Here is a 55,836-nt window from a genome sequence, read left to right as displayed (position 1 = left end):
TGAACACCATCCCGACGGCGATCGTCAAGACGATCGAGGTGCTGCGCGACGGCGCCGCCGCCCAGTACGGCTCGGACGCCATCTCGGGCGTGGTCAACCTGCGCCTGCGCACCAACCGCGACGGCGGCGAGGCGAGCCTGACCTACGGCGCGCGCAACACCGAATACGACGTCATCGCGTCGGGCGCGGCGCCGGCCGGCAACACCTGGGCCGCGAACGCGCCGACCTCGCGCAAGCGCAACGACGGCGAAACGGCCACCGTCAGCATCTGGAAGGGCCTGGCGCTGGGCGGGGCCGGCTTCCTGACCATCGCGGCCGAGCTCAAGGACCAGCAGCGCACCGAGCGCGGCGGCTACGACCTGCGCCGCCAATACCCGCTCGTGGCCGGCGCGTTCGACCCGCGCGAACAGGCCTTCGACCGCTTCAACAGCTGGTACGGCGAGCCCGACATGAAACAGAGCACCCTGTTCGCCAACGCCGGCAGCGATCTCGGCAACGGCATGGGGCTGTACGGCTGGGCCAGCCACCAGAAGCGCGAGGCGCGTTCGGCCGGCTTCTACCGGATCGCGCAGGACGCGCGCAACACGCCGGCGATCTACCCCGACGGCTTCCTGCCGGTGATCGCCCCGACCGTCGACGACGCCAGCGCCACCGGCGGCATGACCTGGACCATGGGCGAGTGGGACATGGACGCCTCGCTCGGCTACGGCGAGAACAAGATGCGGTTCTCGATCGAAAACACGCTGAACCGCTCGATCGGGGCGGCCAGCAAGACCGTGTTCGACGCCGGCGGCTTCTCGTACGACCAGATGGTGCTGAACCTGACGGGCGTGCGCACGGTGGCGGTGGCCGGACTGGACTCGCCGCTCAACATCGCGCTCGGCGCCGAGACGCGGCGCGAGGGCTACACCCTGTTCGCCGGCGAGCCCGACTCCTACCGCAACGGCGGGGTGCTGCTCGACGGCAAGCCGACCGCGTCCGGGGCGCAGGTGTTCCCGGGCTTCCGTCCGGCCGACGCGTCCGACCACAGCCGCACCGCGACCGGCGTGTTCGCCGACTTCGAGGCGAACGTGACGCCGAAACTGCTGGCCTCGTTCGCGCTGCGCGGCGAGCATTACTCCGACTTCGGCAACAGCCTGGCGGGCAAGCTGGCGGCGCGCTACGACATCTCGACCGGGTTCGCCCTGCGCGGCTCGCTCCAGAACGGCTTCCGCGCGCCGTCGCCGCAGCAGCAATTCTTCACGACCACCTCGACCAACTTCGTCGACGGCGTGCCGCTCGAAATCACCACCTTCCGGCCGTCCGACGCGGCCGCCGTCGCGCTCGGGGCCAAGCCGCTCGACGCCGAGAAATCGCTGAACATGTCGCTCGGCGCGGTGATGCGCTTTGACAACAAGGCGACGCTGACGCTCGACGCCTACCGGATCAAGATCAAGGACCGCATCGTGTTGTCGGAGAACCTCAACAGCGGCCCGGTGGTCGCCTACCTCGCCGGCAAGGGGTTCGCCGGCGTCGGCGGCGCGCGCTTCTTCATCAACGGCGTCGACACCACCACGCAGGGCCTGGACGTGGTGCTCAACTATCCGATGCAGACGGCGGCGGCCGGCAGGTTCGACTTCACGCTGGCGGGCAACATCACCGACACCGAGGTGACGCGCATTCCGACCACCGCGCAGGTGTCGGCGATCACCCCGGCGCCGACCCTGTTCGGGCGCATCAACCTGCTGTCGTTCGAGGAAGGCCAGCCGATGAACAAGATCAACGCGAGCGTGAACTGGAAGCTGGGCAGGCTCGGCGCGACCTTGCGCGCGACCCGCTACGGCGAGGTGCTGTCGCCGGGCACATCCGAGGCGCTCGACTTCAGGATGTCGGCCAAGACCGTGGTCGACCTCGAGGCGCGCCTCGCGCTCACGCCGAAGATCAACCTCGCGCTGGGCGCGGACAACCTGTTCGACGCCTATCCCGAGGCGCTGCCGACGACGCTCAACACGACCGGCACCACGCAGTTCTCGAACTACGCGCCGTTCGGTCGCTCGGGGCGCTTCATCTACGCCAAGGCGGCGTACAGCTTCTGATGCGATAGCCAAGACCGAGAGCTCACACCCGCAACAGAAATCGTGCGGATTGAGCTTGAAGAGCAAAAACCAGCATCGCCCTCGCGCATGCGGGGACGATCTGTTCTTGCTTCGGCACTTTTTTGGAAGCACTCAATGGGCGCCAGCCATTTCCTCTATTTCGCGTACGGCTCGAACATGAGCGCGGCGCGCCTGACCGCGGCCGACCGCGCGCCGTCGGCGCGGGTGGTGGCGGCCGGCTATGTCACGGGCCGCCGCCTCACGTTCGACAAGGTGGCCGCGACGGCAGCGCCAAGTGCGATTGCGAACCGACCGGCCTCGCCGGCGCCCGCGTCTACGGCGTCGTGTATTCGGTCGGGGTGGCCGACAAGGCCGGGCTCGACCGGGCCGAGGGCCTGGGCAACGGCTACGCCGCGGCCATGGTCGATGTCGTCACCGAAGGCGCGGTGCTCACCGCATGCACCTACTTCGCCACGCGCAAGGACGCCGCGCTCAGAGGCTGAGAGTTTTTCGGGCGTGCCCGAGCAGCCCGCCAGAAAGCGGCAGATCGAGGCGCAAAGCACAGCCATAGCGGGCTATGGTGAGCATTTGCAACGACGAACTGGCGCTTTCTGGCGTGCTGAGCGGGCATGATCGAAAGACTCTCAGCCTCTCAGGCCCTACCACTGGTACAAGCAGCATGTGCTGTCGGGCGCGCGCGAGGGCGGCCTGCCGGCCGACTACATCGCCCTCATCGAACAGATCGCCTCGATCGACGACCCGGCCCGGCCGTAGCGCCGCGCGGGCGGCCGGTCCGCCCCTATGGGAATGCGGCGATCAGCGCGTTGGCCCACGCGGTCGAGGTGGCCTCGAGATCGCCGACCAAACCGGTGGTCTGCTCGATGTGCAAAAACTTGCCCGACGCGGAGGTGGCGGCGGTGCCGCAGGCATTGGTGGCGGTCACGCCGTTGAGCATGCGCCCGGCGGTGTTGGTCGAGGCGACCAGGGCGCAGGTGCCGCCGCCGCCGGTCGTCTCGATGACCCAGGACGGTTTTTGGGCCTCCATGGCGGCCTTGAGCAGCTGCAGCTTGGAGCCGGCCGGCGGCGTCTCGTTGCGGCCCATGCTCATGAACACATCGTTGCTGCAGGTCGACGCGCTCTTGCTGTGCCATTCGATGGCGGTCCAGTCCTGACCCCGGGCGGCGTAGAAATTGTCGAGCGCGACATTGGCCGGGAAGTACATATTGGCCGTGTTGTGGGCGCAATCGCTCTGCCAGTAGGAACCCTGGCAGGTGCTCGCGCTCAGGTTCGCGCTGCGGCGCGTGCCCGCCATCAGGTAGCTGCGCGAATCGCTCCGCTTGAAAATGCGCACCGCCTCGCGCGCGCTGTAGGCGTCGCCCTCGTCCGAGCCGGTGCTCGCGGTGTCGAATTTGGGATGCGGCGCGTGGTGGCTGATGCGCCGCGCGCCGGCCGGGTGGGTGATGAAGGTGCCCCAGCCCTTGTCGACAAAGCCGCTCTTGACCGAGCTTTTCACCTCCATCAGCAGGCAGTAGGTGCGCCCGTTGCCGTCGTCGGTGAAGCTGCGGATCGCCATGTTGGCGCCGATGCTCGCTGGCAGCGCGAAATCGCAGTTCCCTTCGAGCATGGATGTCACGACGGCCGCGAAGTCGGTCGATTGGGCCGCGGTCGGCACCGCGAAGCCATTCGAGTCGTGCTGCGGCATCTGGTGGGAGATGCAATCGACCAGCGCTTCGAGCGTGCCGCTGGCGGCGCACGACAGGGTGGCCCGCTGGGGCTTGGCGGCGCCGGCCGGGGCTGGCGTCGCGGACAGCGCGGCGGCAACGGCGAGCACGGCGCCGCTCCCTGCGAAAGACAGGGTATCGGTCGCGAACATGGAGTCTCCTTATTTTTGGTCGATTGCAGCGCGCCCTTGGCCGGTTTGCCAAACAGTGCGCGAGCGTTCAATTATGGCCCGTGCCGGTTCACATATCAAACAAATAGCGCCGGGCACACCAGAGGCGACGTTATGGCGCCGCGTTACGGCTCCATCGTGGCGCGGCCGGCCGCCGCGGGTGCGTCGGCTACAATACCGGTCCGCTTTCCACACTGGTCCGACTCCGATGCGATACCACCGGCCGACACACCTGCTCTGCGCGAGCGCGCTGCTGCTCACGACGGCGCTGTGGGGCGGCGCGAAGGCGGCCGACATCACGGTCGGCCTGTCCGGCACCATCACCTCGCTCGATCCGCACTTCCATAACAATTCTTCCAACTCGAACGTGGCCGAGCACATGTTCGATCCGCTCGTCGCGCGCGACGCCGGCGCCGGCATCGTGCCCGCGCTGGCGCTGGGCTGGACACTGCGCGGCCCCACCACCTGGGAGTTCAAGCTGCGTCCGGACGTGAGGTTCCACGACGGCCGCCCGTTCACCTCCGCCGACGTGGTGTTCTCGCTCGGGCGCACCAAGACGGTCAAGAACAGCCCGTCCTCGTTCGCGCTCTACACGCGGGCGATCAAGCGCGTCGTCGCGCTCGACAAACTGACCGTGCACGTCCACACCGACGGTCCGGTGCCGATGCTGCCGCGCGACCTGACCGGCGTGCTCATGGTCTCGAAGGCGGCGGCCGAAAACGCCGCCACCGAGGACTTCAATTCGGGCAGGGCGCTGGTCGGCACCGGCCCGTTCAAGTTCGCCGCCGTGCGCCGCAACGAACGGATCGACCTGGTGCGCAACGCGGCCTACTGGGGCCGGCAGGGGCAGTGGGACAAGGCCACCATTTTGCTGCTGCCGAACGAGTCGACCCGCACCGCCGCCCTGTTGAGCGGCAAGGTCGACCTGATCGAGAACGTGCCGACCCAGGACGTCCGGGCCGTCGCCGCCAGGCCGGGATTTACGGTGGCCTCGGCGCCGTCGTTCCGGCTGATGTACCTGCACCTCGACGGCGCGCGCGCGCAAACCCCGTTCGCCTTCGGCCTTGACCGCAAGCCGCTGGCGCGCAACCCGCTGGCCGACCTGCGGGTGCGGCAGGCGATCTCGAAGGCGGTCGGGCGCGACGCGCTGGTGGCCAAGGTGCTCGAGGGGATGGGCGTGCCGAGCGACCAGCTGGTCGGGCCCTCGGGCGCCGGCCACGCGCCCGAGCTAATCGGGTCCAGGCAGGACATCGCCGGCGCGCGCCGCCTGCTGGCGGCGGCCGGCTATCCAAACGGCTTCCGGATCACGCTCCATTCCACCAGCGACCATTACGTCAACGACCGCCAGGTGGCGCAGACGCTGGCCGGCATGCTCGGCCGGGTCGGCATCCTGACCGACGTCCAAAGCTTGCCGGCGCCGGTCTATTTCGCGCGCGGCAACAAGCTTGAATTCTCCCTGATGCTGGGCGGCTGGAACGCCGACTCCGGCATGGTCGAGTCCAGCATGAAGGCGCTGCTGGCCGGCTTCGATCCGGCGACCGGCATGGGCGCCTCGAACCGGGGCCGCTACCGCAGCGCCGCCTTCGACCAGGCCCTTCTGGCGGCGCGCGTGGAGTTCGACGATGCCCGGCGCGGCCGGTTGCTGCGGGAGGCGAACCGGGTGGCGATGCGCGACGTCGGCCTGGTCCCCCTGTACATCCACACCACCGTGTGGGGCAGCAAAAAAGGCTGGAACGTGACGCCGCGCCAGGACGGGCGCACCTACATCCACCAGGTGGTGCGGGCTTCGGCGCCCAAATAAGTTTTACAAAGCCGCCTTCGGCTTGAGGCTGCGCAGCGTGACCGCGTACGCCATGACGCCGACGCCGTCCTCCTCGCGTCCTGCGCGCCGTTCGGCCTCGACCACCTCGAACCCGGCCGCCGCTGCCAGCGCGCGCACATAGGCGAGCGAATGGGCGAAGCGGTTCGACGGCCGCAGCGTGAACTCGCCGCTGTCGCAGGCCTCGACCGAAAAACAAAAGCCGCCGCCCGGGCGCAGCGCGCCGTGGACGGCGCCGAACACCGGCGCCAGGTCGCCGATGTACACGAAAACGTCGGCCGCCACGACCAGGTCGCAGACGTCGGTCCGCCCCGACAAATACTGCGCCAGTTCGCTGCGGAACAGGGCGTCGTAGCAGCCCGCAAGGCGCGCCTTGTCGAGCATTTTCTCGGACAGGTCGACACCCACCAGATGCTTCGAATACGCCCTCAGGTAGGGACCGCACAAGCCGGTGCCGCAGCCCAGATCGAGCGTGTCGGCGTCGCGCGGCGAAAACGCGCGGCGGATCGCGGCGTCAAGCAGCGCCGGCATCTGGTACCCCAGCACGCCGACCAGGTGGTGATCGAAGTGGTCAGCGTACTGGTCGAACAAGCCGGCCACATACGCGGCCGGGGCGGCGGCCGGGGCCTGGCCGACGCCGAGCGCGGCGAGCGCGTACCCGATCTGGGTGGCGTCGCCGCCCTGCGCCAGCGCGCTGCGGTAGGCGGCGACGGCCTCGGCGGGGCGCCCCAGCGCGCGCAGGGTGTTGGCCCGGTATTGGTGGGCGAGCGGATAGTCGGGCTTAAGCGCGAGCGCGCTCTCGTAGGCGGCCAGCGCCTCGTCGAAGCGCTGCAGTCGTTGCAGCGCGGCCCCGCGCCAGCAGCGGGCCTCGGCCCAGTCGGGCTTGAGCGCGATGGCGCGGTCGTAGTCGCGCAGCGCCTCGCCGAAGCGGTGCAGGCCGTGCAGGGCGCGCGCGCGCGCGCACAGCGCCTCGGGGTAGTCGGGGCGGCCGCCCAGGGCGCGCCCGGCGCTGGCGAGGGCCTCGCCGGCACGCCCGGCGTCGTGCAGCGCGAGCGCCAGGTTGCAGTGCGCCTCGGGGTAGGCCGGGCGCAGCGCGAGCGCGCGCTGGTAGCTGCCGATAGCCTCCTCCAGCCTTCCCAGATTGCGCAGCGTGTTGCCGCGGTTGCACAGGGCCAGCGCGTAGCCGGGATTGAGCGCGATCGCCCGGTCGTAGCTGGCCAGCGCCTCGTCGGGCCGGCCGGCGTCCTGCAGGGCGGCGCCGAGGTTGCAATGGGCGTTGGCCTGCGCGGGGTCGATGCCGATCGCCCGCCCGATCAGCGCGAGGGCGGTGTCGACCTGGCCGAGCTGGCGCGCGGCCACGCCCGAGAGGTGGAGCGCGTCGAACTGGCGCGGCGCGAGCGCGAGCACCTGGCCGTAGAGTTCACGGGCGGCGTCGAATTTTCCGTGCTGATGGCATCCGATCGCTTGCTGGAGCAGCGCCGCGACGATTGCCGAAGGTGGAGCGGTCATTTGTTGAGTACCATCTGGCGCATGCCGTGACGCCCGGATTATAGAGCACCGGCCATCGCGCACCGGCTATAGGGCGCCGGCGCGGCGCTAGCGGCGCCGGCTCAATATCGCCCCGAGCGCCAGGCCGCAGCCGAACGCGACATAGACCACCGCCAGCGCGGGCCGCTCGAGGCGCTCCTCGAAGCCCGGGCGCAGGCGCTTCGGGGTCAGCTGGAAGTCGGTGAAGCAGGCCAGCGCCGACACCGCCAGCGCCGCCTGCGCCGTCGGCGCCGCGCGTGCATGGTCGAGCCACCTGCCGCAGGCGCGCTCGAACAGCACCGCCCAGAATGTCGCGCTTGCATGGTGGATCAGGTAGCCCAGCACCGTGTAGCGGATCGACCAGCCGTCGCGCCGGGCCGCCACGTCGCCCCAGAACCAGTGGCTGATGGCGTTGACCGGCGCGAACATGCTGCCTGCCCCGCGGTGGCCGAGCGCGCCGAGCGCGAGCGCCGACGTCACGCTCGAAACGGCGCCCGAGTACAGCCCGCGCTCGAGCGGGAGGCGCCAATTGTGTGGAATGAAATCTTTCATTTGCTTCCAGTGGGGCGCGGCGCGCTTTCGATTGAACCGATCGCGTCCCCCGGCTATCTACCGTGGGGACGAATGAAAGGCATGCATGCGCATCTTGCTGACGGGGGCCAGCGGTTTTGTTGGGCGGCATCTGCTCGGCCCGCTGCTGGCCGAGGGCCACGAACTGGTGTGCGCGCTGCGCGATCCCGGCGCGCCCTTGCTGCCGAATCCGCACCCTGCCCCCCAACCGTCCGCCGAGGATCGGCGCCTGCGCACCATCCATGCCGATTTTTCCAAGAATACACACAAAGCGGTTTGGCTGGCGCGCCTGGCCGGCATCGACATCGTCATCAACACGGTCGGCATTTTTCGCCAATCCCGGCGCCAGCGCTTCGACACCCTGCACACCCACGCCGCCTGCGCCCTGTTCGCCGCGTGCGTCGAGGCGCAGGTGCGCCTGGTGATCCAGTTCTCGGCGCTCGGCGCCGACGACGCCGCCGACACGCCCTACCACCTGAGCAAGCGCGCGGCCGACGACTACCTGGCCAGCCTGCCGCTGCGCGCCTTCATCGTCCAGCCGTCCCTAATCTATGGCAAGGACGGCGCCAGCGCGCGCCTGTTCAAGGCGCTCGCGAGCATGCCGTTCGCGCTGCGCCTGGGCGGCTCCGGGCAACTGGTGCAGCCGATCCATGTCGACGACGTGGCCGGCGCCGTCGTCGGCCTGATCCGGCATCCTCCGCCCGTGCCCGCCTCGGGCGCGACCGCCCCGCGCATCGCCCTGGTGGGTCCGGCGGCGATGTCGTTCACCGACTACCTGGGCGCGCTGCGCAGGGCGCTCGGCATGGGCCGCCTGCGCGTGCTGCGCCTGTCGTCGGCCGCGGCGCGCACGCTGGCGCGCGCCGCGCGCCTGGTGCCCGGTCTGCCGTTCGACCAGGACGCGCTGCGCATGCTCGAGCGCGGCAACACGGCCGACCCTTTCATGACGGCGCGCCTGATCGGGCGCATGCCGCGCCCGGTGGCCGAGTTCATCACCGACCCCGGGGCCGAGCGCGCGCGCGCCAAGCTCGACTGGCTGCTGCCGCCTTTGCGCCTGAGCATCGCACTGGTCTGGATCGCCGCCGCGATCGTCTCGTTCGGCCTGTTTCCGCTGGCCGACAGCCTGCATCTGCTGGCGCGCGCCGGGGTGCCCGACAACCTGCGCCCGCTGATGTTGCACGGAGCCGCCGCGCTCGACCTCGCGCTCGGCCTGGGCATTTTGCTGCTGTGCCGGCGGCGCTGGCTTTGGCTCGCGCAGATCGGCCTGGTCGGCTTCTATACGGTCTTCATCGCCTGGCGGCTGCCCGAATTCCTGCTCCATCCTTTCGGTCCGCTGAGCAAGAATCTGCCCATGCTGGCGGCGCTTTGGCTCTTGTATTCACTCGAAGAAAAATAATTCGACAAGCGGGTTCAGCGTGTGGTAACGAACGGAAAAGCGTTCCTGTACCGGGCAAAGTGGCCTCATTGAAAACAAGGAGCAACATCATGAACACCACAGCTTTGAAGCACACAATTTTCCTCGCTGGCATGATGGTCGCATCGATGACATTCGCCGGACAAGATGTCATCAAATGCGTCGACAGCGGCGGCAACGTGACGTTGACCGACACCGCCTGCGGCAACGGCGTCGAAGTCGCCCGCGAGCCGGTCGCCGTCGAAACCGACTACGCCGCCGAAGTCGCGCTGCCAGAGGCCAGCGTCGAAATCGTCGACGCCCTGGCGATGGTCCCGGCGCGGGTGGTGTCGCGGACCTACTTTCCAAGCGCGAACGAACTGCGTTTCGCCGCCAAGCAGCGCGCCCAGATCGCGCGTCCCTCGATGGGCGTCGATGTCGCCATGCTCAAGGTCGCCAAGACGAACAGCCAACTGGCCGGCAAGCCGTCACGCCCGACGCGCATGACGTTCGCCAGCAACTAGGAGCGCAACCAAGCGGACAACTAAGCCGGGCAACCAAGCCGGCAAGCGCCGCGCGCGCGGGGAACAGGCCAGCTCAGCTGGCCTTTTTTTCGTCCCGCCTCCATGCCATGCAAATTTGTTGAGCTCGGGCACGCTCCATACATTTTTGCATGGCCCGCCGCGGCGTTGCCGGTGCCCGGAACCGGACACTGGTGAACGGTGGCGGGCATGCGCGCCGCGGGCGCGGACCGCCCCCCCCCCCCTTTAGCCCCGCAGGTCCCGTTTTGGCCACTGGCACGGTCTTTGCTGTTATGGCTGCAAGTGCAACCAGAACAAGCGCAGCAACCATGGACCAGCCCATCAGCGACAAAACCATCAACCGGCGCCGCCGCCTCCAGCTCGTGGCCGCCGTCGGCCTGCTCGCGTCGCTCTCGGCGGCGGCGTGGGGCGTCAACCGGGCAGTGCGCCCGAGCATGGCAGCGAGCGATATCGTCGTCGCGGAAGTACGACGCGGCAACATCGCCAACACCGTCAGCGCCGCCGGCGTCGTCATCCCCGTGCACGAGGAACTGGTGACGAGCCCGATCCAGACCCGCGTGGCCAAGGTCCACGCCAAGCTCGGTCAGTCGGTCAAGGCCGGCGAGCTGCTGCTCGAGCTCGACAGCCAGGCGCTGCGGCTGGCCGCCGACAGCTTCAGGGAGCAACTTGCCCAGCAGGAAAACCGGATCCTCGGCATGACGCTCGAGATGGAGCAAAAACGCAAGCAGCTTGTGAGCAACATCGAACTGCTCGCGCTCGACCTGCAAAGCGCGCGCGTCAAGTGGGAGCGCTACCAAACCCTGCGCAAGAGCGGCGCGGTGTCGGGCGAGGACATGCTCACCGCCGAACTGAACGTGAAGCGGCGCGAGATCGAGCTGCGCCAGCAGCGCGAGCTGATCGACGACAACCGGCGCGCCACCTCGAGCAGCATCGAGGGCGCGCGCCTGCAAAAGGCCATCCTCCAGAAGCAGATGGCGCAGCAGCAACAGTTGCTCGACCAGACGCAGGTGCGCGCGCCGTTCGCCGGCATGCTCAGCTCGCTCATGGCCGAGGAGGGCGCGAGCGTGGCCATGGGCCAGTTGGTGGCCAAAGTCTCCGAGCTGAGCAACTACCGGGTCGAGGCCTCGGTGTCGGACTTCCACGCCAACATCCTCAACCCCGGGCAGCTGGTGCGCGTCGAGCAGGGCGGCCATTTGTTGCCCGGCAAGGTGCACACGATCCTGCCCGAGATCCAGAACGGCAGCATCAAACTGATCGTCCACCTCGACCAGCCCAGCCATCCGATGCTGCGCAACAAGATGCGGGTCGACGTCAACATCGTCACCGAGGAAAAGTCCGGCACCCTTGTCAGCGACAACGGGCCGGCCTTCAACGGCAAGGGCCGCCAAAACGTGTTCGTGCTGCGCGACGGGGTCGCCCACAGGACCGTGCTCGAGATCGGAAACGGCGACGGCAAGGCGGTCGAGATCGTCTCCGGGGCCAAGGCCGGCGAGCGCCTGATCGTCTCGGGCATGGCGCGCCACAAGGACCAGGACAGCGTGCGCATCACCAAATGAACATCACCCAGACACAGCAAACGCATCAAACGCATCAAACACGTCAAACGCGTCAAACACAAACCAAGACCAACCAACGAGACCAGTCATGATCAAATTAGACAACGTCAGCAAAACCTACCAGACAGACAAAGTGGAGACACTGGCGCTGAAAGAAATCAATCTGCACGTCAAAAAAGGCGAGTTCGTCGGCATGATGGGCCCCAGCGGCTGCGGCAAGAGCACGCTGCTCAACCTGATCGGCCTGCTCGACCGCCCCGGCTCGGGCACCATCTCGGTCGACGGCATCCCGCTCAAGTCATACAAGGACAAGGAGGTGGCGAAGCTACGCAACAGCACCTTCGGCTTCATCTTCCAGAGCTTTCACCTGATTAACGACTTGCGCGTGATCGACAACGTCGAGCTGCCGCTGCTGTACCGCACCCTGCCGGCCGGCGAGCGGCGCCAGATGGCGCGCGAGGCGCTCGAAAAAGTCGGCCTCGGCGCGCGCATGGACCACTATCCGAACCAGCTCTCGGGCGGCCAGCAGCAGCGCGTGGCGATCGCGCGCGCGATCGTGGGCCAGCCGCAGGTGCTGCTCGCCGACGAGCCGACCGGCAACCTCGACAGCAAGATGGGCGCCGAGGTCATGGAGATCCTGCTCAGGCTCAACGGCGAAGGCACGACCGTGGTCATGGTCACCCACGATGAACGCGAGGCGCAGCGCGTCTCGCGCATCGTGCGCGTGTTCGACGGCCAACTGGTCGCCTAGGAGGCAGGCATGTTCAAGAATTATCTATTGACGGCATACAAGGTCTTCATGCGCCGCAAGCTGTTCACGGCGATCAACCTGCTGTGCATCGTGCTCACGCTGGTGGTGCTGCTGGTCATCACGGCCATGCTGCAGCACGCCTTCTATCCGGTCGGCGTCGAGGGCAAGAGCGCGCGCTTCCTGCAGGTGATGCAGGTGCAACTGAGCGGCCCTTCCGGCAAGGGCGGCCACCGGCGGATGAACACGCCGGTCGGCTACAAGGTCATCGACAAATACTTCCGGCCGATGAAATCGGTCGAACTGGTGTCGGCCGTGACGCTGGCGCGCACGGTGTCGGTCTACCAGCAGGGCCGGGTCACCACGGTCGAACTGCGGCGCGCCGACGCCAACTACTGGAAGATCCTCGACTTCACCGTGTTGTCGGGCCGGGTGCCGAGCGAGGACGACGTCGCGCGCGGCCGCTTCGTCGCCGTGCTCAACGCCACCACGGCGGCCAAGCTGTTTCCGGGCAGCGCGGCGCTGGGGCAGAAGTTCAGCGCCGGCGGGCAAACCTTTGAGGTCATTGGCGTGGTCGAGGACGAGATGCATGTCAACGCCTACGCAGACGTGTGGGTGCCAGTGACGACCTACCCTACGACCAACTACAAGAACGAGATGAACGGCGACTTCACGGCCCTGCTGCTGGCCGGGAGCGCGGCCGACGTGCCCCAGATCCGCGACGAGGTCGCGTTGATCGCCAAGACCATGCAATTCGACGATCCGACCAAATGGAACGAAGCCAATTTCTGGGCCGACAGCAAGCTCGACCTGTTTGCGCGCGAAATCATGGGCAGCCAGGACGAGGCCGACTCGGGCGCCGGCCGCCTGCTCGCCCTGATCGCCGCCCTGATGCTGGTGTTCATGCTGCTGCCGGCGCTCAACCTGGTCAACCTGAACATGGGCCGCATCATGGAGCGCAGCTCAGAGATCGGCGTGCGCAAGGCGTTCGGCGCGACCAGCGCGCAACTGGTCTGGCAGCTCGTGATCGAGAACATCCTGCTGTGCGTGGTCGGCGGCCTGATCGGCCTGCTGTGCGCGCAGGGCATCTTGATGTGGATTAGCAACTCGGACCTGATCCCCTACACCAAAATCGACGTCAACCTGGCCGTGTTCGGCTACGGCATGCTCATCACCATCGTGTTCGGCCTGCTTTCTGGCGTCATCCCCGCCTGGAAGATGTCGCGCCTCGACCCCGTATTCGCCCTGAAGGGAGCCGCTTGATGTTCCGCCACCTGCTTAAACTGATCTGGAAACGCAAATCCAGGAACCTGATGCTCAGCCTGGAGATCCTGCTCGCCTTCGTGATCGTGTTCGCCGTCACCTGCTTCGCCGTGCGCAACTACCAGCTCTATCAATTGCCGATCGGCTTCGACCACCGGGACGTGTGGACGGCCGACATCAAAGCCGATAACGAGCACGGCGCCGGCGGAATCGACGCCGCCGTGTACGACCAGCTCAAGCGCGGCCTCGAGGCGCTGCCCGAAGTCGAAAATGTCGGCTTCGTGGGCTTTTCGCCGTTCACCCGCAGCACCATGCGCACCGAATTCAACCTGCCGGGCAACGGCAGGCGCGTGTCGGCCGACATGTCGGAGATCAGCGACGACGCCTTCGCCCTGTCCGGCATCAAGATCGTCGAGGGACGCGCGTTCTCCGCCGAGGACGAGGGCGCGCCCGGGATCCCGGTGGTGATCAACCGCAGCATGGCCGAGCTGCTGTTTCCGGGCGTCTCCGCAGTCGGCAAGCAATTCACCGACAGCGAGGCCGAGACCCGGGACAAGCGCATGCTCAAGGTCGTCGGCGTGGTCGACGAGTACCGCAACCAGGGCGAATTGATGAATCCGGTCAACTTCATCCTGATGCGCTTCTCGCCCTTGTCGAGCAAGGATTCCGTCTGGACGATCATGCTCAAGGTCAAGCCGGGCACCGGGCGCGCGTTCGAGGCCAAGCTTAGCGAACGGCTCAAGTCGATCCGCAACGACTGGAGCTACGAGATCTCGCCGCTGGACGCGCTGCGCGCGAGCATGCTCAAAAGCGCGCTCGGCCCCTTGATCGCGATGGCGGTGGTGGCCGTATTCATGCTCGTGATGGTCGCCTTCGGCCTGTTCGGCGTGCTGTGGCAAAACACCACCCAGCGCATCCCCGAGATCGGCCTGCGGCGCGCGCTCGGCGCCAGCGCCGGCCACATCTACCGCCAGATCATCGCCGAACAGTTGTTGCTCAGTTCGGTGGCGATGCTCGCCGCGCTGCTGCTGCTGGTGCAGTTGCCGATCACGGGCGCCTTCGGAGACAGCCTCGGCTGGGATGTGTTCTTGCTGGCGGCGGCGCTGTCGATGGCGGTGATCTATCTGATATCCTTGCTGTGCTCCATCTATCCCGGCTGGCGCGCCGCCCGGCTGAGCCCGACCGAGGCGCTGCATTACGAGTAAGCGACAAGAAACAATGAACCACATCAGAACGCAACGCATCCTCATCGTCGACGACGACGCCGCGGTCCAGGTCTCGGTGGCCCTGCTGCTCAAACAGTCGGGCTTCGAGGCGCTGTGCTGCGACGACCCGCAGCAGGCGCTGGCCCTGCTCGCGGCGCAGCCGGTCGACCTGGTCTTGCAGGACATGAATTTCTCGATGCAGACCAGCGGCGAGGAGGGCTTGGCCCTGCTGGCCCGGATCAAGCAGCGCCACCCGCTGCTGCCGGTGCTGCTGATGACCGCCTGGGGCTCGATCGCGCTGGCGGTCAAGGGGGTCAAGGCGGGCGCGGCCAATTTCTTCACCAAGCCGTGGAACAACGCCCAGCTCGTCGAGCTCATCAAGGCCACGCTCGAGCTGGGCGGGGCGCCCGGCACGCCCCGGCTCACGCGCGCCGCGCTCGACGCCCAGTTCGACTTTGGCGGCATCGTCGGCGAGCACCCGGCGTTGCTGCGCGTGCTCGCCACGCTCGGCCAGGTGGCGCGCACCAAGGCCCCGGTGCTGATATTGGGCGAAAGCGGCACCGGCAAGGAACTCGTGGCCGACGCGATCCACCGCAACAGCCCGCGCGCGGCGCTGGCCCCGGTCAAGATCAACATGGGCGCGATCACGCCCTCGCTGTTCGAGAGCGAAATGTTCGGCCATGTGCGCGGCGCCTTCACCGACGCCAGGGCCGACCGCAAGGGCTATGTCGCCAGCGCCAACGGCAGCACCCTGTTCATGGATGAGATCGGCGAACTGAACCGCGCCGACCAGGTCAAGCTGCTGCGCGTGCTGCAGGACCAGAGCTACCTGCCGGTCGGCGCCAGCCGGGCCGAGCAGGCCGACATCCGGGTGGTCTCGGCCACCAACCAGGAGCTCGCCGAGCTGGTCGCCTCGGGCGAGTTCCGCGAGGACCTGTTCTACCGCCTGAACCTGATCACGATCCGGCTGCCGCCATTGCGCGAGCGGCGCAGCGACATCGCGCTGCTGGCCCGGCACATCGTTTCCACGGTCGCGGCCGGCTACGGGCTGGGCGAGGTCGGCCTGAGCGCGCAGGCGCTCGACTGGCTGAGCGCGCAGCCGTGGCCGGGCAACATCCGCCAGCTCAGGCAGACGCTCGAGCGCACCCTGCTGCTGGTCGACAAGCGCGAGCTCACCCACCTTGACTTCATGCACGCCGAGCAAGGCGCCGACGGCCAGGGGCAGGGCCTCGGGGTCGACGGCATGACGCTCGAGCAGGTCGAGCGCCACATGATCGGCCAGGCCATGGCCCAGCACCAGGGCAACATCTCGCGCGTGGCCAAGACGCTCGGCCTGAGCCGCACGGCGCTGTACCGGCGGCTTGAGCGGCACGGCCTAGGCGGCGCGCAGGACGGCGGCGCCGACGGCGCCGACGGGGACGCGCGGTGAGCTTGCGGCGCCGCCTGCAGGCCTATGTGCTGGGCCTGCACCTGGTGTGCTTCGCGCTCACGATCGGACTCTACCGCACCCAGCTGGGCCTGTTCATCGGGCTCGAGTTGCTGCTGCTGGTGACGCTGGCCGGCGGCTTCCACCTGGTCGAGCGCGCGCTCGAACCGTTCGACACCACGCGCCGCTTCCAGGACCTGCTGCTGGACCAGGAATACGGCGCGCGCATGAAGGGCGGCGGCGCCACCGAGATCGACGCGCTGGTGCGCATGTTCAACAAGATGCTCGACGCGCTGTACCAGGAGCGGCTCGCGCTCGGCGAGCAGCAGGGCTTCCTCGACCGCCTGCTCGAGGCGACCCCGAGCGCGGTGCTGGTGTTCGACTTCGACCAGCGCATCAGCCTGGTCAACGCGAGCGCGCAGGCGCTGCTGGGGCTCGATCCGGCGCAGGCCAAGGGCCGGCCGCTCGACCATTGGCTCGGCGGCGCCGGACAACTGCGCGGCGCGCCCGGCGCCGGCGAACGGGCCCGCTGCCTGAGCCTGCTGGAGCAACTGGCCGCGCTGGCGCCGGGCGAAAAAGCCATGCTGACCGACCCGGACGGGCGCCGCTACCGCGGCCAGCGCGGCCAGTTCATCGACCGCGGCTTCGCGCGCCACTTCCTGCTGCTCGAGGAGCTCACGGCCGAGCTCGAAAACTCCGAGCGCGGCGCCTACGAAAAACTGATCCGGGTGCTGGCGCACGAGGTCAACAACACGGTCGCGGCGACCGGCTCGGTGCTCGAATCGCTGCTGTACTACCGGGCCCAGCTGGCCGAGCGCGACAGCGCAGACTTTTGCACCGCGATCGTGGCGGTGCAGCGGCGCAACGTGAGCTTGGGCGAATTCATCGAGCGCTTCACGCGCGTGGTCAAGATGCCCGAGCCCGAGTTGCGCCCGACCTCGGTCAAGGAGATGGTCGACGACATCCTCTGGCTCAACCGCGAGCAATGCAAGGGCCGCGGCATCGAGATTTGCTGGACCCGCTGCGACGCGGTGGCGGCGCTGCCGCTGGACCGGCAATTGATGGAGCAGGCGCTGCTCAACATCGTCAAGAACGCGGTCGAGGCGGTGCAGGCGCGCCAGGACGCGTCGGGCAGCGGGGGCGGGCACGTGCACCTGTCGCTGGCACACGAGGCGGGCGCCATCACGCTGTCGGTGGCGGACTCGGGCGACCTGCTGGGCCAGTTGACGGCGCACCAATTGTTCACCCCGTTCTTCACGACCAAAAAGGGCGGGCAGGGCATCGGCCTGCTGTTCGTGCGCGAGGTGCTCACGCGGCATGGCTTTGGCTATCGACTCGCCGCCGACAGCAACGGCGAGACCCGCTTCGACATCGTCCTGGCGCGCGCGCAGGACCAGCCCGGTTAGTATTTAAATCGGAGAACTGCGGCATGCCTGCCCCGCATCTGCCGGGCGCGCCGCCCGGGCACGTCCGAAAAACTCTCAGCCTCCGGGGCCGTCGCAAAACGAAATTCTCGGAAATCTTGCCGTGAGATTCTAAGCCATCCGGCAATCCACCTGCCCCGCACCGTAGGCCCCGCACGGTTTGCCCCCGCCGGAATGCGGCGCCTCCCAAAAAGGCCCGATTTCAACCGATTCAAGCCGGCATTGCCCGATAACGCCGCGAATTCTGGTGATGGTCGCACGAAACCGCCCGCGCGCCATCCGATCTCGCCCGCACGAGGCACGAAATTGAACGATACGCCGTTTGCGTGTCCGACCAGGCGCCAACTGAGCGCCAACTGAGCGCCAACTAAGCGCTCGCTGGCGTTGTCGTAAAAAAATCGTACCAGCACCGGGTTGATTCGTGCTTTTGTCGGACCGCTTCGCGCAGTTGTCACGCAAAGTCGCGCAATTATCGCGTGGGTGCGTGCCCGTTTCGGGCGATGCCGGGCCAATAACCGGCCAAATCGGAAGAAAAAAAGAAAAGCCACGGAACGCCATCACCGCGCCATCAAGGCCCAGATTCCCGTTTCGCAACAGGTCTACATGCAACTAAGCCTGGCCTCGGTCACAAGCTTCTTTGAAAAGCAGGTCCGGGGAATCCGCCGGGGCGATCGCGGAGTGGATCTGGCGCCACCACCCCGATACGCTGCCCAAGTCTGACATTCAGCTTGCCAAGGGAAGCGTTTGTTCCTGCCCGATGCCGGTGGCGAGGCTGGCCGGCGGTTTCGGCAGGCGCACCGTGAACGTGGTGCCGCTGCCCGGGGTCGAGGTCACGTCGATCGTGCCGCCGTGCGCCATCGCGATCTCCTGGGCCACGTACAGCCCCAGTCCGAGGCTCGTGCTCGGGCGCGCGTCGCCGCCCACCTCGCTCGCCGCAAGTTGCACCAGCGGACGGAAGATCGTCAGCAGCGACTCGGCCGGGATGACGTCGCCCTTGTTGTTTACCTCGATGAGCACGCAACCGGCCTCGGGCGACACCGCCATCGTCACGGGCTCGCCCTTGGTGCCGTACTGGGCCGCGTTGACGAGCAGGTTCACGAACAACTGGTGCAGCCGCACCGGGTCGAATTCGGCCGTCACGTCGCCCTCGGCGCTGAGCACGAATCGGGTGTCGGGGTGGGTCGCGCTCGCGTCCTCGATGGTGGCCTCGCAGACGAGCTTGACATTGGTCAGCTGCAGCGCGATCGGCATGCCGCTGCCAAGCTGGGTGCGCGTGTAGCCGAGCAGGTCGTCGACCATGCTGCCCATCAGGCGGGCGCTGCGGCGCACCCGCGCGCCGACCTGCGCGAGCACCTCCGGATCGGTGATGTCGCGCGCGAGCAGGTCGCCAGCCAGCGCCATGGTCGCCAGCGGCGCACGCAGGTCGTGCCCGAGGATGGCCAGGAACAGTTCGCGCGTCTGGTCCGCGCGCTTCGAATAGGTCACGATCGACTCGGCCAGCGCCTGGTCGATCGCCTCGTTGAAGCGCACCATCTCGTAGCTGCTGGCCTCGGACATCTCGGTCAGGGTGGGCAGCCACAGGCGCAGCACCGAGGCGCGCAGCGCGCGGAACTCGGAACTGAGCTGGGTCAGCGAAAAATTGCTGGCCTGCCGCAGCGCGCCGTGGATGGCCGCCGCGCTCGGTTTTTCCTCGACATCCTCCTGCGCCAGCCCCTGCGATTTCTCGTGCTGCTCCTGGCGCGTCTGGTGCGTCTTGATGTCGAGCGCGACGGCCTCGAGGATTTCGCGCGCGTGGTCGCGCAGGGCCATCGGCGTCATGGCGCCGGCGGCCGGTCCGAGCGTCTCGGCGAACGATTCCCACTCGGCCAGAATTTCGGCCATGTGCGCGTTGATAAATAGGTCGAGTCTCATTGCGCTCCGTTTGCATCGGCGGCTCGGGCTATGCCACGCCTTGCGCTGAGGACGCAGCGGCAAGATGGGGAATGGTCCGGTTGGGTCGGCCCCCGGGAGGGGCGGACGTAATTGATGCCTTAGCATACCATTTAAGCGCCGTTGGCGGGTTTTTCGCCGCGCGCGCGGCGCTGCCGTGCGCCCCCCGAGGCGGGCCCGCGCAGCGGGGCGAAGGAAAGACTCAGGGCAGCGTCAGCAGCACCTTGACGGTGTCGTCGACCGAGCTTTTGTCGATATAGGCGATGGAGCTCGGATCGGCCGCGACCGCCTTCTTGACGGCGGCGTCGCTGGCGTAGGCCTTGGGCGCCGACCCCTTGCCGGAGAACTCGATCTTGGCCCAGCCGCCTTCGACCTGGGCGAGCGACTTGCCCGCGATCTTCTTGTAAAAATCGCGCCGGATCGGCGACTCCTTGGCCTGGTCGATCGGGGTGAACTGGTTGGATTTTCCAAGGAAAAACTGCGCGGCCTGTTCGGAGAACATGCGCGACGCCTGGTTCGCGGTGTTCGTGACGACGACGATCTGCGCGCTGGCCGGCAGCGCGCATAGCGTCCCGGCAATCAGCCACAAAACGAGCGCAAGCTTTTTCATCATGTTCTCCTAATTCGTGCCGTGCACCGCGCCGACCCCGCGCGCCATCCGCGATTAAAACAGGCGATCGTACGACAGGCGGACCATCGTGACGTTGCCACCGAAATTGTGCGAGACATCCTTGTGGCGGTCGAGCTGGCCTTTGACCGCGCTGCGCGAATCGATGTCGTAACGCAGCGTCAGCGAGGCCCGGTCGTACGACTGCGGCATGTAGATGCTGTGGTCGCTCGAGATTTCCTTGTAGCGCGCGAAATTGAGGAACGGGGTCCAGCTGCCAAACCGGTATCCGGCGCCGAGGGTGAACGCGGGCGCGCTGACCCGGTAGTCGATGGCGAAGTCGCGCTGCAGGCGGGTGACCTCGCTGAGCACGAACCAGTTCTCGAAATCGAAGTTGGCGGCCAGGCCGTAGGCCGTGAGCGCGGCCGAATCGTCGAGGCCGATGCCGGGGTTGGTGCTGCGCACGTCGGTCTGCATGTAGATGGCGCGCAGGGTCATCGGGCCGCGCGTCAGTTCGGCGTCGCCGCCGACCAGATTGCTCCAGACGACCTTGGTCTTGCCATCGTAGTAGAGGCGCTGGTACAAGGCGTCCTTGACCGTCTCCTTGCCCGCGAACAGGCCCAGGCTGAGGTTGCCTTCGCCGACGGCACGCGTGTAGCGCATGCTCACGCCGTTGTAATTGGTCGCCTCCCAGCCGTACAGCTCGGGCGGCGCCGCCAGCCAGGGATAGGCCACGCCGATGTCCTGGAAGTCGGAATAGTAGTACAGCGGAATGCGCTTGCGCCCGACCTGGATTTCCAGGCTCTTGCTCGGCGCATAGCTCGCATACGCCCATTGCACGTTCGGGGTCGGATCGCTGCCGCGCGTGACGACCTGGGCGACGGCGTTGAATTGCTGGTTGAACGTGTACTTGAGCTGGATGCCGGCGCGCGATTCGGGCGCCAGCGAGAAGCGCTCGCGGTACACGCCCGCGTTGCCCCAGTCCGCCGTGTAGCAGGGGCAATCGTTGCCGTCGATCGTGGTCGGGCCCGAATAGTCGCCGGGCATGCTCGCGCTGGTGATCTTGCCGCCGACGATGGAGAGGAAACCGGAGACTTTTAAATTCGATTCGGCGCCCTCGGCGGCGGCCGTGGCAGGCAGGGCGGACAGGCCGGCGGCGAACGCGAGCACTGCCATGACACCTTTTCGGACTGGGGAACGAAGCTCGGCCATTTTCTGTCCTGTTCTTGCGCAACGCGCACAGTGCGCGCCGTCAGGTTCAGCCTTGCCGGATGGTCCGCCGCGGGTGCGGGCGGCCTGCAGGGTTGAGTAGCGCTTGAAAAAAGTATAGACCTTTGCGCTGCGTCAATGCACGTTGCAAAACTGGAAGGATCAAAAGATGTTGCATCGTCACAACGATCCCGGTTGCAAGATTGTTGCCCGGGAAAGCTTGCTCAGGGAAGCGGCCGGCAAGGCAGCGCGAAGTCGACGTGGTAGTGCTCGTCGTGCCTGATCCACGCCTTGCCACGCATGAAGGGGATGGGCGGCCTGGTCGATGCGCCCGGCTTGCCCATGCCAAGCAGGGCGATGTAGGCGGGCTCGATGATGACGCGCTCGACGCGGATGCCGTTTTTGCGCACCGCCGCCTGCAAGGCGGCCAGGTGCGCGGCGACGGCCTCGAAATCGATGCGCAGGTCGCGGTAGCGGCCGGCGGCGTCGAATTCGATGGCATAGCCGTACTTGTTGCCCGCGCCGGAAGGCAGTGGCACCGAACGCCCCGCGGGGTCGAGCACGGGCACCATGAAGTCGACCGCAGAGCCGTTCTGATGGGTGCGGTGCGGCCGGATGCGGCCGCCCCCGGCCCAGCCCGTCTCGCCATACACGTACGTCGTGGCGGGGCGCGACAAGGCCAGCATGGCGTACGCGTCGACCACGGTGCGCGCGACCGCAGCATGCACGTGGGTGCGGCCAAGCCGCACCCCGAGCGTGCTGTACGGGGCGAAGTTGGCGCCGCCGGCGGGCAGGCGCACGCCGCCCTCGAGCCGGCCCTTGCCGCTGGTGCCGAAACACACGCTGTCGGCGGCGCCGGCCAGCAGCGGCAGGGCGGCGATCAGGGAGGCAAGGGGGCGCAGTAGCCGATGCATCGACGCTTTCCGTGGCAAAAGCCCAGTGTACGGCGAAAAGCCGCCGTCCGGCGGCGCTTGCCCCTCTTGTCCTTGCGATCGACCGAGGGGGCCATGTTCGGAAGCACACAGACGCGGCGCCGCCGGGCGCTTAACTTGGGGCCCTGATCAAGCAAGCCCCACCAAGGATACAACATGAAAAAGCTCCTCTGCGCAATCACGCTGCTGCTCGGCGTCTGCCAAGCGTCCCAGGCCCAGGTGTATTTTGCCCCCGGCAGCGCCAAGCCCCTCAATCCGGGCGCGGCGGCCCAGGACCTCAACCGTCAACAGGCCCAGCCGCGCCCGAAGGTGCGCCGGGTCGTGTGCCGCGACGGCACCCGCCACACGGTGCGCGTGTGCCGCCGCGCCCATGGCGGGGTGCGCTGACATCGCGCCAGCAACGCGCCGGCAACGCGCCGGCAAAGCAGGGCCGCGACGCTCCGGTCCTGTCAATTGTAAGCAAAAAAGTTTCCAGTAGGACTTGCCCTACAAGTTTTTATCTTTACAACCTACGCGTTCGCTGCAACTCATCCGATGTGCAACATTCGCCCAAAGAATTATTCTGGTCACATTCGCTGCTGGATATAAACAGCGCAACTTGATAAAGAGAACAAGAAATGAACTCGACAACTTTCAGCAGCACAGCCGGCAACACAAAAATGGATCATCTGCGCGCGATGGACGTGGACCAACTCATGGCGCCGGCGCGTCCTCCTGTTAGCCTGTTCAGCACGCGCCAGAACGAACTGCTGGCCGCCCTGCCCGAACGCGAGATGAACGATCTCCTGTCGCAACTTGAACTGGTCGAACTGCGTTCCGGAAAAGAGCTGTTCGCCTACGGCAGCCAGCTCGAGTATGTTTATTTCCTGACCTCGTCGATCGTCTCGCTGCTGTACGTGATGGAAGATGGCGCGACCACCGAAATCGCGGTGGTGGGCCATGAGGGCGTGGTCGGCGTGTCGATCTTCGCCGGCCAGACGGCGACCTGCAGCGCGGTGGTGCAAACCGGCGGCCACGGGTTCCGCCTCAAGGCGAGCTACCTGCGCGAAACGTTTGCCCGCGGCGGCGCCATGGCGCAACTGCTGATGCGCTACACCAACGCCCTGTTTGCGCAAATGACCCAAAACGCGGTCGGCGGACGCCACAGCTCGATCGAGCAGAAGCTGTGCCGCTGGTTGCTGGACCGGATCGACCGCTCGGACTCCAACGAGCTCAAGGTCACCCAGGAACTGATCGCCATCATGCTCGGCGTGCGCCGCGAGAGCATCACGGCCGCCGCCGGAAAGCTGCAGGACGAGGGCCTGATCCAATACCGCCGCGGAACGATCACGGTGACCGACCGTGCGGGCCTCGAGATGTGCGCCGGAGAATGCTACAAGGTGGCCAAGAGCGAATACAGCCGCTTGCTGGCCGATATGGCGGCGTAACAGCGCCGCTACAAGGAGCAATGCCAAAGAGCAGCGGACAATGCTGCTCTTTGCTTTTGGGGCGCGGGCACGCCGGCTGTCGAGGCATGCTGGTTGGCGAAGCACGCTGGTTCGCGACGCCTTTGTGCGGGCCGCTCAAGTCGTTCGCGCCATGCGCGCCGTCCCCCGATGCTATGATCTGGAATACTGAAATGGCAATAGTGCCAAAGTTATTCCTCATCTGATTGTCTTGCGCCATGACATCCAAATCGCTGAAATCCCTGCTCGTGGTCGCGCTGGTGGCCGTTGCCGCCTATTGGTACTGGTCGCCCTTCCTCGCGCTTTGGCAACTCAAGTCGGCGGCGCGCGAGAATGACGCGGCCGCGTTCAACGAGCGCATCGACTTCCCCAAGGTGCGCGACAGCCTCAAGTCGCAGTTCTCGGCCATGTTCGAGGAGCGCCTGCCGGCGGCCGGCGATTTGGACGACCCGAGGGCGAAGGCGGGGGCCGCCTTTGGCGCCCGGCTCGGCGCGATGATTGTGAACAAATTCGTCGATACCATGGTGCGCCCCGAGACGATCATGCGGGCAATGCAGGACGGCCGGCTGACGGCGCCCGGCGCGGCGGCGCCCGGCACGCAGCCATCCGGCGAGGCCGGCGGCCAGGCACAGGCGACCAAGCCCAAATTGGAGTGGACCTACGAGCGCGAAGGCGTGAACAAGCTCGTCGCGTATGCCACGGACCCGCAAAAACCGACCCAGACCAACGACGAGAAACTCGGCCTGGTGCTCGAGCGCAGCGGTTTTGCGCAGTGGCGGCTGACCGAAGTGCGTTTGTCGGGCATGCCTCAAAGAGGCGCGCCAATAGCCGTCACCGTTTATGCTTCACCACCCCAATAGGAATATCAATCTTGCCTACCGATCTGCATCCTGACCATCCCGTTGTCACCGGCGACTACCAGTTGACGAAGGGCTGGCGTATTACCTTGCCCGAAAAATTTAATCGCCGCATCGAAGACGGAAGCCTGGTGCTATGGATGGCGGAGCTGACGTTCTGGCTCAACGCCTGGAACAATGAACGCCAGATCAGCGTCGATGAGCAACTGGCTTTGATCTTGCAAAGCGCGAACGCCGAACGCCGTGACGAGCGCATCGACAGGGGGGCAACGCTGACGCTGCTGACCTATGAATTGGCCGAAGCGGACCCCGAGGCCGATTCGACGCAATGCCATTCGGTCGCCGCCTACGCGATTTCGGCGCGGGGATATTTGGAAATCTCCGCCTACTTCGATTCGCCGGCCGCGCGCGCACTGGCGTACGACATCATCGGGTCGATCCGCGCCGAGGCCTGATTCCGCGGGCGGGCCCGGTATATTCACAGCCGTGAGCGACGCCACGTAGGTAAAATAAGTCCAGCCATGCCGGCTCCCCAACCATTCGCGAGTAAATCATCAAATGAAAATATTTGTGCTGGCCATTGCTAGCCTTGCCATTGCCGCTGCCGCGTCCGCGCAATCAGCTTCGCCAACGCCACCGGCAACGCCACCGGCCAGCGAGGCGGCGCCATCGCTCGTTGAAGAAGTGGTGCTGTACCCCACGCACGCGATGTACCCGCCCGAACTTGTCAAAGCGGGCGTTCAGGGAACGACAACGGTTGCCGCGCGGCTCACACCCGATGGAACAACGGAGCACGTGAGCGTCAAAGAGACATCCCGGTCCGAAAAGCTCGACGAGATTGCCGTCTCAATCGTAAAACAGCTCAAATACAAATTGAAGGAAAACGCGTCTGGAGCGTCGCCGGCGATCCTTGTCCCTGTCGAGTTTCGCAAGGACACGTTTTCGGAACTCCATAAAAAAACCTGTGAGGACCTGAACACGGACCTGGCTTACTTTACGACCGCGTTCCCGGAACGCGGACCCGGCGAGCTCGGCCTGTTTGACCTGGCGACGGGCGTCATGTTTTTCTCGTTAAAGCCATCCGACGACAAAATTGCGTTCGCAAAAAGCATCAAGGGCCGCGTTGCAAACACGATCGCCACGTGCGCCGCGCAGCCCGAGCTCAAATTCTTCCAGGTCATTACGCAGGCGTCTGCAATCGCGCCAACGAGCAAATGACGGGATGACCGAGGCCGTCAGAGTGGCAACTCGGCAAACGCCCTGAGCCGTCCCAACGCGACCTCCCCCTCCCGGCCGATGACATCGAGCGTGTGCCTGGCTTGCTCGATCTGGCCGGGGTCGAACTGCCAGTGCCGCTCGCGTCCGAGCTTGGCGTCGAGCACCACGCCCGCTTCGGCCAGCACCTTTAAATGCTTGGTAACGGCCTGCCGGCTGATGTCCGTGTTGGCTGTCAACTATGCGATCGATCTGCTACTTGGTGAATTGCTTTTTGCAGTGCGGGCACTCATGCGATTCGCGCTTGCCCACGTCGAGGACCGCCGCGGTGAGTATCGCCGCCGGCAAGGCGAATACGCCGACCCCAAACAAGGTAATCACGCTCGTCAGGATCTTCCCCAGTGGCGTGATGGGATAGATGTCGCCATAGCCGATGGTGGTGAGCGTCACGACGGCCCACCAAAGCGTCTCGGGGATGCTACTGAATCTCTCCGGCTGCGCGGGGTTCTCGACCATGTAAATCAAGGCCGCGGTGCAGTAGACCGCCGTCGGCATGACCGCCGCCGCGACGCCAAGCAAATGGGCCCGCAGCATGATGGAGTGGAGGATTCCCCGCATGGAGCGCTCGAACAATTCCAGATGCAACACGCGCAGCAGCCTGGTGATCCGGAATATCCGCAAGAAGCGCAAATCGATCGGCGCGAAAAAAGTCATCAGGACCAGCAGATCGAGTAGCAGCAGCGGTTGCAGCGCGAAGCGAAGGCGGCCGACGACCGGCCGCGAAAACTGCTTCTGTTCCATCGCCACCCACAGCCGGCAAAGGTATTCGAACATAAAGATGCACGTCGAGGCGAGTTCGAACCAGACGAACGCGGTTTTGTAGGGCAGATAGATCCCCTTGACCGTTTCGAGCGAGACGGCGATGCAATTGACGGCAGTCCGCTCGGGACTAATGGTCTTGCCCGCGGCCCGTTTTTTTCTGCAGTTCTTCGATCCGCTCGGAGGCCTGGGCCTTGGTCAGGTTCTCGTCCACTTCTTCTTTGGCCTCCTCGGACAAGGTCTTGAGGTAGGATTTTTGCGCGCCCGTCATGGGTTCGTCGCCGGTGGTCCAGTCTTTGGGGTCCTTGACCGCTCGCCCCCGGAAGTTCCTGCAGGCGCGATTCGCGCCGCCATTCCCGTCGCCTGCAAAAAGCAAAAAGGGGCTGCCGTGGCAGCCCCAGGCGAGAAAGCGCGGCCGCCTAGAACTTGGCGGCGACGCTCATGCCGATGCTGCGCGGCGCCACCCGGTAGCCCTGCACGATCGACGCCACCTGCGGATGCTGGATCACGGTGTCGTTGTCGAGCGCGTTCTTGACGAACACGCTCAGGTCGTAACGCCCGAGCGAGACGCCGGCGCTCAGGTCGGCCGTGTGGTAGGCGGGCCGTTCGTAGTCGGTCTGGTCCGGGTTGAGCGAGCCCTTGCTTGAACCGACCCACTGCATGCCGCCCATCACAAAGGCGAACTGGTTGCCGAGAGCGAAGTTGTAGCGCGCGTTGACGGCCGCGTTGTATTCGGGGACGCCCTGGATCCGCGCCCCTTTGACCGCGCCGACGATACCGTTTTGCAGGCCTTTGTCGTTCGACAGTTCGGCCTTCACATAACCGCCCGATGCGCTCAGCGTCAGGCCCGCCATCGGCTTGGCCCTGATCTCGAACTCGAGGCCCTTGCTGACGGCGTCGCCCGCGTTGGCGTTGTAGGTGTAGGCGCAGGTCGGCAGGTACACGCCCTGCTGGATGTTGCTCCACTTGACGTAGAAGACGCTGGCGTTGACCGACAGGCGATTGCCCAGCAGGCGCGACTTGCCGCCCGCCTCATAGCTCCACAGGCTGTCCGGGGCGTAGGTGGCCGGCCCCTTGTCGATGCCGTTTTGCTGAAGGTCGGGGCCGCAGGTGGTCGGCGGCACGAACACATTGGAGCCGCCGAGGCGGAAGCCCTTGGCCACGCTCGCGTACAGCGTGTTGGCGGGATCGACCTCCCAGGTCAGCGCGAACTTCGGCGTGAACGCCGTCGACGACAGCGTGGTGCTGCTGTTGTTGCCGGCGCCGGCCAGGTACAGGCCGTTCCTTTGGTCGAGCGTGGACTTGCCCTTGAGGTAGCGCGCGCCAACCGTCCCGTGCAGCTTTGGTGTGAAGTGGTAGTTGGCCTCGCCAAAGACCGAGGCTTGCCTCTCGCTGTAATGGAAGGCCCCCGAGAACGAGTTATCGTTGGGGAAGGCGCCCGGGAACGAGTCCGGGAGGATGTTCGGGTCCTCGCTGCTGAAACCGAATTGCGCGAACGTCGCGTTGACACCGAAGATCGGATCGTTCTCGGCGATGTTGGTGTGCTGCTTGGAAAAGTACACCCCGCCGATCCAGGTCCACGGCGACAACGCCGCATCGTAGGGCTTGGAGGCGAGCCGGAATTCCTGCGACACCTGGCGCACCTTGTTGTTCAGATAGACCGCAGACGGCAGCGCGGCGATGGCGTCGATCAGCGCCGGCGGCGCCGTGACGCCGTCCTCGGTCGAGGTCAGAAAGGTCGACAGCGAATAGCTGTTGTACGCCGAACCGTTCTGGGTGCGGTCGAACTTGCGCTCGAAAAAGCTCGAGCTCGAGGTCAGGTCGGCCTTGCCCAGATCCCAATTGAGGGTCACGTTGGGCGTGAGCAAGATGTCTTTGGACGGCTCGCGCACCTGTTTCAGCGCCTGGTAGTTCGGCAGGTCGGTGTTGAATGCCGAGATATCCTTGGCGTCCACCTTTTGGTAGTACAGCGACGGCGTGATGGTCAGCGCCGGCGTCGGCTTCCACTTGAGCGCCACGCGCAGTTCCTGGTCGGCGACCTGGTTGATATCCTTGGCCAGCACATTGCCGCCGCCATCGACCTGCTTGATGAAGCCGCCCGTGTGCTGGGCCTGCGCGCCGATGCGCAGCGCCAGTTCGTTCTGTATCAGAGGAATGTTGCCCACCACGCTGCCCGCATAGCCCGGACTGCCGCCCCTGGTGCCCGAGGCCTCGCTGTAGACGTTGAACTCGCGCGCCTTCAAGTCCGGTTCGTTGGGCACGAATTTGATGGTGCCGCCCATCGAGCTGGCGCCGTACAAGGTCGCCTGCGGGCCGCGCAGGACCTCGACGCGGTCGATGTCGAAGAACTTCGGCTCGACCGAGCCCATCGTGTAGACGTTGCCCACCGTGATAGAGACCTCGCCCAGATAGATGCCGACGGTGGCCGCGCCGGCCGCCGAACTGATGCCGCGGATTTCGATGTTGGAGGTGCCGGGACCGGCGCCGCCGTTGCCGCTGGCGGCGGTGAATGAAATATTGGGCACGATGCGCGTCAGGTCGGTGATGTCGTTCACGTGCTGGTTTTGCAGTTGCTCGCCGCTGACCGCGGAAATGCTCATGGCCACCTTGTTCGGATCCTCCCTGCGCTTTTGCGCGGTCACCGTGACCACCTCGATCTGGTCGGACATGGCGGCCGGCTTGGCCCTGGCCGTTGTTTCGCCGCCAGTTGCCGCCTGCGCCATTGCGGCGGTCGATAAAACTGCCGTTGCCGCCGCAAGGGAATAGCCAAACACTGCCGGTGGACGAATTTTCATGCCTGATCTTTCCTTTATCGGATCGGTTTTTTTGCCAATAGTGTTGCTTCTCTCAACGTTTCAAATATTACAGCAAAATCGGCGCGGCGAAATCCTTTTCTTGCCCGATGGTCTTTACCGCGCGGCGTTCATGCGTGCGCGAGTGCGATCGCTTGAAAAGATGAATCGGGGTCTAGATGAAAATCGGCCGGCATCAGTTTGTAGTGGCCAAGCGCCCGCTCCACGCGCACGAACCCGACATCCTCCGCGCGGCGGTAGGCTTGCAATCCACGTTCGATGCGCTCGTCATGCGACGAGAAATCCTTGAACCGGAGACGGAAATCGCTCCCAAAGTAGGCAAAGGCGATTGTCGGCCGTCGTGCCAGATACTTGATGAGCCCGTTATCGAAAGCGTCGAATGCCCGCGCCACCGCCGGTGCGACTATGTGTTCCTGCTCCCAGCAAAGGAATGCCATGAACAACGTTTTGCGCTGTTCCCTTGAAAAGTGCGAATCGCGTTGATTCGACTCATGGCATGCGCACAGGATGTCGGCAAACGCATCACCGATCACACCGCGGATATAGCCGTCGCCGCCATGGAGTTTGGTGTAGTGATAGATGGCATAGGCCTCCGCGCACACGCGCCGGTTGATATCCCTGAATTTGTCGGCAAAATCTGCGATCGCCTGCAGTTTCGCGCGGCGCGCGCCGGGGCTCAATAGATAGCGCAAAGAAATCACCCTGCCGCCCAACATACCTTTCTTGAAGTAGCCGCACGCCCACAGGGCGCCATGCGCGGCGATCAGGGGAAAGACACTCCTTTTTCCCGAGTCGGCGTACAGGTGGTGGTAGACACAGGCACGCCGGCGCAGGTCACCGAGTTCGCCCGCCAGCGCGTATCCCTTTTTTCTTAATAATTCATATGACGTGGATGTCATGCATGCCTCGGTTGTTATGTGCGACGTTGAAGGAAACCAGCTTGCTCCCCCTTCCAGACGCAAACGCCGTGCCACCACTCCTGCGCGTCCAAGTCATTGATCCTGCGGCGGTTTATCTTCCTTCATCCATGCCCGCTGTAAGGCTGCTATACAGCCGGGCGCGCTGGGGCTATCAAGTTCGCTTACAGCGCGATCAAACAGGCTTTGTCGCCGCTTTCGGCCCTTGGTCGGCTGGCGGGGCCGGTCCGTCGCTTTGGGCCCGCCGCGGCGGCCCCTATTTCATATAGTGGCAACCTGATTGACCACATTGAGAAAGCGCGGGCGCCATGCTGGAGATGCGAAAGGTAGGAAAAATATACGGTAAGAACGTGGTCGCGGTGGACGACGTCAAACTCACCCTCGAGGCCGGCGTGGTCGGCCTGATCGGCCACAATGGCGCCGGCAAAACCTCGCTGATGCAGATGATCGCCACGCTGACCCGGCCCACGACCGGGCACATCCTGTTCAACGGGACGGACATCGTCAAAGACCCGGATGCGATCCGCCGGCGGCTCGGCTATTTGCCGCAGGACTTCGGCGTCTATCCCAACCTGAGCGCGCTCGAATTCCTGCAGTACTTTGCCGCGCTAAAGGGCGTGTCCGATCCGCGGCGCCCGGTCCAGGTGCTGGAACTGGTCAATCTGCACGGCCTGGCCGCGCGCCAGGCGGCGACCTTTTCCGGCGGCATGCGGCGCCGGCTCGGCATCGCCCAGGCCTTGCTCAACGATCCGGACATCCTCGTGGTCGACGAACCGACAGCCGGACTCGACCCGGAGGAACGCCTGCGCTTTCGGCACCTGCTGTCCGAACTGGGCATGCGCAAGCTCGTCATCGTCTCGACCCACATCGTGTCCGACATCGAAGACATCGCCGGCAGCCTGGCGATCATGCGCTCCGGTAAGCTGGTGTCGTTCGGCACGCCCGACAGCTTCATCGCCAAGGCGCGCGGCCAGATCTGGTCGGCCACGCTCGCGCCCGGCGCGTACGAGGCGCTGGGCCAGCAGGTCAAGGTGCTGCAGGCCAAGCGCGGCGCGGCCGGTGTCGCGGTGCGGATCGCCCATCCCAGCGTACCGTGCGGCGGCGCGGTCGCGGTCGAACCAACCCTCGAAGAATCGCTGATGGCCCAGCGTTACGCGGTGCGGGAGTTGGCGGCATGACGCGCGCGTTGTTGTTCACGATGGTCGTGGGCGAGGCGTGTTTGCGCCTGCGCCGCGGCAGCACCCACGTCCTGCTGTTGGTTGCCGCGCTGGCCGCGTGGTTCATGGTCGTCGATCCGGCCACGGGCTACAACATGCTGGTGGCCAATTCGGCGCGCGTGGCCTACAACAGCACCGGCCTGGCGCTGGGCAGCAGCGTGCTGGCCACGTCGCTGCTCGGCTTGTTCGGCTTTTACCTGGTGCGGGGCCGCGTCGACGACGATTTGCGCAGCGGCATGGGCGGCGTGCTCGCGACTATGCCTGTCAGCAACGCAAGCCTGATCCTGGGCCGCTGGGCGGGCGCGGTGCTCTATCTGGGCAGCCTGATATTGGTGCTCGCGCTGACCATGTGCGTGTTGCAGTCCGTGCGCGGCGAGGGCGTGGTCGCCCCACTCGTGTACCTCCAATTTTACGCGCTCACGATTTTGCCGAACATCTTCTTCTGCGCCGCCATGGCGGTGCTATGCGAGTCGACGCGGCCGCTGATGGGCAAGACGGGCGACGTGTTGTACTTCTTGTTCTGGCTGGCGCAGGTCAGCGTGGCCGCCGTGTTCGTCAGCCTGAACACGGGCGGCACGTTTGCGCTGGCGTTCGACGCCACCGGCGTGGGCGTGCTGACCCAGCGCGGGCAGCAACTGTTGCAAACCACAAGCATGGCGGTCGGCCTGAACCCGTTCGACAAGACCGTCGCGCCGGTCGTCATGGCCGACAATTTCTGGACCTGGCAGATGGTGCTGACCCGCTTCGCGGCGGCGTTCGCGGCGGCCATTCCGCTGGCCCTCGCGGCCGGGCTGTTCCACCGATTCTCGCCGGACCGGGTGCGGGCCCCGGCCTCGCGCAGGACGTGGGCGATCGGTGGGGGCATCAACCGCGCGCTGCGCCCGCTCGACGTGTGCTCGCACCTGCTGTTGCGCGCCTCGGCCCGCCTGCCGCGCCTGCCGGGACAGCTCGGCGCGGAACTGGCGCTGACATTCGCCGCCTATCCGCTCACCGGTCCGCTGCTGTTGCTGAGCGTGGCCGCCGGTTCGCTGCTCGACTACGCGATGCTGCCGTGGCTGCTGCTGGCCGCGGTGCTGTATTGGGGCGTCGTGATCGCGGACCTTGGCGTGCGCGACCACGCGGCCGACACCGAAGCGATCAGTTCGTCGATGCCGGGCGGCGCCATGCGGCGCTATTGGCGCCAATGCGCGGCCGCCGTTCTGCTGGGCTTGTTGCTGACCGCGCCCGTCATGGCGCGCTGGGCCGGCGCCGAACCGCTGCGCGCCTTCTGCCTGTTCGGCGGCATGCTCGCGCTGACCGGCCTGGCCCAGTTCCTGGGTAGCACCCTGCGCACGGGCCGCGCCTTTACCGTGCTGTTTTTGTCGGGCCTGTACATAGTGGCCCAGTCGGACGATGTCGCCGCAATGGACCTGCTCGGCATGCACGGCGAGGCCACCGCGGCGTCGATCGCGCAACAAGCCGCAGCCGGTGTCGCCTTGCTCGTTGCGGGGTTTGGCTTTGCGCGGCGGCGCGGCTTGCAATAGGCCGGCCGCAAACACCCCTGGCGCCCGCCAAGCCCCTGGCCGGCGCTGTTGCCCCCGCACCGCTTGGGGCCGGCCAAGCAAAAAGCTTGTGTCATTCCAACAATACTTGCGCTACGATATGCGTTGATCAGCATATTTACATTTTGCGGCAGCCGCTTCGACCACGCGCCACCGCAAGTTCGCATGTCCAACCGAGGGGGAGAAAGTGTGGCGCCCAACCAAGCAGTAGAGATTGCCTGCCTGAGCGACCCGGGCCAGGCGCGCGAGCATAACGAGGACAGCCTCGCCTGCGTGCCCGAGCTGGGGATCGTGGTGCTGGCCGACGGCATGGGCGGCCACAACGCGGGCGAGGTCGCCAGCGGCATGGCGACCTCGCTGATCTCGGCCGGGCTCGCGCGCGGCTGGACCGCGCAGGCACTGGAGGGCCTAGACCGCGACGCAGCGCAGGCGCTTTCGCGCGCCCAATTGCAACAGCAACTCGACGCGGCGAACCTCGCCATCTACCAAAAGGCGGAAAGCGAGCCCGACTGCGAGCAGATGGGCAGCACCGTGCTCGCCTGCCTTTTCCATCACGATTTTGTGAGCGTCGCGCACGTCGGCGACTCGCGCCTGTATCGATTTCGCAACGAAGCGCTGGAACAAGTCACGCGCGACCACTCGCTGTTGCAGGAGCAGATCGATGCCGGCTTGTTGCGCAAGGAAGACGCCCACCTGTCCGCCAACAAGAATTTGCTCACGCGCGCCTTCGGCGTCGATCCGGACGAACCGGGCGAGATCCACAGCCACGACACCGCGCCGGGCGACATCTACCTGCTCTGTTCGGACGGCCTGTACGGCATGGTCGGGGACGCCGACATCGAGATGGGCATCTCGATCATGCGCGACAACCTCGGCCTCGCGGCGCGCCAGCTGGTGCAGGCGGCCAACGACGCCGGCGGGCACGACAACATATCGGTGGTGTTGGTACGGATCGCCGGCGGGCAGGTAAGCGCACAGAACGAATTTTTTTAAGGGCAACATCATGGCAAAGCTGATTCTGAGTTTTGAAGGCGTCGTGCAAAAGACCTTCCTGATCGACAAGGAGCGCATGACGCTGGGGCGCCGCCCCGAAAACGACATCCAGGTCGACAACCTGGCCGTCTCCGGCGCGCACGCGGTGGTGCTGACCATGGGCGGCGACACCTTCCTCGAAGACCTGGCCTCGACCAACGGCACCTTCGTCAACGGCGAGCCGATCTACAAACACTTGCTCCGGGCGAGGGATGTGATCGAACTGGGCAAGCACACGCTCAGCTTCGTGCCCGATCCTCCCAGGGATGCGAACCAGAATTTCGACAAGACGATCGTGATCCGACGTCCGCCAAAAATCGCGCCGGGCGCCCCCGTGCCGCCACGCCAGGCGGGACCGGCGACCGTGATGGCGGCGCCGTCGGCCCCGGGCGCGGCGACGGTCACGGCGCCGCTGCCGCCGCCGATCGCGGCCGTGCGCGAGGCGGTCCTGCATGTGCTGTCGGGCGCGGCGGCCGGGCGCAGCCTGCCGCTGACCAAGGCCTTGACCAAGCTCGGCGGTGGCGGCCAGGTGGCCGTGATAGCCCGCCGTCCGAACGGGTATTTCATCACCCACGTGGCGGGCGACGCGGTGCCGCTGTTGAACGGCAGCGCGCTTGGCACCGACCCGCGCCAGCTGGGCGAGCGCGACACGATCGAAATCGCCGGCACCCAGATGCGTTTCGAATTCCTGCCACCGGCCTCGGCGGCGTAAAGGGCGCGGCCGGCGACGGCCCCGCCGCACATTTCTTCAAGAGGGGCTGCGCCATGGCGATAGCATCTGGTAAGCGCGCCGCGTGGTGGACCACGGATTGGTTCATCGGCGTCCTGGTCGTTCTCGCGGTGTTGCTGCTCAACGGCGTGAGCGGTTTTTTTGACACGCTCGAGCAGCGCCTGTACGACGTCGCCAGCACCAGCACCCAGCGCCGCCCGTCCGAGCGCATCGCGATCATCGCCATCGACGACCAGAGCATCGCCAACATCGGGCGCTGGCCGTGGCCGCGCGACGTGCACGCCGGGCTGATCGACAAGCTGGCCGCCGCCAACAGCAAGACCATCGCGCACACCGCCTTTTTCTTCGAGCCGCAGACCGACCGCGGCCTGCCCTACATCGAGAAGATGCGGCAGGTGCTGGGCGCGCCCGAGGCCGCCGCGGCGCCGCTCGGCGCGGCCACCGCGGCGCAGTTGCAACAGATCATCGGCGAGGCCCGGCAGGCGCTCGACACCGACCGCATTTTGGCCAAGAGCATGGCCGGCGCCGGCAACGTCGTGATCGCGTCGTTCTTCGAGCTCGGCGAGCCGCTCGGCAAGCCGGACGCGCCGCTGCCGCCGTTCGCGGCCAGGAGCGCGGTCGACACCATCGACAACTTCGCGCTCGCCGCGGTCTCCGGCGCGCAGCCGATCGCGGTCATCGGCGAGAGCGCGGCCGGCGTGGCCCACCTCGACCAGTTGTTCGAGGTCGACGGCGCGGTGCGGCGCGAGCCGCTGCTGGTCGACTACTACGGCCAGGCGATTCCCTCGATGAGCCTGCTCATCGCGGCCAAGAGCCTCAATCTCGACGCCAGCGCGGTGCGGCTCAAACCGGGCGTGTCGGTGCAGCTGGGCAAGCTGCGGATCAAGACCGACCCGGTGGCGCGCATGCTGCCGCAGTTTTACAAGGCGCGCGACGGCAAGGCCCCGTTCGCGGTCGACTCGTTCTTCGACGTCATGAGCGGCAAGATCCCGATGTCCAAGTATGCCAACAAGATCGTCATCATCGGCGCCACCGCGGCCGGGGTCGGGCAGTCGTTCGCCACGCCGGCGGGCCCGGCCATGTCGTCGGCCGAGTACCTGGCGCACGTGACGTCGAGCATTTTGAACGAGCATTTCATCGTCCAGCCCGCGTGGGGCGGGGCGCTCAACATCGGATTGCTGGCACTGGTCGCGGCCTACCTCATCGGCGGCCTGCCGCGCTTGTCGGCCGGAAAGGCGGCCCTGATCACCCTGTCGGGCTTCACGCTGCTGCTGGTGGTCGAATTCGCCCTGCTGTCGGCCTCGGCGGTATGGCTCCAGTTCGTGTTCGCGGCGTCGCTGCTGATCATCGGCCATCTGGTGCTCACGACCAAGCGCTTCCTCATGACCGAGGCGGGCAAACTGCGCTCGGACGAGGAGTCGGCCGAAACCAACCGCATGATGGGACTGGCCCTGCAGGGACAGGGCCAGCTCGACGCCGCGTTCGACCGTTTCCGCCGGGTGCCGTTCGGGGACGCGCTGATGGACAACCTGACGAGCCTGGCGCTCGACTTCGAGCGCAAGCGCCAGTTCAACAAGGCGCACGCCGTGTACGAATGCATGCGGCAGCACGACCCGGAGCACAAGGACATCAAGATCAAGCTCGAGCGCGCCAAGAAGTTGTCGGAGACGGTGATGCTGGGCGGCGCGTCGCACGCGGGCGGCACCTTGCTGCTCGACGGCGGCGGGGTCGAGAAACCGATGCTGGGCCGCTACCAGGTCGAGAAGGAGCTGGGCAAGGGCGCGATGGGCGTGGTGTACCTGGGCCGCGATCCAAAGATCGGGCGCGTGGTGGCGATCAAGACCATGGCGCTGAGCCAGGAATTCGAGGGCGGCGAGCTCGACGACGCGCGCGCGCGCTTCTTCCGCGAGGCCGAAACGGCGGGCCGCCTGCAGCACCAGCATATCGTGACCATTTTCGACGCCGGCGAGGAGCACGACCTCGCGTACATCGCGATGGAGTTCCTCAAGGGCGTCGATCTGTCGGACGCCAGCAAGGCGCCGTTGTTGCCGGTGGCGCAGGTGGTGTCGATCGTCGCGCGCGTGGCCGACGCGCTCGCCTATGCGCACCAGCAGGGCGTGGTGCACCGCGATATCAAACCCGCCAACATCATGTGCGACTTCGCCAGCGACACCGTCAAGGTGACCGACTTCGGCATCGCCCGCATCACCGATTCGAGCAAGACCAAGACCGGCGTGATTCTGGGAACGCCGAGTTACATGTCGCCGGAGCAGGTTGGCGGCGACAAGATCGACGGCCGCTCGGACCTGTTTTCGCTCGGCGTGATGTTGTTCCAGATGCTCACCGGCGAGTTGCCGTTCCAGGCCGATTCGCTGGGCCGGCTGATGTATATGATCGCGACCGACCCGGCCCCGGACGTGCGCAGCATCCGCCCCGAGCTGTCGGCGCAACTGGCCGGCATCGTCATGCTGGCCATGAACAAGAAGCCCGGGGACCGCTACCAGGACGGCGCGCGCTTCGCGGCCGACCTGCGCGCCGAGGGCGTCGCCTCGACCGACGCGTCGGCGGCCGACGCGTACGCGGCCCTTGCCCCGGCAAGCCCGCCGGCCTTGTCGGACGCCGAAACGATGGGCAGGACGATGGTGCTGGAGCGGCCAGCGGCGGCGCCCGCCAAACCGGCCGCGTACGCGGCGACGATGGCGCTCGACCGGCTTGCGCCGAGTGTTGCGCCGCTGTCGGCGGAGGCGGCGTTGCCGGAATATGCGCGGACGATGATGATCGATCGGACTGCGCCCCCGCCGGCCGAGCCGGTGTCTGCGGAAACGGCGGCGAGCGAACGGCAGTCGCCCCCGGAGCCGGAACCGGAACCGGAACCGGAACCGGAACATTCAGATTACGCCGAAACAGTGCTTGTGGAACAGTCGGAGACGCAACTATCGGACTATTCGGCAACGGTGGTTGTGGAACGGGCTGTCGCGCTGCCGTCCGAGTACGTGGAAACAGTGGTCGTCGAAGGATCTGAAGCGCAATTGTCAGACCATGCCGAAACGGTCGTCGTGGAACGGGCTGTTGCGCTGCCGTCCGAGTACGTGGAAACGGTGGTCGTCGAAGGATCTGAAGCGCAATCGTCCGACCATGCCGAAACGGTGGTCGTCGAGAGATCCGCGGCGCAATTGCCCGACCATGCCGAAAGCGTGGCGAGCGATCCGCAAACATCGGCGGCTCCCGGGGCACCGCCAGCGCCAACGGCGAGCGCTGCGGCTGTGCCGCCGGCGCCTGCCGCGGCCGAGGTCGTGGTCGTGTTGGGGCCTGCGGCCGGACGCACGCTGGCGCTGACAAAAGCGCGCACCAAGCTTGGCCGTACCGGGGCGCAAGTGGCTGCGATCGAGAGCAGGCCGGACGGCTTCTTTCTCGTGTTCCTCGAGGGCGAGTCCATGCCCCTGCTGAATGGCGCGGCAATGAACGGCAAGGTGGTCAAACTGGACCACGACGACACCATGGAAATCGCGGGCACCACCATGCGGTTTTCACTCAAGGCGTAGTTTTGAAGGGAGCCGCCAATCAATGATCATTCAAATAGCCGCAGAAACAGATCCGGGCATTGCCCGCGAAAACAACGAGGATGCGATCGCCTTCGACGAGGTGGCGGGGCTGTGCATTCTGGCCGACGGCATGGGCGGGCATAACGCCGGCCAGGTCGCCAGCGGGATGGCCGCCGCCTTCATCGAGTCGGAGATGCGCACCTGGCTGTCGGGCCGCGACGGGGTACTGGTGCGCGGCGAACTCGAAGCCCAACTGGCAAGCTGCATCACGATGGCCAACGAGGCGATCTTCAATATGTCGCAGTCGAACCGTCAATATGGCGGGATGGGGACGACGTTGGTGGTCGGCGTTTTTAGCGGCGACAGCCTGTTGCTCGCGCACTTGGGCGACTCGCGCTGCTATCGACTGCGCGCCGGTGCGCTGGAGCAGATCACCAAAGACCATTCAGTGCGCCAGGAACAGATCGATTCGGGCTTGGTGATACCGGAGGGGGGCATGCCGACGCAGAACCTGATCACCCAGGCGCTGGGCGTCGACGGCGTGGTGAACCCGGAAATGAACTGGCACGAGATCGCGCGCGACGATGTGTATTTGTTTTGCTCGGACGGCTTGACCGATATGATCGACGACGCCGCGATCGCGGCCATTTTGGCGGCCGGCAAGCTGCAAACCCGCCCGCAACTGCTGGTGGGCGCGGCCAACGCCGCCGGTGGCACGGACAACATCTCGGTGCTGCTGGCCAAGGTACGCGAGCGCCGGATCAATAAATTGTTTTCGTCAGCGCGGGGCGCGATCAACGGGGTCTGGAAAGGCAGGCGGCGGACCGATAGGTAGACGGCGCCGGCTAGATCCAAGGCTAGGAGCCTGTCGGACTTAGGATCGTCGGCTGCAAAAAGCGCTGGGCGGTCCATATTTCGCCGCTTTATCGGCCAATAGCTCGCTATTGGCACTGCGAAATCGTCAAAATCTGTCCTCGTCCAGCACTTTTTTCGCTTCGACTCCCTAAGCCCGACAGACTCCTAGATCCGGCCGATGCCGGCCAGGCGCAGCGCCACCTTGTGGCGGAAATAGCCGCTCTCCAGATAACGATACAAATTCTTGCCCGGACACAGGGTTTGCGTGTGGTCCTTGTGGCCGCGGATGCTGTCGATCGACAGGCCGTGCCGCGCTACCAGCAAGGCCATCATGTCCACCACCGCGTCGAGTTGTTGCTGGTTCGGCTCGACGTCTTCAAAGTTGCCCACCACCTCGATCAAGGCCTGCCCCTTCGGATCGTACGTGGTGTTGGTGTCGCCCGCGTAACGAAGGTCGCGCGCGGCGAAGGTCTTGCCCTCCAAATCGACGACGTAGTGGTAGGGAATGTCGATCCATTTCTTGGTGTCACGCGACCAGCGCTGCAGCGTGCGCAAATACTGCGCGGGATCGGTGCCGGCTTTGTAGGTCTCTCCCTGGTGATGCAGGGTGATGCCGACAATAATGTGCGGCCGTGCCAGCGCGGGATCCGCCGGCGTGCTGCCCCAGCCGTGGACAGCGACGATGCCTTGCTCGATCCCGGCGAGCGTGGCGGGCCCCGCGGCGAAGGCTGGCAGTGCGACTAAAAGCGCAAGGAATAGCGAGGCGGGCAGTTTCATGGGGGGAATGTCAAAAGGAAATTTGCCGATTGTACGCCCCACGGATTCATCCCGGCACCTGTCGCTTTGGCTCAAAATTGCATTTCAAACCACAAAAACCGCGTTCCATCGCAATTCGGGCATGTTGCGATTTCCATTCCCGTACATTCGCGCCTTCCACATAGAGAGGTACATTATGAAAAACAAGAAAATCTGGATCGGCCGTTGGATCATCTTCGTGGCCGCCGGCCATTCGCTGCTTGGCCTGGCGGTGTTCTCGAAAGTGCTGGTGCGCATGTTCGAGCGCGGGGTGTTCAATAGTGTGGGGGCCGACCCCGGCGCCAACCTCGCCACGTGGTTCCTCATGTTCGGCGCCGTGCTCGCATTGCTCGGCATGGCGCTCAACGCCCTCGAGCGCCACCAAGACTTTCCCGCGGCCCGTTCGCTTGGGGTCGGCATTTTGCTGATGACCATCGCGGGTGTGGTGTTGGTTCCGGTCTCGGGATTCTGGCTGGCCTTGCCGGCGGCCATCGCCCTGGTGTGGCAACGAAAAGCGCCTGTGGCTGCCGCGATGGCGTGACAACGGGGGGCCGCGATATCAGCCCTGATTTATTCCCGATGAGGCCGGCAACCTAGCCCCACGTGGGCTGTCTTAAAGAGAGGCGGGCAGCGACAAGGCGAACGTTATCGAACGCGCGATGGCCCGGGTGAGCAATCCGCTTGATGCTGCCATCAGGGCGCGGGAGGCAATGCGATGGTATCTCAACATAGCGAATTAGTCTCCATCGAGTCCGACTCGGCCGCCATGCAAGGGATGCTCGAACTGCCGCCCGATCCGGTCGGCGTCGTGCTCTTCGCGCATGGGAGCGGCAGCAGTCGTTTGAGTCCTCGTAACAACTATGTCGCTGGAGAACTGCGTAAGGCCAACATGGGCACCCTGCTGCTCGATTTGCTCACGCCGCAAGAAGACCGGAACGTCAGTACCCGCTTCAATATCGGGCTGCTGACCGAGCGGCTCGGCACGGCCGCCGAATGGCTGCGCCACCATGCCAGCACCGCTGCGTTGCCGCTCGGCCTGTTCGGTGCCAGCACCGGCGCGGCCGCCGCGCTGCAACTGGCGGCCGCGCGCGGACCCGACGTCGCGGCGGTCGTATCAAGGGGCGGTCGGCCCGACATGGCCGGCGAGCAAGCGCTGGACGCCGTACGCGCGCCCACCCTGTTGATTGTCGGTGGCCTCGACGGCGAGGTCATCGCGCTGAACCAGGCGGCCTACAGAGCACTGCACTGCGAAAAACGACTCGACATCATCCCCGGGGCAAGCCATTTATTCGAAGAGCCGGGCACCCTGGAGGCCGTCGCCGGATTCGCTACAGATTGGTTCGTTCGGCACTTTTCAAACAGATCAAGGAGCGCAACGTGAAAACAGAATCGGCAAGACACGGTTTGGGGGAACGCCTGGGTACGACCGCGCTGGGCATGGTGACGATGTACTTTTTCGACCCGAGCCAGGGACGGCGGCGGCGGGGACTCGCGCGCGACCGCCTGCGGAGCATCGCGACGATGGCGAGCGATGCGGTCGATGTCGCCAGGCGCGACTTTGGCAACCGCTTCGCGGGCGTGCAAGCGCGGTTGGGCCACATGCCGGGCCGGCGCGGCAAGGCGCCGGACGACAGGGTGCTGGCCGAGCGCGTCCGCAGCCGCATCGGCCGCGTCGTATCGCATCCGCACGCCATTGTCGTCACCGCGCACGAGGGGCACGTCGCGTTGGGCGGGCATGCACTCATGCACGAGCGGCAGCAGTTGCTCGACGCGGTCGGCGGCGTTGCGGGCGTGGCCCGCGTGGACGACCGGCTCGAAGTCCACGAAAAACCCGATGGCATTCCCGCGTTGCAAGGAGCTGGCCGGCGGGCGGCCGCGCGCAACGAAGTGGCGCAGCAAAACTGGACGCCGACATTGCGCGCCACCGCGCTCGTGGGTGGGGCGATGCTCGGCGGCTACGGAATGGCGCGCCGCACCCCGGTCGGCACAGCCCTCGCGGTCGCCGGCTTGGCGCTGCTTGCGCGCGGGGTGGGCAACATGTCCCTCAAACACATGCTCGGACTCGGCGCCGACGCCCCGGGCACCCAACTCGAAAAGACCATCGACATCGACGCCCCGATCGACACCGTGTTCGACGCCTTCGCCAATTACGAAAATTTTCCGCATTTCATGTCCCACGTCGTTGACGTGCGCGACCTCGGCGAGCAGCGCTCGCATTGGATGGTCAAAGGGCCGGCGGGCTCGCGCCTCGAATGGGATACCCTGCTGACCGCCAGCGAGCGTCCGGGCCTGCTGTCGTGGCAGACCGCGCCCGGCGCCATGGTCGAACACGCGGGTTCAATCCATCTGGAGCCGACCGACAGCGGCACCCGCGCGACCATACGAATGACTTACCGTCCGCCGGCCGGCGCGTTGGGCCACGGCGTCGCGGTTCTGATTGGCAGCGACCCGAAGCGGGAGCTGGACGCCGACATGCTGCGGATGAAAGATTTCATCGAAGGGGGCTCCGCCCCGCACGACGCGGCACAGCCCATGACCTCGATGCAAAAAAAGAACAAGCGGGGCAACAAGAAGGAGTCGCGGCCAAACATCGGCCACCAGGGGCACTAAGGGCGCGGCGCGGCGCGGTCCGGCCGCCCGCCTTGGCGGCGGCGTGCAAGTGGACGGTGCCCGCTTAACGATGGGGCTACGCGCGTCTTTCAAAAATATCGCCAAGCGCTTCGTCCGGCAGCGCCTGCGCGGTCACAACGCTGAGCCGGTAGCACGACCTCGTCATGGCCATATATAGCTTGCGCGCCCTGACTTCGGTGCCACGGTCGTGGCCGCCCAGCGACAGCAGTTCCTCGACGCCGAGAAGGAACACAAAGGTGCCCTCCAGCCCGGTCGCCGTGTCGATGCTCGCCATCCGGATGTGTTCGGCGCCGTAGCCGCCCGGCGGCGCGGCACGGTCCTTGTTCAGCCACCACACCTTCGCAGCGCCAATGCGCTGGCACAAGCTGGCGTACAGCAAATCCTTGGACACCCGCCCGCCGTACATGACCAGGATCGAAGACAGCGGAAAATTCGACTGCCTGGCAAGACCGGCAATCTCGTTGGCGACGCGATCGACCGCGTCCTGCGGCGTGTCCACGGTGACGAGCATGGGCGGGACGCCCTCGTCCATTCCCGCAAAATCCGGGGCGAGGTAGTCTTCCGGGTCCTCCTCGACCTGGCGCGCCAGCATCCGGGTCGCCGCTTGCAGCAATGCTTTGGTGGTGCGGTAGGAGCGGCGCAGTTTCTTGGTGCGGCCGGCCACCGCCAGGCCGACCCGCTTCCAGCTCAGGCGATTTTTCAGGAAACCCTGGCGCGGGTCTGCGCACAAAAACATGCTGCCGCCGGGCCGAAGTGCAAGCTTGATCAGCTGCAGGGAGGCGGGCGCCATGAACTGTGCCTCGTCCACCAAAATATGATCGAAGGTGGCGAAGGTGGCGAAGGCGCGGGTATCGCGCCGCTGCTGCGCGGCGTCGCATATCTCGCCGGCGATCGCGCTCCACAAGCGCCAGCCGCGCGCGCGCAGTTGCGCGTTGAGCTGCTGAAACAGTGCCCAAACCTGGCTGCGCTCGATCTCGCGCAGCGCAAAGCCGCGCCCGGCGCGATCGGCGGCCAGATAGCCGGCCTCGCCGCTGATCAGGGCTTCGTTCAAAAAATTCATTTCCTCGAGCAGCTGCTCGTCGTCAAGCCCCAGCGACGGCGGCCGCGGCTGCAGCGCGCGCACCATGCCCAGCAGCTCGTGGCCCTTGGGCATTTGCGGGTACCTGCCGAAGACCGCCTTCCACTGCCGGATGGCCCACTTGGCGAAGGTGAACATTTGCATGTTGGCCGGAATGGGAAGGTGCCCGCGGTGCATCCGCTCCATCAGATCGGCGACGACATGCGTGTTATGGATCAACAGCAGCACCTGCTGGTCCGGCCGCGATTGCGCCAGGAGTATGGCGCGCTGCAAGGCGATCAGGGTCTTGCCGCAGCCCGCCACGCCGTTCAACAGCCGCACCGAAAAATCTCGCGCGAGCGCGGCCTGCTCGTCCGGCAATGCCAGGTCGAGCTTGCTGGCCCATTCCTGTTCGCGGTCGAGAAAAACGCCGGTCAGGGCGGCGCTGTTATCGCGATGGAACGTCCGTCGTCCCACGCGCAAGCCAGCGATCTCAGACTCGGGGAAATAGCGGCGCCGCAAGACGGTGGCTTGACGCGCGGACAGCTTGCGCATCAGTACGCGCAAGGCGTCGGCCCCGCCTTGCGCGAATCGCTCACCGGAGCACAGCGTCATTTGGCCGCCGGCCGCGGCATCCTGCGCCAGCAACGCCGTGTCGCTTTCGCTGCATGCCGACATCACGACCAGCGTCGGCAGCGCGCCCGCGAGCACATCGCCCAGCGCGCCGAGGTAGCGCAGGAAGGCGTCCCGGCCGTCCGGCGCGAAGAGCTGGCCGCCGCCAATGTCGGCATAGCGGGCGGGACAAATCGCCAGCGCCAGCCAACCGTGTTCATCATGCTCCAGAAAAAAATCCGCGCTGTCCGCGACCTCGAGCAAGGGCTTGCGCACGGCGGCGCCGTCGCCGAGGTCCTGCAACACCCGCCGCAGCTGGAGCGCGCGCCCGGACCCCGCGCCCCACTCCGGGATGAAGGTGGTCATGGCGAATGCTCCATGCGAACGCAGCTGTCGATAAGCTCGCGGTAAATCTGGATGTTCCGGGCCAGTTGCTCGTCGTGCGCGCTAAATTGCGCCGGGATCTCTGGACCGATGATGACCAGCTTGGTCATGGCCCGCGTGACCGACACATTCAGGCGCTCGCGCTGGAAGAAAAATTCCGCCACCGCCCCAAGGTAGGCCAGGTCGCCGGTCGCGAGCGACAGGATGACCAGCTCGCGCTCCTGTCCCTGCATCCGCTCGACCGTATCGGCCACGACCTCTCTGGCGTCGTGGCTGCCCAATTTTGCGGCCAGCAGGCTGCGGATCGTCCGGCCCTGCGCCCGGTAGGGCGTGACCACGCCGATGTCGCCCAGCGCCAGACCGCCGTTGCGGGCCGCCTCGCACAGCGCGGCGACCAGCCGCGCGTCGGGCACATTGCTCGCGCGTGCGCGGTGCTCGAGCGTGGGAATGAAGACCGCGCTGGCCTCGGCGCGCAGCACGGCATCGGCGAACGAGGGCGCCGCCGCCGGCGCGAGCGAGAGCCTGCGCGCCGCGTTCGCGCCCGAAGCGACGAGCTCGCCGCCATAGAACGTGCGGCTGGGCCAGGCGGCCAGCCATTGGTTCATGCGATAGGTCTGGCGCAACATGACGCTATCCTCGTTGTCGGCGGTCAGCCGCGCAAACACCGACGGCGAGCCGCTCAGTATCGACCTCGACAACACCACCGGCGGCAACTGCTGCTGGTCGCCGATGAAAACGAAACGCTTGCCACGACGCATCGCCATCAAGGCCAGCGGCACCGTGATCTGGCTGGCCTCGTCGAACAAGATGGTATCGAACTCGCACATGTCGAGGCGCTGCCCACAGGTGGCGAAGGGGGTTGCGCCAAGCACATAGCCCCCGTTGACCGGCCGCTCCTTCCATTGCGAAAACCGCTCCGCGCGGGCGACCTGCGGCGGCAGGCCGCGGGCCTGACCGATGCTGCCGATTTTCACCGTCGGCACATCGTAGGCGGCGATTTTTTCGAGCGCGTTGTTGATCGCCGTATGGGTGTGGGACGTCACCAGCACCCGCTCGCCACGCGCGGCCATGAGGCTGGCGACCAGCGCCAGCACGCGCGTCTTGCCGGTGCCGGGCGGCCCCTGGATGCAGGCGACGTGCTCGGAGGCGAAGGCGAGGCCCACCGCCTCCGCCTGGCGCGCGTTCAGTCCCTGCTCGGTGGCAATACGGTGCGCGTAGTCGCCGTCGTCCTCGTTGAAACCGAAAGGCAGGGTGCCGTCCAGGAGCGGCAAGATGATTTCGCTGGCCGTGGCGGAACCGGCGATCTCGTCGAGCGCCTGCTCGAAAAACTTGGTCAGGTCGACGCCGTCCTGTTCGGCGTAGTAGTAGTGGACGTCGTTGTCCTCCGGAACCTCGCCGCGGTTCTTGAAGCGCAGCAGCCAGCGCGTCTGGTCGTCGGTTTCGAGCACCACTTCGCGCGCCAGCATGTCGTCGAATGGCGAGCCGGTATGCAGGCACAGGCGGTCGCTCTCGCGAAAGCGCGATTCGCCGCCGGCCAGGCTGAGCCAGGCGGTGCCGGGTTCGGTCCCGCGCTCGAGGCCGCGAAAGCGCTGCGCCAGGCCCTTGTCGCGCTTTTCCTGCATCGGCCGCCGCCGCGACTCGAGCAGCCTGGCCGTGGCGGTGTCGCGCTCCTCATAGACGAACGCGCGCAACTGCGCGAGCATTTGCGCATAAGGATGAGGCAACAATGGGTGGGCGGTTTTGGTATTCACTTGAAAACATTTTACGCGCTTCCTTTCAACGCGTTTTGCAAACGCGGGCAAAGCCGATGACTGATTCAGCGCAGAAGTTGTCACTTGTGCCGCCGGCCGATTGTGCTTACCATGGGGGACGCCACGTTCGTCCAAGTTATGAAACCATCCCGCCCATCACGCTACTTCGCCGCGCTTGTCACGCTGTTTTGCTTGCTGTTCACGCAGCTCGCATTGGCGTCGTACGCGTGCCCGAAGCTGGCGATGCCCGCCGCAGCCATGAACGCTCCCGCCGCCGAAATGGGCGACATGGGTGGGTGCGAGGGCATGGGCATGGGTATAGGCATGGGTTTGGATATGGACCAGCCCGGCCTGTGCAAGGCGCACTGCGAGGCCGGAAATCAGTCCCTCGACACCTCCGGGCAGGCGCAGATTCCTTCCTTCGTGCCCGTCGAATTGGTCGTCGTGCTGTTTGGCGGCGTCGACCAGCACGCGCTCGCCAACCCCTCCGACCCGAATAGATTGACGCGCACCACAGCGCCCCCCCTCGCCATTCGCAACTGCTGTTTCCGCATTTAAGCCCAGATCGCCAAACCGGTCCTCGCCGCGCATTAGCGCCGGCGATGCTGTTTCCTGCTTTCTGGAGGTTTTATGCTTTCCCCGTTTTTCTCGCCGGCCCGCGCGCGCGGCATGTTAACGCTTTTCCTATGCTGCGCGCTTGCGGCGCCAACCAGTGTGCTGGCCGCGGATCTTGGCATGACCTTGGGCGAGGCGCAGCGCCTTGCCGCTTTGCGATCGAGGCAACTTGCCGGTATCGACGCGGCCGTTGCCGCCTCGCGCGAAATGGCGGTCGCAGCGGGCCAACGCCCCGATCCCGTGCTCAAGTTTGGCGTCGAGAACCTGCCCGTCAGCGGGGATGACAAGTTCAGCCTGACGCGCGATTTCATGACGATGCGCCGGATAGGCGTCATGCAGGAATTGACCCGATCCGACAAGCGGCATTGGCGCGCCGAGGGTTTTTCGCGCGCAGCCGACAAGGCCGCGTCGCAAAAAAACCTCGCGCTCGCCGCCATCGAACGCGACACCGCCATCGCCTGGCTGGAGCGCTACTACGCGCAAGAAATGGCCAGCCAGATCACCGGCTTGGCGGACCAGGAAAAACTCGAGATCGACGCGGCCGAAGGCGCCTACCGCGGCGGACGCGGAAGCCTTGCCGATATTCTCGCCGCGCGCACCGCGTTGGCCATGGTGGGCGACCGTGCCAGCGAAGCGGGACGGCGCGTGCGCAACGCCAAAACAATGCTGGCCCGCTGGACGGGCGCCGGAGCCGACGTTCCGCTGGCCGGCCAGCCGCCGATCGACGCGCTGCGCCTGGAACCGGGCCAGTTGGAAGCCCTCATCGCGAACCACCCGCGGCTTGCCGTGATGGCGAAGCAGGAAGGCGTCGCGCAGGCGGAAGCGAAACTGGCAGAGGCCGACAAAAAAGTCGACTGGACCGTTGAAGTCGCGTTCCTGCAGCGCGGTCCCGATTATTCCAACATGGCTTCCGTGGGCGTGTCGGTTCCGCTTCAGTGGAACCAAAGGAACCGCCAGGACCGCGAGCTGGCGGCAAAGCTCGCGGCCGTGGAGCAAGCCCGGGCCGAGCGGGAGGAAACGCAGCGCATGCTGGCCGCCGAAATCCGAACCATGATCGAAGAATGGACCAATGGACGCGAGCGCATTGCGCGCTTTGAAAGGGAGCTTTTGCCGTTGGCAAGGGACCGCACGCAAGCGGTTCTTTCCGCATACCGGGGCGGAAAGGCGACGCTGTCCGATGTCCTCGCGGCGCGCCGCAACGAGACCGAGGTGCGGCTGCAGGAGCTTCAGCTAAGGCTCGACACCGCCCGCGTCTGGGCGGCCCTGAACTACATATTTCCAATTTCGGATTCAAGCACGGGCGCGCTCCAGGCGCCGGGCAAGGCTCACCATGAATAAGCAAAGAAATAGGCAAAGAAATAAGCAAAGAACGGTCGCCGCCATGCTCGCCACCGCGATTGTTGCGGGCGTCGCCGGCGTCGGTTTGTACCGCGCCGGCATCAGCGAGGGAATGAAGCAGATGCCCCCGCCGGGAACGGGCGCCATGTCGGCATCCGAGACCGATAAGAAGCCCCTGTACTGGCACGACCCGATGTATCCAGGCCAAAAATTTGACAAGCCGGGCAAATCGCCATTCATGGACATGCAACTGGTGCCGGTATATGCCATTGGCGCGGGCGATGAGGGCACCGTGACGATAAGCCCGCGGCTGCAGCAAAACCTGGGCGTGCGAACCGCCTTGGTCACCGAGGGAAGCCTGTCGTCACGCTTGTCGGCCGTGGGCAACGTCGCCTACAACGAGCGCGACGTCGCCCTTGTGCAGGCGCGCAGCGCCGGCTATGTCGAGCGGCTGCATGTGCGCGCGCCGCTGGACCGGGTGAAGAAGGGGCAAGCCCTTCTGGAACTGTATATACCCGACTGGATCGCCGTCCAGGAGGAGTATCTGACCGCCCGGCGCATGCAAGGCAGCGGCATCGCCGGCCTGGCCGACGCCGCCAGGCAGCGCATGCGTTTGGCGGGCATGACCGAGCCGCAGATCCGCGTGATCGAGTCGACCGGCAAAGTGCATCCCCGCATGACCATCCATGCGCCCGCCAGCGGCGTGGTCGCCGAACTGAGCGCGCGCGAGGGCATGACGGTGGTGGCCGGCGCGCCGCTATACCGGATCAACGGCCTCGACACGGTCTGGGTCAATGCTGAGGTGCCCGAGGCCGCGGCCGCCCGCGTGCGGCCGGGGGCTGTGGTCGAGGCCCGCACCCCCGGGCTGCCGGGCGAGGTTTTCAAAGGCAGGGTGGGCGCGATCCTGCCTGAGGTCGATCCGTCCACCCGCACGCTCAAGGCGCGGATCGAGTTGGCGAACCCCTCCGGCCAAATGCTGCCGGGCATGTTCGCCACGCTGACGTTCGCGCCGGCGGCGGGCAAGGAAGTGCTGCTGGTGCCGTCGGAGGCGGTCATCCAGACCGGCACCCGCAGTGTGGTGATCGTCGCGCGGGAGAAGGGCGAGTTTCTCCCGGTCGAGGTCAAAAGCGGCATCGAGGCGAACGGCCAGACCGAGATCCGCGAGGGTCTGGCGGCGGGCCAGAAAGTGGTCGTGTCCGGCCAATTCCTGATCGACTCCGAGGCCAGCCTCAAGGGCGCCATTGCACGCATGGGCGGCACGCCGGAGCCGGGCGGCGGCAAGGTCGCCGCCCGGCCGCACCGGGCCGAGGGCAAGATCGAGCGCATTGCCGACGATGAGATAACGATTTCCCACGGCCCGGTCGCCTCGCTGCAATGGGGGCCGATGACGATGGGATTCAAGCCGCCGCCGGGCGGCCTGCCGCGCAATGTCGCGGTGGGCGATACCGTCACTTTCGATTTCCGCCAACAGGACGGCAACTTCGCGATCACGGCAATCTCCCCGACCGCGGCTGCGCCGGCGCCGCCGGCGGCGCCGACCAAACCCGCTGGAGCGCCCAAATGATCGCCAGGCTGATCCGCTGGTCGATCGTCAACCGCTTCCTCGTGTTGCTGGCCACCTTGCTGATGGCCGGCTGGGGCATATGGGCGCTCTCCAAGACCCCGCTCGACGCGATTCCCGACCTGTCCGATGTGCAGGTGATCATCCGCACCAGCTATCCCGGGCAGGCGCCGCAAATCGTCGAGAGCCAGGTCACCTATCCGCTGACGACCACGATGCTGTCGGTGCCGGGGGCAAAGACCGTGCGCGGCTACTCCTTCTTTGGCGACTCCTTCGTCTACATCCTGTTCGAGGACGGAACCGATCCGTACTGGGCGCGCTCGCGCGTGCTCGAATACCTGAACCAGGTGCAGGCGCGCCTGCCGGCCCAGGCGAAGACCGCCCTCGGGCCCGACGCGACCGGGGTCGGCTGGATATACCAATACGCGCTGGTCGACCGCAGCGGCAAGATGGACCTGTCGCAACTGCGCGCCCTGCAGGACTGGTTCCTCAAGTACGAGCTCAAGGCCGTCCCGAACGTGTCGGAAGTGGCCAGCGTGGGCGGCATGGTGCGCCAGTACCAGATCGTGCTCGACCCGGACAAACTGCTCGCCTACAACATCGCGCACGGAAAGGTCATCGAGGCGGTGCGCAACGCCAACCAAGAAACCGGCGGCTCCGTGCTTGAGCTCGGCGAGGCCGAATACATGGTGCGCGCGAGCGGCTACCTGCAGTCGCTCGACGACTTTCGCAAGATACCGCTGACGACGAGCGACGCGGGCGTGTCGGTGCGCCTGGGCGATGTGGCGCGCATCGGGCTCGGGCCCGAAATGCGGCGCGGCATCGCCGACCTCAATGGCGAAGGCGAGGTCGCCGGCGGCATCATCGTGATGCGCTTCGGTAAGAACGCGCTTGAAACGATCGCCGCCGTCAAGGCCAAGCTCGAAACGCTCAAGCCCGGCCTGCCCCCCGGCGTGGAGATCATTCCCGTCTACGACAGGTCGCATCTGATCAAGCGCGCGGTGACCAACCTCGAGCACAAGCTGATCCAGGAATTCATCGTCGTCGCGCTCGTGTGCGCGATTTTTCTGTTCCACATCCGGTCGGCGCTGGTGGCGGTCGTGTCGCTGCCATTGGGCATCCTTGCCGCCTATATCGTGATGTACCACCAGGGCGTGAACGCTAACATCATGTCGCTCGGCGGGATCGCGATCGCGGTCGGCGCGATGGTCGACGCGGCGGTGGTGATGATCGAAAACGCCCACAAGCACATCGAGGCGTGGAACCATCGGCATCCCGGCGAACAATTGACCGGGGACGCGCACTGGCGCGTCATCGGCGACGCGGCGGCCGAGGTTGGTCCGGCACTGTTTTTTTCGTTGCTGATCATCGTCCTGTCGTTCATCCCGGTGTTCACCCTCGAGGCGCAGGAGGGGCGCCTGTTCGCGCCGCTCGCCTACACCAAGACCTACGCCATGGCGGCCGCGGCGGGCCTGGCGGTGACGCTCATTCCTGTGCTGATGGGCTACCTCATCCGGGGGCGCATTCCCGACGAGCATAAGAACCCGCTCAACCGTGGCCTGATCGCGCTGTACCGGCCGCTGCTCGAGGTCGTGCTGAAACATCCGAAGGCCACGCTTGCCGTCGCGGCCGTCGTCGCCGTCATCACGGTGTGGCCGGCCTCGCGGCTGGGCGGGGAATTCATGCCGCCACTCGACGAGGGCGATTTGCTTTACATGCCGTCGGCGCTGCCCGGCATCGGCGCCGGCAAGGTCGCCGAACTGCTGCAACAGACCGATCGCCTGATCAAGACGGTGCCAGAGGTGCAGAGCGTGTTGGGCAAGGCCGGGCGGGCGGAGACCGCCACCGATCCGGCGCCGCTGGAGATGTTCGAAACGGTGATCCAGTTCAAGCCGCGCGAGCAGTGGCGCAAAGGCATGACCAGCGACAAGCTTGTGGAGGAACTCGACCGCGTCGTGCAGGTGCCCGGGCTGTCGAACATCTGGGTGCCGCCGATCCGCAACCGGATCGACATGCTGGCGACCGGCATCAAGAGCCCCGTCGGCATCAAGGTGGCCGGCGCCAGCCTGGAGGAAATCGACCGCATCACGGGCGAGATCGAGCGGGTGGTCAAGGCGGTGCCGGGCGTATCGTCGGCGCTGGCCGAGCGACTCACCGGCGGGCGCTATGTCGATATCAAGATCGACCGCGACGCGGCCGCGCGTTACGGTATGAACATCAGCGACGTGCACAGCATCGTCGCGAGCGCGATCGGCGGCGACAACGTCGGCGAGACCGTCGAGGGGTTGCAACGCTTTCCGATCAATGTGCGTTATCCGCGCGAGGTGCGCGACTCGGTGCAGAAGCTGCGCGATCTGCCGGTGTTGACCGAGCGCGGCGCGCAGATACGCCTCGGCGATGTTTCCGCGATCAGCATCAACGACGGGCCACCCATGCTCAAGAGTGAAAACGCGCGCCTTTCCGGCTGGGTGTATGTCGACATCCGGGGGCGCGATCTGAGCTCGGCGGTGCGTGACATGCAGCAGGCCGTGTTGAAGCAGGTCAAGCTGCCGGCCGGCTATGCCGTTTCGTGGTCGGGCCAGTTTGAATACCTCGAGCGCGCGGTCGCAAAACTCAAGGTCGTGGTGCCGGCCACCTTGCTGATCATCTTCGTGCTGTTGTATCTGATCTTCAAGCGTTTCGACGAGGCGGCCGTGATCATGGCCATGCTGCCGTTCGCCCTGGCCGGCGGCATCTGGCTGCTATGGCTGCTCGGACACAATTTCTCGGTTGCCAGCGGGGTCGGCTTCATCGCCCTGGCCGGGGTGGCGGCGGAGTTCGGCGTGATCATGCTGCTCTACCTGAAAAACGCATGGGAGGCACGCCTGGCCGCGGGCAAATCCAGCCATGCCGATTTGCTCGACGCGATCCGCGAGGGGGCGGTGCTGCGCGTGCGGCCAAAGGCGATGACGGTGGCGGTGATTGTCGCCGGCCTGCTGCCGATCATGTTTGGCGGAGGGGCCGGGTCGGAGGTGATGCAACGGATCGCGGCGCCGATGGTCGGGGGGATGATCACGGCGCCGCTGCTGTCGATGTTCGTCGTGCCGGTGGTGTACCTGATGTTGCGCCGCCGGCAGTTGGACGTGGCGTGATGTGGCGGACGCGATTACAGCACTTTCAGACTTGACACCGTCTTCGTCCCGGCTCATATTAAACCAATCAGTTAATTAACGAATTGCTTAAGTCCGTGCAAGACCATCTCAGCCAGACCTTCTCCGCCCTCGCCGACCCGACCCGCCGCGCCATCCTGGCACGGTTGTCGACGGGCGAGGCGAACGTATCCGATCTGGCGCAGCCCTTCCTCGGCGAAATGAGCTTGCCTGCCGTAACCAAACACCTGCAGGTACTCGAAAAAGCCGGCCTCATCACCAAGACACGCAAAGCCCAATGGCGTTCCTGCAAGATCAATGGCGAGGCACTCAAGGACGCGGCCGACTGGATGGAGCACTACCGGGTCTACTGGGAAGAAAGCTTCGACCGTCTCGATGCCTACCTGAAAACCGTCACCGCGAAAAGAACAGCTGAAGGAGAAGATCAATGAGCGCGAGCAACGAAATCAGAATCGTCCGTATCTACGACGCCCCGTTAAAAGCCGTCTGGGATGCCTGGACCGATCCTGCCCAAACGGCGCAGTGGTGGGGGCCGCGTGGATTCACCCTGACCACCCACAGCAAGGACTTGCGCACCGGCGGCAGCTGGGACTACACCATGCATGGCCCGGACGGCACGGACTACCCAAACAAAACGCACTACCTGGAAGTGGAGCCGCTGGCCAAGCTGGTCTACGACCATGGCGCCAGTGATGACCGTCCGCCCATGTTCCGCGTCACCGTCCTGTTTTCCGAGGTCGAGGGCAAGACCCACATGGATATGTGCATGAGTTTGCCGACTGCGGAAGCCGCCGCGCAGACCCGCAAGTTCGTCAGGAAGGCCGGTGGCAATGCCACCTGGGACCGTCTGGCCGAATACCTGGCCAAACGCCTAATGGACCAGGAAAGATTCGTCATCAATCGCAGCTTCGACGCACCGCTGGCGACCATGTTCGACATGTGGACCAAACCGGCGCATTTCTCGCGCTGGCTGGCGCCAACCGGCTTCGACATGCGCTTCATCCGCGCCGACATCCGCACCGGTGGCAGCTCGATGTATAGCATGAGCAGTCCGGCTTTCACCATGTACGGCCGCGCCCACTACGAGGAAGTGCGCAGCCCGGATCGTCTGGTCTACACGCAGCAATTTTGCGATGAGCACAAAAACATCGCGCGCCACCCCATGGCGCCGACATGGCCGGAAACCATGCGCACTACGGTGGACCTGACCGCGGAAGGCCCCGACCGCACCCGCGTGACGGTCACCTCGGAGGTTGTCGGCCAGGCGACGGCGGAGGAACTCGCGACCTTCCTCGATGGCCGCGCAGGCATGACCCAAGGCTGGACTGGCTCGTTCGATAAACTGGATGCGGTGCTCGCCGGCGGCGTGTAGTCGCTTGGCGCGGAGATTACTGGCAGTTGCACGGTTTGCAAGAAGTCCTCGGTGGCGCGATCAAAGGCGGCGCCGGCATCCTTTTGCGAATCGCTGTCGCGCGAACGTATCCATTGAAGCGCGAGCAGCAGGTTAGGCGTCCTCTCGGATCGGATGATGACTATTGAAGTGCCAAACGCCCACTCTGCCGGCGTTTGGTACTTCAACCGTGTCGCAAAGCTCCGTGCTAGCAAAAGGCCATTGATGAAGACGCTTTCGACGCCATGCGGGTGCAGGGTTAGCGTCAGTGTCGAAAAACGGTTGTGGCCGCCCCGGAGGCGTCGGCGAGGCCTTCATCAGCACTGGAATCCGGATACAAGCATGAATAGAGCTGCCCCTCAACATGACGCGCCGACTATCGCGACGACCCGCACCGATACGCGCAGAGGCGCCGACTGGAAGTTTGCATTGATGGCGGGCCTAGCCGCGCAAAGCGTGCGCCGCATATTCACGGCAGCCGAGTTCCATTATTTTGTCCAGACTTACCGGCCGGGCGCCTCGGCGAGTACGGCACGCGAAACGTCGAACCTGCTGGCATCGGCCGGTACCTTGCGTCGTGTTGCATCCGGCGTTTTCCTCAACCTGCGCGCGGTGCCTCCTGCGGAGCTGTCTGAAGCAGACTCACACATCAGGGCTGGCGCCATAATTTCTTTGCACACGGTCTTAGGCGAAAACGGATTCCTCAACAACCCGTCGGGCATCGTGACAGCGGTGCTCCCTACATCGACGAGCAAACGGCCTCGCTTGGGTGAGGTTATGACTTCGGCTGGTTACAAGTTTCGTTTCTACGGTATCGCGGAGAAGTTTTTTCCAATGACATCGGAAGGCCGATTCGACCTACTTCAACCCGGGCGTCCGTGCGAGATGTTCCGGCCTGAGAGGCTGAGAGTCTTTCGATCATGCCCGCTCAGCACGCCAGAAAGCGCCAGTTCGTCGTTGCAAGTGCTCGCCATAGCCCGCTATGGCTGTGCTTTGCGCCTCGATCTGCCGCTTTCTGGCGGGCTGCTCGGGCACTCCCGAAAAACTCTCAGCCTCTGAGGCGGCCCTCCTGCAATGGCCGCATCTGGCGGGCATGCAGCGCAGCAAGCTGACCATGCCGCCACTGGACGTAGACATGGAGCAACTTGACACGCAGTTGCTGGATCAGCTTGCTAAGCGATGGGGTCTCGAACAGCAACTCCACGGTTGGCTGGCCCGTGCCCAGCGGGCCAACTTCGGAGAAGAGCTTGACGCACCTGCTTCGCCGCCGGAAGCCCCTACACAGGAGGCGTTGGCTAAGTCCGCTGATGCGCGCGCACGTTTGATGGCGCGGCGCACACGGTCCTAGCAGCCTGTCGGAGTTGAACCGCTGCTCGCGCCCCCAATCCTTGCATTGCTCAATAATTAGGCAGTTCTAGGTGGTTTTTGATGGTTTTTGACGGTTTTCTGGGCAATTT

General features: G+C 65.7%; 48 protein-coding genes. 33 read left to right on the top strand and 15 right to left on the bottom strand.

The window, feature by feature from the left end; translation table 11 throughout:
• Positions 1-2,075: TonB-dependent receptor plug domain-containing protein (locus C7C56_RS12045; RefSeq protein WP_106757635.1), on the top strand; the 2,075-nt coding region annotated here is incomplete at its 5' end.
• Positions 2,076-2,197: 122 nt separating this feature from the next.
• Positions 2,198-2,578: a gamma-glutamylcyclotransferase gene (locus C7C56_RS12040; RefSeq protein WP_181373142.1), complete on the top strand. Its 381-nt coding sequence runs from the start codon at positions 2,198-2,200 to the stop codon at positions 2,576-2,578.
• A gap of 296 nt (positions 2,579-2,874) precedes the next feature.
• On the opposite strand, the gene C7C56_RS12035 is transcribed toward C7C56_RS12040, so the two are convergent.
• Complete coding sequence (locus C7C56_RS12035) at positions 2,875-3,948, bottom strand: hypothetical protein (RefSeq protein WP_106757634.1); 1,074 nt, start codon at positions 3,946-3,948, stop codon at positions 2,875-2,877.
• Positions 3,949-4,174: 226 nt separating this feature from the next.
• Here C7C56_RS12035 and C7C56_RS12030 point away from each other — a divergent pair, with 226 nt between their 5' ends.
• Positions 4,175-5,767 (top strand): ABC transporter substrate-binding protein, encoded by a 1,593-nt coding sequence (locus C7C56_RS12030; RefSeq protein WP_181373141.1) that lies wholly within the window; start codon positions 4,175-4,177, stop codon positions 5,765-5,767.
• A gap of 3 nt (positions 5,768-5,770) precedes the next feature.
• Here the strand turns inward: C7C56_RS12030 and C7C56_RS12025 are convergent, their stop codons facing one another.
• Both C7C56_RS12025 and C7C56_RS12020 read right to left on the bottom strand, forming a co-directional pair.
• The gene (locus C7C56_RS12025) at positions 5,771-7,294 is read right to left on the bottom strand and encodes a tetratricopeptide repeat protein (protein ID WP_106757632.1); all 1,524 of its coding nucleotides are present in this window, start codon (positions 7,292-7,294) and stop codon (positions 5,771-5,773) included.
• 87 nt (positions 7,295-7,381) lie between these two features.
• A complete protein-coding gene (locus C7C56_RS12020; RefSeq protein ID WP_106757631.1) occupies positions 7,382-7,864 on the bottom strand; it encodes a hypothetical protein in 483 nt (160 codons plus the stop codon).
• A gap of 85 nt (positions 7,865-7,949) precedes the next feature.
• On the opposite strand from C7C56_RS12020, the gene C7C56_RS12015 reads away from it, so the two are divergent.
• The 8 genes from C7C56_RS12015 to C7C56_RS11980 all read left to right on the top strand — a co-directional run bounded on the left by C7C56_RS12015 (position 7,950) and on the right by C7C56_RS11980 (position 17,418).
• The gene (locus C7C56_RS12015; RefSeq protein ID WP_106757630.1) at positions 7,950-9,275 is read left to right on the top strand and encodes an SDR family oxidoreductase; all 1,326 of its coding nucleotides are present in this window, start codon (positions 7,950-7,952) and stop codon (positions 9,273-9,275) included.
• A gap of 89 nt (positions 9,276-9,364) precedes the next feature.
• The gene (locus tag C7C56_RS12010) at positions 9,365-9,796 is read left to right on the top strand and encodes a DUF4124 domain-containing protein (RefSeq protein ID WP_106757629.1); all 432 of its coding nucleotides are present in this window, start codon (positions 9,365-9,367) and stop codon (positions 9,794-9,796) included.
• Positions 9,797-10,122: 326 nt separating this feature from the next.
• Positions 10,123-11,370 carry an efflux RND transporter periplasmic adaptor subunit gene (locus tag C7C56_RS12005; protein ID WP_106757628.1) on the top strand — a complete coding sequence of 416 codons (1,248 nt, stop codon included), beginning with the start codon at positions 10,123-10,125 and terminating at the stop codon, positions 11,368-11,370.
• 88 nt (positions 11,371-11,458) lie between these two features.
• Positions 11,459-12,121, top strand: coding sequence for an ABC transporter ATP-binding protein (locus C7C56_RS12000; RefSeq protein WP_106757627.1), 663 nt, complete (start codon positions 11,459-11,461; stop codon positions 12,119-12,121).
• 9 nt (positions 12,122-12,130) lie between these two features.
• On the top strand, positions 12,131-13,381 hold the full coding sequence (locus C7C56_RS11995) for an ABC transporter permease (protein ID WP_106757626.1): 1,251 nt from the start codon (positions 12,131-12,133) through the stop codon (positions 13,379-13,381).
• A complete protein-coding gene (locus tag C7C56_RS11990; protein ID WP_106757625.1) occupies positions 13,381-14,586 on the top strand; it encodes an ABC transporter permease in 1,206 nt (401 codons plus the stop codon). The genes C7C56_RS11995 and C7C56_RS11990 overlap by 1 nt, the downstream gene beginning before the upstream one ends.
• A gap of 13 nt (positions 14,587-14,599) precedes the next feature.
• Positions 14,600-16,015: a sigma-54-dependent transcriptional regulator gene (locus tag C7C56_RS11985; RefSeq protein ID WP_106757624.1), complete on the top strand. Its 1,416-nt coding sequence runs from the start codon at positions 14,600-14,602 to the stop codon at positions 16,013-16,015.
• The gene (locus tag C7C56_RS11980; protein ID WP_106757623.1) at positions 16,012-17,418 is read left to right on the top strand and encodes a sensor histidine kinase; all 1,407 of its coding nucleotides are present in this window, start codon (positions 16,012-16,014) and stop codon (positions 17,416-17,418) included. The genes C7C56_RS11985 and C7C56_RS11980 overlap by 4 nt, the downstream gene beginning before the upstream one ends.
• A 741-nt stretch (positions 17,419-18,159) precedes the next feature.
• Here the strand turns inward: C7C56_RS11980 and C7C56_RS11975 are convergent.
• The 4 genes from C7C56_RS11975 to C7C56_RS11960 all read right to left on the bottom strand — a co-directional run bounded on the left by C7C56_RS11975 (position 18,160) and on the right by C7C56_RS11960 (position 22,095).
• On the bottom strand, positions 18,160-19,347 hold the full coding sequence (locus C7C56_RS11975; RefSeq protein WP_106757622.1) for a sensor histidine kinase: 1,188 nt from the start codon (positions 19,345-19,347) through the stop codon (positions 18,160-18,162).
• A gap of 220 nt (positions 19,348-19,567) precedes the next feature.
• A complete protein-coding gene (locus C7C56_RS11970; protein ID WP_370660202.1) occupies positions 19,568-19,978 on the bottom strand; it encodes a hypothetical protein in 411 nt (136 codons plus the stop codon).
• Between the two features lie 51 nt (positions 19,979-20,029).
• The gene (locus tag C7C56_RS11965; RefSeq protein WP_106757620.1) at positions 20,030-21,148 is read right to left on the bottom strand and encodes a porin; all 1,119 of its coding nucleotides are present in this window, start codon (positions 21,146-21,148) and stop codon (positions 20,030-20,032) included.
• 257 nt (positions 21,149-21,405) lie between these two features.
• Positions 21,406-22,095 (bottom strand): penicillin-insensitive murein endopeptidase, encoded by a 690-nt coding sequence (locus tag C7C56_RS11960; protein WP_106757619.1) that lies wholly within the window; start codon positions 22,093-22,095, stop codon positions 21,406-21,408.
• A gap of 174 nt (positions 22,096-22,269) precedes the next feature.
• On the opposite strand from C7C56_RS11960, the gene C7C56_RS11955 reads away from it, so the two are divergent.
• From C7C56_RS11955 to C7C56_RS11935, 5 genes are all read left to right on the top strand, one after another.
• Positions 22,270-22,500 carry a hypothetical protein gene (locus C7C56_RS11955; protein ID WP_106757618.1) on the top strand — a complete coding sequence of 77 codons (231 nt, stop codon included), beginning with the start codon at positions 22,270-22,272 and terminating at the stop codon, positions 22,498-22,500.
• Between the two features lie 272 nt (positions 22,501-22,772).
• Positions 22,773-23,540 (top strand): Crp/Fnr family transcriptional regulator, encoded by a 768-nt coding sequence (locus C7C56_RS11950; RefSeq protein WP_229458729.1) that lies wholly within the window; start codon positions 22,773-22,775, stop codon positions 23,538-23,540.
• Between the two features lie 236 nt (positions 23,541-23,776).
• On the top strand, positions 23,777-24,418 hold the full coding sequence (locus C7C56_RS11945; protein ID WP_106757616.1) for a DUF2939 domain-containing protein: 642 nt from the start codon (positions 23,777-23,779) through the stop codon (positions 24,416-24,418).
• A gap of 11 nt (positions 24,419-24,429) precedes the next feature.
• A complete protein-coding gene (locus C7C56_RS11940; protein ID WP_146204445.1) occupies positions 24,430-24,870 on the top strand; it encodes a hypothetical protein in 441 nt (146 codons plus the stop codon).
• A gap of 103 nt (positions 24,871-24,973) precedes the next feature.
• The gene (locus C7C56_RS11935; protein WP_106757614.1) at positions 24,974-25,633 is read left to right on the top strand and encodes an energy transducer TonB; all 660 of its coding nucleotides are present in this window, start codon (positions 24,974-24,976) and stop codon (positions 25,631-25,633) included.
• Positions 25,634-25,650: 17 nt separating this feature from the next.
• Here the strand turns inward: C7C56_RS11935 and C7C56_RS11930 are convergent, their stop codons facing one another.
• The 5 genes from C7C56_RS11930 to C7C56_RS11910 form a co-directional block, all read right to left on the bottom strand.
• Positions 25,651-25,869, bottom strand: a complete 219-nt coding sequence (locus C7C56_RS11930; protein WP_229458728.1) for an ArsR/SmtB family transcription factor — start codon at positions 25,867-25,869, stop codon at positions 25,651-25,653.
• 16 nt (positions 25,870-25,885) lie between these two features.
• Entirely contained in the window at positions 25,886-26,554 is a 669-nt protein-coding gene (locus C7C56_RS11925; RefSeq protein ID WP_267874695.1) for a potassium channel family protein, read from the bottom strand.
• Between the two features lie 25 nt (positions 26,555-26,579).
• Positions 26,580-26,825, bottom strand: coding sequence for a DUF3072 domain-containing protein (locus tag C7C56_RS30310; RefSeq protein ID WP_267874693.1), 246 nt, complete (start codon positions 26,823-26,825; stop codon positions 26,580-26,582).
• Between the two features lie 43 nt (positions 26,826-26,868).
• On the bottom strand, positions 26,869-29,244 hold the full coding sequence (locus tag C7C56_RS11915) for a TonB-dependent receptor (RefSeq protein WP_106757611.1): 2,376 nt from the start codon (positions 29,242-29,244) through the stop codon (positions 26,869-26,871).
• Positions 29,245-29,372: 128 nt separating this feature from the next.
• Complete coding sequence (locus tag C7C56_RS11910; RefSeq protein WP_106757610.1) at positions 29,373-30,161, bottom strand: hypothetical protein; 789 nt, start codon at positions 30,159-30,161, stop codon at positions 29,373-29,375.
• Positions 30,162-30,487: 326 nt separating this feature from the next.
• On the opposite strand from C7C56_RS11910, the gene C7C56_RS11905 reads away from it, so the two are divergent.
• The 6 genes from C7C56_RS11905 (at position 30,488) to C7C56_RS11880 (ending at position 39,076) form a co-directional block, all read left to right on the top strand.
• Entirely contained in the window at positions 30,488-31,357 is an 870-nt protein-coding gene (locus tag C7C56_RS11905) for an ABC transporter ATP-binding protein (protein ID WP_106757609.1), read from the top strand.
• Positions 31,354-32,919 carry an ABC transporter permease gene (locus C7C56_RS11900; RefSeq protein WP_106757608.1) on the top strand — a complete coding sequence of 522 codons (1,566 nt, stop codon included), beginning with the start codon at positions 31,354-31,356 and terminating at the stop codon, positions 32,917-32,919. Before C7C56_RS11905 ends, C7C56_RS11900 begins: the two co-directional genes overlap by 4 nt.
• A gap of 207 nt (positions 32,920-33,126) precedes the next feature.
• A complete protein-coding gene (locus C7C56_RS11895; protein ID WP_229458727.1) occupies positions 33,127-33,930 on the top strand; it encodes a PP2C family protein-serine/threonine phosphatase in 804 nt (267 codons plus the stop codon).
• Positions 33,931-33,940: 10 nt separating this feature from the next.
• The gene (locus tag C7C56_RS11890) at positions 33,941-34,681 is read left to right on the top strand and encodes an FHA domain-containing protein (RefSeq protein ID WP_106757606.1); all 741 of its coding nucleotides are present in this window, start codon (positions 33,941-33,943) and stop codon (positions 34,679-34,681) included.
• Between the two features lie 53 nt (positions 34,682-34,734).
• Positions 34,735-38,241 carry a CHASE2 domain-containing serine/threonine-protein kinase gene (locus C7C56_RS11885; protein ID WP_106757605.1) on the top strand — a complete coding sequence of 1,169 codons (3,507 nt, stop codon included), beginning with the start codon at positions 34,735-34,737 and terminating at the stop codon, positions 38,239-38,241.
• Between the two features lie 22 nt (positions 38,242-38,263).
• The gene (locus C7C56_RS11880) at positions 38,264-39,076 is read left to right on the top strand and encodes a PP2C family protein-serine/threonine phosphatase (RefSeq protein WP_106757604.1); all 813 of its coding nucleotides are present in this window, start codon (positions 38,264-38,266) and stop codon (positions 39,074-39,076) included.
• Positions 39,077-39,261: 185 nt separating this feature from the next.
• On the opposite strand, the gene C7C56_RS11875 is transcribed toward C7C56_RS11880, so the two are convergent.
• Positions 39,262-39,873 carry a peptidoglycan recognition protein family protein gene (locus C7C56_RS11875; protein ID WP_106757603.1) on the bottom strand — a complete coding sequence of 204 codons (612 nt, stop codon included), beginning with the start codon at positions 39,871-39,873 and terminating at the stop codon, positions 39,262-39,264.
• A gap of 175 nt (positions 39,874-40,048) precedes the next feature.
• Between C7C56_RS11875 and C7C56_RS11870 the strand changes: the two genes are divergently transcribed.
• The 3 genes from C7C56_RS11870 to C7C56_RS11860 all read left to right on the top strand — a co-directional run bounded on the left by C7C56_RS11870 (position 40,049) and on the right by C7C56_RS11860 (position 42,501).
• A complete protein-coding gene (locus tag C7C56_RS11870; RefSeq protein ID WP_106757602.1) occupies positions 40,049-40,432 on the top strand; it encodes a DUF6463 family protein in 384 nt (127 codons plus the stop codon).
• Positions 40,433-40,606: 174 nt separating this feature from the next.
• Positions 40,607-41,272: a dienelactone hydrolase family protein gene (locus C7C56_RS11865; protein WP_106757601.1), complete on the top strand. Its 666-nt coding sequence runs from the start codon at positions 40,607-40,609 to the stop codon at positions 41,270-41,272.
• Positions 41,269-42,501 carry an SRPBCC family protein gene (locus C7C56_RS11860; RefSeq protein ID WP_146204444.1) on the top strand — a complete coding sequence of 411 codons (1,233 nt, stop codon included), beginning with the start codon at positions 41,269-41,271 and terminating at the stop codon, positions 42,499-42,501. Before C7C56_RS11865 ends, C7C56_RS11860 begins: the two co-directional genes overlap by 4 nt.
• Before the next feature lie 76 nt (positions 42,502-42,577).
• Here the strand turns inward: C7C56_RS11860 and C7C56_RS11855 are convergent, their stop codons facing one another.
• Together C7C56_RS11855 and C7C56_RS11850 are read right to left on the bottom strand one after the other, a co-directional pair.
• Positions 42,578-44,455 carry a UvrD-helicase domain-containing protein gene (locus C7C56_RS11855; RefSeq protein WP_146204443.1) on the bottom strand — a complete coding sequence of 626 codons (1,878 nt, stop codon included), beginning with the start codon at positions 44,453-44,455 and terminating at the stop codon, positions 42,578-42,580.
• Positions 44,456-44,553: 98 nt separating this feature from the next.
• Positions 44,554-46,278 carry a DEAD/DEAH box helicase gene (locus tag C7C56_RS11850; protein WP_219933147.1) on the bottom strand — a complete coding sequence of 575 codons (1,725 nt, stop codon included), beginning with the start codon at positions 46,276-46,278 and terminating at the stop codon, positions 44,554-44,556.
• Positions 46,279-46,464: 186 nt separating this feature from the next.
• Between C7C56_RS11850 and C7C56_RS11845 the strand changes: the two genes are divergently transcribed.
• From C7C56_RS11845 to C7C56_RS28810, 8 genes are all read left to right on the top strand, one after another.
• Positions 46,465-46,884, top strand: coding sequence for a hypothetical protein (locus C7C56_RS11845; protein ID WP_106757638.1), 420 nt, complete (start codon positions 46,465-46,467; stop codon positions 46,882-46,884).
• Positions 46,885-46,956: 72 nt separating this feature from the next.
• On the top strand, positions 46,957-48,279 hold the full coding sequence (locus C7C56_RS11840) for a TolC family protein (protein ID WP_229458726.1): 1,323 nt from the start codon (positions 46,957-46,959) through the stop codon (positions 48,277-48,279).
• A 43-nt stretch (positions 48,280-48,322) separates the two neighbouring features.
• Positions 48,323-49,843 (top strand): efflux RND transporter periplasmic adaptor subunit, encoded by a 1,521-nt coding sequence (locus C7C56_RS11835; RefSeq protein ID WP_229458725.1) that lies wholly within the window; start codon positions 48,323-48,325, stop codon positions 49,841-49,843.
• Positions 49,840-52,971 carry an efflux RND transporter permease subunit gene (locus C7C56_RS11830; RefSeq protein ID WP_106757597.1) on the top strand — a complete coding sequence of 1,044 codons (3,132 nt, stop codon included), beginning with the start codon at positions 49,840-49,842 and terminating at the stop codon, positions 52,969-52,971. The genes C7C56_RS11835 and C7C56_RS11830 overlap by 4 nt, the downstream gene beginning before the upstream one ends.
• 95 nt (positions 52,972-53,066) lie before the next feature.
• Positions 53,067-53,420, top strand: a complete 354-nt coding sequence (locus C7C56_RS11825) for an ArsR/SmtB family transcription factor (RefSeq protein WP_106757636.1) — start codon at positions 53,067-53,069, stop codon at positions 53,418-53,420.
• Positions 53,417-54,361, top strand: coding sequence for an SRPBCC family protein (locus tag C7C56_RS11820; RefSeq protein WP_106757596.1), 945 nt, complete (start codon positions 53,417-53,419; stop codon positions 54,359-54,361). The genes C7C56_RS11825 and C7C56_RS11820 overlap by 4 nt, the downstream gene beginning before the upstream one ends.
• 360 nt (positions 54,362-54,721) lie before the next feature.
• Entirely contained in the window at positions 54,722-55,438 is a 717-nt protein-coding gene (locus tag C7C56_RS28150) for a hypothetical protein (protein WP_146204442.1), read from the top strand.
• A 34-nt stretch (positions 55,439-55,472) separates the two neighbouring features.
• Complete coding sequence (locus C7C56_RS28810; protein WP_181373140.1) at positions 55,473-55,727, top strand: hypothetical protein; 255 nt, start codon at positions 55,473-55,475, stop codon at positions 55,725-55,727.
• Positions 55,728-55,836 lie beyond the last annotated feature (109 nt).

The sequence above is a fragment of the Massilia glaciei genome (genome assembly GCF_003011895.2).
GTDB lineage: Bacteria > Pseudomonadota > Gammaproteobacteria > Burkholderiales > Burkholderiaceae_D > Telluria_A > Telluria_A glaciei.
The sequence above is the reverse complement of the archived record's forward strand: the minus strand, read 5'-3'. Positions and strand labels throughout refer to the sequence as shown.

What these genes read in the sequence shown, in the direction of transcription:
- C7C56_RS11990 (WP_106757625.1), top strand. Translation starts at nt 13,381, where the DNA reads ATGTTCCGCCACCTGCTTAAACTGATCTGGAAACGCAAATCCAGGAAC.
- C7C56_RS11880 (WP_106757604.1), top strand. Translation starts at nt 38,264, where the DNA reads ATGATCATTCAAATAGCCGCAGAAACAGATCCGGGCATTGCCCGCGAA.
- C7C56_RS11985 (WP_106757624.1), top strand. Translation starts at nt 14,600, where the DNA reads ATGAACCACATCAGAACGCAACGCATCCTCATCGTCGACGACGACGCC.
- C7C56_RS11910 (WP_106757610.1), bottom strand. Translation starts at nt 30,161, where the DNA reads ATGACATCCACGTCATATGAATTATTAAGAAAAAAGGGATACGCGCTG.
- C7C56_RS12010 (WP_106757629.1), top strand. Translation starts at nt 9,365, where the DNA reads ATGAACACCACAGCTTTGAAGCACACAATTTTCCTCGCTGGCATGATG.
- C7C56_RS11955 (WP_106757618.1), top strand. Translation starts at nt 22,270, where the DNA reads ATGAAAAAGCTCCTCTGCGCAATCACGCTGCTGCTCGGCGTCTGCCAA.
- C7C56_RS11890 (WP_106757606.1), top strand. Translation starts at nt 33,941, where the DNA reads ATGGCAAAGCTGATTCTGAGTTTTGAAGGCGTCGTGCAAAAGACCTTC.
- C7C56_RS12030 (WP_181373141.1), top strand. Translation starts at nt 4,175, where the DNA reads ATGCGATACCACCGGCCGACACACCTGCTCTGCGCGAGCGCGCTGCTG.
- C7C56_RS11995 (WP_106757626.1), top strand. Translation starts at nt 12,131, where the DNA reads ATGTTCAAGAATTATCTATTGACGGCATACAAGGTCTTCATGCGCCGC.
- C7C56_RS12035 (WP_106757634.1), bottom strand. Translation starts at nt 3,948, where the DNA reads ATGTTCGCGACCGATACCCTGTCTTTCGCAGGGAGCGGCGCCGTGCTC.
- C7C56_RS11845 (WP_106757638.1), top strand. Translation starts at nt 46,465, where the DNA reads ATGAAACCATCCCGCCCATCACGCTACTTCGCCGCGCTTGTCACGCTG.
- C7C56_RS28810 (WP_181373140.1), top strand. Translation starts at nt 55,473, where the DNA reads ATGCAGCGCAGCAAGCTGACCATGCCGCCACTGGACGTAGACATGGAG.
- C7C56_RS11945 (WP_106757616.1), top strand. Translation starts at nt 23,777, where the DNA reads ATGACATCCAAATCGCTGAAATCCCTGCTCGTGGTCGCGCTGGTGGCC.
- C7C56_RS11820 (WP_106757596.1), top strand. Translation starts at nt 53,417, where the DNA reads ATGAGCGCGAGCAACGAAATCAGAATCGTCCGTATCTACGACGCCCCG.
- C7C56_RS11905 (WP_106757609.1), top strand. Translation starts at nt 30,488, where the DNA reads ATGCTGGAGATGCGAAAGGTAGGAAAAATATACGGTAAGAACGTGGTC.
- C7C56_RS12025 (WP_106757632.1), bottom strand. Translation starts at nt 7,294, where the DNA reads ATGACCGCTCCACCTTCGGCAATCGTCGCGGCGCTGCTCCAGCAAGCG.
- C7C56_RS11975 (WP_106757622.1), bottom strand. Translation starts at nt 19,347, where the DNA reads ATGAGACTCGACCTATTTATCAACGCGCACATGGCCGAAATTCTGGCC.
- C7C56_RS11885 (WP_106757605.1), top strand. Translation starts at nt 34,735, where the DNA reads ATGGCGATAGCATCTGGTAAGCGCGCCGCGTGGTGGACCACGGATTGG.
- C7C56_RS12015 (WP_106757630.1), top strand. Translation starts at nt 7,950, where the DNA reads ATGCGCATCTTGCTGACGGGGGCCAGCGGTTTTGTTGGGCGGCATCTG.
- C7C56_RS11875 (WP_106757603.1), bottom strand. Translation starts at nt 39,873, where the DNA reads ATGAAACTGCCCGCCTCGCTATTCCTTGCGCTTTTAGTCGCACTGCCA.
- C7C56_RS11960 (WP_106757619.1), bottom strand. Translation starts at nt 22,095, where the DNA reads ATGCATCGGCTACTGCGCCCCCTTGCCTCCCTGATCGCCGCCCTGCCG.
- C7C56_RS11965 (WP_106757620.1), bottom strand. Translation starts at nt 21,148, where the DNA reads ATGGCAGTGCTCGCGTTCGCCGCCGGCCTGTCCGCCCTGCCTGCCACG.
- C7C56_RS12000 (WP_106757627.1), top strand. Translation starts at nt 11,459, where the DNA reads ATGATCAAATTAGACAACGTCAGCAAAACCTACCAGACAGACAAAGTG.
- C7C56_RS11935 (WP_106757614.1), top strand. Translation starts at nt 24,974, where the DNA reads ATGAAAATATTTGTGCTGGCCATTGCTAGCCTTGCCATTGCCGCTGCC.
- C7C56_RS11850 (WP_219933147.1), bottom strand. Translation starts at nt 46,278, where the DNA reads ATGCTCGCGCAGTTGCGCGCGTTCGTCTATGAGGAGCGCGACACCGCC.
- C7C56_RS11830 (WP_106757597.1), top strand. Translation starts at nt 49,840, where the DNA reads ATGATCGCCAGGCTGATCCGCTGGTCGATCGTCAACCGCTTCCTCGTG.
- C7C56_RS28150 (WP_146204442.1), top strand. Translation starts at nt 54,722, where the DNA reads ATGAATAGAGCTGCCCCTCAACATGACGCGCCGACTATCGCGACGACC.
- C7C56_RS11950 (WP_229458729.1), top strand. Translation starts at nt 22,773, where the DNA reads ATGGATCATCTGCGCGCGATGGACGTGGACCAACTCATGGCGCCGGCG.
- C7C56_RS11865 (WP_106757601.1), top strand. Translation starts at nt 40,607, where the DNA reads ATGGTATCTCAACATAGCGAATTAGTCTCCATCGAGTCCGACTCGGCC.
- C7C56_RS12020 (WP_106757631.1), bottom strand. Translation starts at nt 7,864, where the DNA reads ATGAAAGATTTCATTCCACACAATTGGCGCCTCCCGCTCGAGCGCGGG.
- C7C56_RS12005 (WP_106757628.1), top strand. Translation starts at nt 10,123, where the DNA reads ATGGACCAGCCCATCAGCGACAAAACCATCAACCGGCGCCGCCGCCTC.
- C7C56_RS11900 (WP_106757608.1), top strand. Translation starts at nt 31,354, where the DNA reads ATGACGCGCGCGTTGTTGTTCACGATGGTCGTGGGCGAGGCGTGTTTG.
- C7C56_RS11970 (WP_370660202.1), bottom strand. Translation starts at nt 19,978, where the DNA reads ATGATGAAAAAGCTTGCGCTCGTTTTGTGGCTGATTGCCGGGACGCTA.
- C7C56_RS11915 (WP_106757611.1), bottom strand. Translation starts at nt 29,244, where the DNA reads ATGAAAATTCGTCCACCGGCAGTGTTTGGCTATTCCCTTGCGGCGGCA.
- C7C56_RS11870 (WP_106757602.1), top strand. Translation starts at nt 40,049, where the DNA reads ATGAAAAACAAGAAAATCTGGATCGGCCGTTGGATCATCTTCGTGGCC.
- C7C56_RS11835 (WP_229458725.1), top strand. Translation starts at nt 48,323, where the DNA reads ATGCTCGCCACCGCGATTGTTGCGGGCGTCGCCGGCGTCGGTTTGTAC.
- C7C56_RS11840 (WP_229458726.1), top strand. Translation starts at nt 46,957, where the DNA reads ATGCTTTCCCCGTTTTTCTCGCCGGCCCGCGCGCGCGGCATGTTAACG.